The following is a 48842-nucleotide window of genomic DNA, read 5'->3' on the forward strand; positions in this document are numbered from 1 at the left end:
CCAGCGGCCCCCTCATTAAAAGTGAGATGCTCTACCTGCTGAGCTAACAAGACATTAAAATATTTGTGAAAGGTTGAATAATACAAAAAAAATTTTTAATTGTCAAGAAAAATCTAAAAAATTATATTTTAATTCAAGAATTTGGCATAAAAAATAAAAAGAATTTAAATTCCGATAATTTAAAATAAAATATATTATAATTTTATAATTTAATTAAAATTTTTAAGTATAATTTAATTAAATACTTTGAAAGTATTTGTATTTTAAGGAGTATTAATGCAAAGAAGGGAATTTTTAAAAGGCTCTGCATTTTTAGGTTCATTAGCCTGTATTAATCCAGTTTTGAGTGCTAATGCCTTTACAAACGGGGATAAAAAAAGTGTTTTTTCGGTTTGCGAGATGTGTTCTACTCGCTGTCCTATTGAAATAAGCGTTAAAGATAATAAAGGTGTATTTATTAATGGTAATCCAAAATTTAGTGCAAATAAAACAAGCGTATGTGCAAGGGGTGGAGCAGGAATTAATCAATTATATGATAAAAACCGCCTTATTAAGCCTTTAATTCGTGTAGGTAAGCGTGGGGAAAACAAATGGCGTGAAGCTAGTTGGGATGAAGCTTTAAACCTAGTTGCAACAAAGTTAAACGAAATAAAAGAAAAGCACGGAGCTAGTAGCGTAATATTTACAAGCAAAGCCGGAGAATCTCACACTCATATGAGTAATTTTGCCTGTGCTTACGGCAGTCCTAACATATTTTCACATTATTCAAGCTGTCCGATTACTTATAATATGGTTTTAGAGCATACTTATGGCGGCGGCTTATCAAGAGATTTTGCTAATGCAAAATATATTGTAAATTTCGGACATAATTTATTTGAAGGTATAGTAATAAGTGATGCTAAAAAACTAGCTAAATTTGCAGCTGCAAGTGATACAAAACTACTTGTCCTTGAGCCTAGATTTAGCGTAGTTGCTGCTAAGGCTGATGAGTGGCTACCTATTAAGCCAGGAACTGATGTGGCATTTTTAATGGCATTAATTCATATTTGGCTAAGAGATGAAAAATACGATAAAGAATTTGTAAATGAATATTGCATAGGACTTGATGAACTTAAAGCTAGTGTAAAAGATACAAGCCCTAAATGGCAAGAAAGTATCACTGGAATTAGTGCTGATACCATTGAGCGAATTGCCGATGAAATCTATAAAGCTGCTCCTAAAGTAGTAATTGATTGGGGACATAAAACCACTACTACTTATGCAGAATATCAACGCACAAGAGCTATTGCAATAGCAAACGCTTTAATGGGAAATTACGAGAAAAAAGGTGGCATTCACACTAGCAAAAATACAAATACTTTAAACAAAATCATAGGCGAAGATATTTTCCCTACTCTTGATAATCCTAGCAATGTTTTTAAGGTTCCTAACACCCTTAGAATTGATGGTGCAGGTGAAGTTGGAAATAAAAATTATTTTGTATCTAGAAAACACGGAGTTTTAATGGATATTGCCCCTGCAATACTTAGCAAAAAGCCATATCCTATTAAAGCTTGGGTAAATACTAGGTTTAATCACTTAGTAAATGTAGCAAATGTAAATGAGAGTTTAAAGGCTATAAATGAGCTAGATTTTATAGTAAGTATTGATATATATTTAAATGATTTTAGCAATTTAGCTGATGTGGTATTACCAGAAAGCTCATATTTAGAGCGAGATGAGAGCATTGCAACTATAGGAAATGGCTATTATATGAGAAATAAAGCTGTAGAAGTTATAGGCGATACAAAAAGTGGTTTTGATATTTTTAGAAAACTAGCAAGTATGATGAAAATTGATGAGCTTTATACTTATACGACAATAGATGAGTATAGAATGCAACAAGCTAAAGGCAATGTAGATTTACTAGCAAATCTTAAAAAAGATGGAATAGTAACTTATAAAGTCCCTAGTCTTTATTTAAGAGAGCCAAAAACCATAAAAGAATTTGCTAAAACTTATCCGCAAATTAAAGATAAAATTGATAGTAACGGCGAACTTAGTTCGCTAATTAGTTTTAAGACACCTAGTAAAAAAATAGAGCTTTTCATAGAAAAAGTTGAAAACTTATTCCCAACTCACGGCTGTTTAAATACAACTGATTATGATGTGTTTAAAAATCATGAATTTTGTCTAACGAGTGGCAAAACTCCAATTCATACAAACGCTCATACTCAAAATATCCCAATTTTAAATGAATTAATGAGCGAAAGTCCTGTGTGGATAAATGAAACTAAGGCTAAAGAATTAGGCTTTAAAGATGGCGATTTAGTATATTTAGAAAATGAATTTGGCAAAATCCAAGTAAAACTTATGCTAACTCAAGGCATTCGTCCTGATACATTGTTTATTTATCACGGATTTGGTCGTAACACTCCAGCACTTAAAAACATTCACGAAATAGGTGCAAATGATAGCATAGTGCTAGGTTCAAGAAGTGGTTATGTTTGTAGCACAATGGTTACAAATATAGGCGTAGATATTAAAAGGGCTTAAAGATGAAAAAGTTTGTAATGATTTACGATGAAAATTTATGTATAGGTTGCGAGGCTTGTAGCGTAGCTTGTAAAAACGAAAATCAAATTCCAAGTGGGGTTTTTAGAGTGCAAGTTCATGCGAAAATGAAGGGAGTTTTTCCAAATCTTCAAACAGATTTTACAAGGGCAAGTTGTGTAATGTGCGAAGATAGCCCGTGTGTAAGCGTATGTCCTACGGGAGCTAGTTTTAAACTAGCAAATGGAATAACATTAATTGATGAAAATTTATGCGTATCTTGCAAATACTGCATATTAGCCTGTCCTTATAATGCAAGATTTCTTAATCCTATTACAAAAGCGATTGATAAATGCACTTTTTGTTATCCAAATAGAGTAAGCGATGGTTTAACCCCTGCTTGTGTTAGCGTATGTCCTACTGATGCACTAATTTTTGGGGATATAAATGATAGCAATTCAGAAATTAATAAAGTCTTAGCAAGTAAAAGCGTTGAATATCCTAAAGCTCATTTAGGCACTAAACCAAAACTAGGTTTTATAAAAAACACAAAAGGAGGACGCTATGAATAATATGGCAGGAAGCTTAATGCAATATAATGAGATTTATTGGCCTTGGCCTATTGCACTATATTTGTTTTTAGCAGGGCTTAGTGCTGGGTGTTTGATGGTTTCATTAATAGTAAAATTTAATAGATTTACACATAATACTAATAGTATTTGGGACGCTACGATTAAAGCAGGAGCATTAATTTCTCCACTTGCTATTAGCTTGGGGCTTTTGCTTTTGATAATTGATTTAGGCAAACCACTTACATTTTATTTATTGCTAATAAAATACAATTTTACTTCGGTTATGACTTTAGGTGTTTTATTTTTATTAGTTTATACACCTTTAGCATTTTTATACGCATTAATCATTTTTGAGCGTGAAATAGGGCTTTATTTTAGGTTCTTAATTCCTATTACAAATTCCATAAGAAAAATGGCTAATTTTGCAAAGATGATTGAATATGTATTGTTTTTCTTAGCTTTATGTGTTGGTGCTTATACGGGATTTTTATTAAGTGCGATTTCTAAAATCCCTTTATGGAATACCCCTATTTTACCATTGCTTTTTGTGGTTTCTGCGTTTTCTTGTGGAATAGCTGCAAATATACTTGTGGGAATTTTATTTTTTAAAGCTCACTTAAATAAAGAAAACATAAAATATTTATTGGTTTTAGATTTAAGAGCAATAATGCTTGAAATTCCTATCTTGCTTTTACTTTTTGTAGGAATGTATTATAGCGGGGGCGATAGTTTAATCTCACTTAAGGCTATTTTTTCTCATGAGTTTTATTCAAAATTATTTTGGTTTGGAGTGCTAGGAACAGGGCTTATTTTACCAATTTTAATAGCCCTAACCGCACTTAAAAACCACGCCTATAAACCTGCATTCATAATAATAAACTCTCTTGCTGTGCTAATTGGCGTAATAATGTTAAGATTTTTTATCGTTTATGCAGGACAAGTTTGCATTAGCTAAAGGTTTTTCCTTTAGCTAAGCTATTATTTAACGCTATAAGTTACAATGCCTTTGTTTGTATAAACGCTAAATTCCACAACATCAGAACAATCAAATATGCCAAATTGTTTAGTTTCACCAAATTTCATTGGCACTTTATAATCATAATAATATTTTCCATTGTATTTTTCTTTAGCAACTTGTTTTGCTTTTTCACAATTTTCAATATATTTTTTATTTTCTGTTTTTTCTACTCTTTCATTTATGTTTTTATAATCTTCGCTTTTACCACCTATATCATATTTATACTCATAACTACAATTTTCTTTGCTTAGTTCTGCCCATTTAATTAAGTTTTCGCAATAATCAATCCAATTTTTATTTAATATTCCAGCATTACATATTTTTGGTGGAGTTTCATCAGATATTAAGTTATCGCTTAAATTGTATTCATCATGTTCTTTATTCCAATCTCTTACTTCACAAGTACCACGATTTGCTGTAATTTTTTTAATTTCAATATCATCTTTAGCTGTTAGACTTAAAATGTGTCTTATCGTAATATATTTACCGAATCCTTTTGTTTCAGTTTCAATATCAAACTTAAACGCATCTTGACTTAATTCTTTTTTTTCATCAGAACAAGCACTCATAAATAATGCCACGCTACAAAACAAACTAGCTGTTAATAATTTTTTCATATTTTCTCCTTAAATATTTTAAAAATCAGTATAATACCCCCCCCCATTCTTAAGTTTTACTTAATTTGTATTGGCTACATATAATTTATTTAGTTAAGCTAATTGTTTAATGAGTGTTTTTATACTATTTGCTGAATATTTTTTAAGGAGAATTTATGAATAAGTTAATTTTAAGTGTTGCTTTAGCTTCATCGCTTTTTGCTGCTACATCGTGTGATAAGGTTTTAAATAAACTTGATGAGCAAATCACAAAAGTTCAAAATCAAAAAAAGGCAAATCCAGAAAGGTTAGAATATTTAAAAACACAAAAACAAGAAATCAGCAAAAATTGTGTAGATGGTAAAATAGATAATGAAAAATTAAAAACCATCAAAGCTGAAACTAAATATGATTACGAGAGTAAAAAATTAGAAAAAAGCCAAGCAAAACTAAATGCTAAAAAAGAAAAAGTTGAAGATAAATACAAAGATGATTTAGAAAAAATCAAAGCTAAAAAAGATAAAGACGCTAAAAAATTAGCTGATAAAGAAGAAAAAGAATTAAAAAATAAAGCTAAAAAAGAAGCTAAAGAATTAGAAAATAAAGTTGATGATAAAGTAGAAAAAGTTGAAAAAGAGCATAAAAAATCAGAAAAAAAGCTTAAAAAACTTGAAGAAAAACTAAAAGAACAAACAAATAATTAAAACTTTCCCTAAATACTATTAAGTATTTAGGTTTAACTAATTATTGTAAAAACACTAATTGCCAAGTCAAACAATTAAAATAGCTAATTAGAATATTTTGCAGTTGATTAGGCAAGGCAGATTATTAAAATAATTTGTTTTTTATAAGATTTTGCTATGTATTGATTAAATATCTTATCGTTTTCTTGCTTTTAAGTCTTTTTAATACTATTAAATCTATCTATATAGTTTTTATAATTTAAACTCACTAATTAGCTTAATATTTCTTAAAATATTACAAATTTATTAGCAAAATAATTTAGCCTAATTTCCTTAATTTTGCTATGAAAAAGCCAGAATGTGTGTTGCTTGGCTTTATGCGATAAGTTTTAGCAAGTCTAATATCGCTATATTTTTCATCGTAATTACTTAGTCCTTGTAAATACTCGCAAGGCAAATCAATTTCTAAAAGTTCTATATTAAATTTAGAATTAAGCGCATTATAAATCACTGCTTCGTTTTCATAAAAATTATGCGTGCAAGTGCTATAAACTAGCTCCCCACCAACCTGTAAAGCTGTTAGGGCAGAGTTTAAAAGCTTTTTTTGAGTAGTGGCAATTTGCTTTATTTCTTTTTGGCTTTTTGTGATAGAAAAATCGTGCATAAATGTGCTACAAGGAGCATCAAGCAATATTTTGCTAAATCGCTCAGGCGTTTTACGACCTATCAAAATGCCATCGTGATTATAGGTTTTTGCCTTTACGCCGTAGTTTGCTAGGATTGTTTTAAGCTTATGAAATCTTTTGCTATTTAGCTCATTTGAGCTTAGATTTTCACAATTGCTGCTAAAATTAGCTAGATTTATACTCTTACCCCCTGGAGCAGCACACATATCCAAAATAATATCGCTTGAGCTAACATTTAAAGCCTTAGCGCATAAATAGCTTGAATAATCTTGTATATAAATACCGCCATTTATTGCTAAATCGTGAGTTGAAATTCTTATTTTAAATTCTTGATTAAAAATATAAAAATTATTATCTATTTTTGTAGGCGAATACTTACTAAATGCACTTAAAAACTCTTCTTCATCGCATTTAATAGAGTTTATAAATACTCCGAAATACTCCAAATCAATTGGCTTTTTAAAGCCATAAATCTCGTTAAAATGCTCGGTATGATTAAATATCATTAATATCCTTGTTCATTTAATACTTTATAATTATTACAACCATCTTGATGTCCTAATTCACAAGCTTTTTTAAAATAATCTTTAGCTTGTTTTTCATCTTGTTTTACGCTTTGTCCGTTGTAATACAAAATCCCCAAATTAAAACAACCTCTATCATCATTACCATTACAACCTTTGGTATAAAATTCTTTTGCTTTAGAATAATCTTGCTTTACTCCTAATCCTTCATAATATAAAAACCCTAAATTAGTACAACTTGGAATATTTCCACCATCACAAGCTTTGATAAAAAACTCTCTTGCTTTAGAATAATCTTGTTTTACACCTTGTCCGTTTTCATACAAAATCCCCAAATTAAAACAACCCATAGTTTTCCCACCATCACAAGCTTTGATAAAAAGCTCTCTTGCTTTAGAATAATCTTGTTTTACACCTTTTCCGTTTTTATATAAAATTCCTAAGTTAGTACAACCATTAACATCCCCACCATCACACATTTTATGCCATAATTCTTGTGCTTTTACATAATCTTGTTTGCCATAATATTCTAATCCTAATTTAAAACAAGTTTGAAAATCTCCGTTATTACACTTACTTTCAAGCTCATTTGCACCTAAAATACCAGCACCTAAAAGCACCAAAAATAATAATTTTTTCATTTTATTTCCTTAAAATTTCTTATTATTAATATCCTTGCTCGTTTAATTTTCTATACCAATAACAACTATTCTGACCGCCTAAATCACAAGCTTTGCCAAAATATTCCTTAGCCTTTGTTTTATCTTGTTTTACACCTTTGCCTTTATAATACAAACTGCCTAAATTAAAACAACCATTAGGTAACCCATCTTCACAGGCTTTAGTAAAAAGCTCTTTTGCCTTAATAGGATCTTGTTTTACTCCATACCCACTGCTATATAAAACACCTAAATTATAACAACCAACACTTTCTCCACCATCACAAGATTTAGTATAAAATTCGCTTGCCTTTAAATAATCTTCGCTTGTTCTAATCACCCCTTTGCTATATAATAATCCTAAACCATAACAACCTTCAGTAAATTCATCATTACAAGCTTTAGTAAAAAGCTCTTTTGCTTTATCATTATCTTGCTTTACACCATTTCCGTTAGCATATAAATTTCCTAAATTAACACAGCCAACAACACTTCCTGCATCACAAGCTTTGGTAAATAACTCTTTTGCTTTTATATAATCTTGTCTTACTCCAAACCCTTCACTATATAACAACCCTAGATCAGAGCAAGTCGTAGCATTTTCATCACAAGCCTTAGTAAAATATTCTTTTGCTTTAGCATAATCTTGATTTATAAAAAAGTAAAATTCACCCAAGCTAAGGCAACTAAGAATTTGTCCGTTATCACAAGCTTTGGTAAAATATTCTTTTGATTTAGTATAATCTTGATTTTTAGCATATTCTACTCCTAAATTAAAACAAGCTTCAAAATCCCCTTGATTGCACTTACTCTCAAGCTCATTCGCACTTAAAATACCAGCACTTAAAAGTGCTAAACATAATAATTTTTTCACTTTACTTCCTTTAAATTTATCATTGTTATTTATCAAAACCCTTGCTCATCTAATATTTCATAATGACTACAGCCGTTGTGTTCGCCTAAATTACAAGCTTTTCTTAAGTATTCTTTAGCTTTTATTTTATTTTCTCTAACGCCTTGTCCGTTATTATATAAAGCTCCCAAATTATAACAACCCATAGCATCGTTACCATCACAACCTTTAGCATAAAGTTCTATTGCTTTTGCATAATCTTGTTTTGCTCCAAATCCATTTGCATACACAACCCCTAAGTTAGAGCAACCACTAGCGTTTTCACCATCGCAAGCTTTAGTAAAATATTCTTTTGCTTTTATGTAATCTTTTTTTACTCCAAATCCATTTGCATATAAAATTCCTAAATTAAAGCAACCCGTAGCATTTCCGTTATTGCAAGCTTTGGTATAAAACTTTCTTGCTTTAAAATAATCTTGCTTTATTCCAAGTCCTTTTTCGTATAAAAACCCTAAATTAGAGCAACCCATAGTATCCCCATTATCACAAGCTTTAGTATAAAACTCTCTTGCTTTTGTATAGTCTTGTTTTACTCCAAATTCATTCGCATAAACAACCCCTAAATTATTGCAACCCGTAGCATTTCCGTTATCACAAGCCTTAGTAAAATATTCTTTTGCTTTAGCGTAATCTTGATTTTTAGCATATTCTACTCCTAAATCTGAACAAGCTTCCAAATCGCCCTTATTACACTGACTTTCAAGCTCATTTGCACTTAAAATACCAGCACCTAAAAGTGCTAAACATAATAAGTTTTTCATTTTATCTCCTTTAATGTCATTGCTTGTTTATTTTTTTATACAGCAAACAACTAGTATGTTCTCCATAATCACAAGCTTTTTTAATTAATTCAATAGACTTTTTAATATTATTTTCATATAAACTTGATAAAGCTAAACAGCTTTCCCCGTCTTTATTATCGCAAGCTTTAGCCCATAATTCTTTTGTTTTTTCAATATCTTTTGTAACGCCAATTCCAGAATAATACATAAAGCCTAAAAATCCACAAGCACCAAAATCTTGTAGTTCGCAACTTTTAGTATAAAATTCTCTCGCCTTATTTAAATCTTGTTTTATGCCATCTCCTTTAAAATACATAGAACCTAAATTTGTGCAAGCAAAAGTATGTCCACCATCACAAGCTTTAATATAAAACTCACTTGCTTTTTTTAAATCTTGTTTTACTCCATTTCCTTGTTCGTAAGATAATCCTATATTAAAACAAGAAGAAGCATCTTTACCTTTACAAGCCTTAATCCATAATTTATTTGCTTTTTTAAAATCCTGCTCTACATCTTCGCCACTTGCATATAAATATCCAAGAGCATCACAAGCTTTATAATCGTTTTTATTGCAAGCTTTTTCTAATTCCTTAATATCAACTGCACCTAAAACACTTGCACCTAAAAGTGCTAAACATAATAATTTTTTCACCTTACTTCCTTTAAATTTCTAATTTAATTTTTCAAATTCTCAATACTTTTACAAGCTCTTTCATCGCCTAAATCACAAGCTTTTTTTAAATATTCTTTAGCTTTTTTATCCTTATATAAAAATGATAAAAAATAACACCCAACAGCATAATTATGATTACAAGATTTGGTATAGAATTTAATAGCTTTTTTCTTGTTTTGTTGCGTTCCAATCCCATAAGCATTCATAAAACCTACTGCATAACAAGCTTCATATAAGTTATTTTCACAAGCTTTAGTATAAAGATTTATGGCTTTAGTATAATTTTGCTTAGTTCCTATTCCACTCTCATATAAAAACCCTAAATCATAACAAGCTTGCATATTTTTATTCTTACAAGCTTTAGACCATAAATTATAAACTTGTTTTAAATCATTTTCGTATTCAATTGGCTCTTTTGTAAAATCAATATTTTTAAAAATCTCAAATCCTAAGTCATAATCATTTGCTAACAAAACTTTAAATATAAGCAAACAAACGAGCTTTTTCAATTTAAATTCCTAAATAATCCTTAAGCAATAAAAATGCTGCAATGCTATCTTGTTTGCCATCTTTTTTTTTGCTACTAATAATTTTTGCTGCTTGCTTGCTTGTAAAACTCTCATCATAATAGACTATATTACTAAATTCAATTAGTTTTGAAAAATGCTCCACTCTTCTTCTCATCTCATCTTCAGCACTACCGCCCATTGGAATTCCTATTACAATTTTAGTGATTTTGTGCTTTTTGATTAGTTCTTTTACTTCTGTGGCTGCTTGATTGCGATTTATTCTAATTATTGCAGGTTGTGGCATAGGAATTTTCATTATGCTAATTGCAACGCCAATTCGTTTAAGTCCTAAATCAAGTGCAAGTATATTTTCCATTAAACACTCCTAACTAAAACTCCATCAATTATTATTTTTCCATCAAGCTCATAATCATATACTAATTCGCCGTATCGCTCTAAGGCTTCATCAAGATTTGCTCCGTTTTTACAAAATTCTAAAAACTCATCGTAGTTTTGAGTGTAGCATTTTTGAACGCTGAAGTATTCTTGCATTTGTGCTACGAAAATATCAATATCATAAATTATTTTTGCCTTATAGTTTGCGATTAGCTCGTTTGTGCCATCACTTTCTCCTATTCTTTGGGCTAATACATAAATATCTTTTCCATATTCTAGGGCGTGTTTTGCTGAGTTTAATGAACCGCTTTTAATGTCTGCTTGGGTGATGATTAAAATATCTCCAAGAGCTACTACAAGGCGATTTCTAGCTAAAAAATCGTGTTTTAATGGGATATGATTTGGCTCGTTTTCGCTTAGTGCTAGGGCGTTTTCATATATTTGTTTGATGATTAATTCGTTGCTTTTTGGATAGATTTTATTAAGTCCATTTGCAAAAATTCCTATATGATAAGGCAGACTTGCTTTTGCACTTTCAATATCTACTCCAATTGCTCCACCACTTACTACGCAAATACCTATTTGGCTTAGTTTTTGTGCTAGTTTAAAGGTTAGATTTTTTGTATAAACGCTCATTTTTCTAGAGCCTACTATGCTTATTTTAGGCATTTTTAAAAGCTCTAAATTACCTTTATAATAAATCTTATCAGGCGGGTTTTTAAGAGTATTAAACTCATTTATAATCGTTGTATATATCATCTATATAAACTAGCTCAACTTTAGAAAAGTCATATTCGCTAATTGCTTTTAGGCTATTTTTGTGTGGGTGTGCTATGGCTATTGCTCTTTTGTGTTTTAGGGCAAATTCCACTGCTTCATCTAGCTTTTTGCGAATATCATTTAAATCTTGTGAATTATCTAAAAATACATTTCTGTGGATATAAAATTGATTAAATTCTTTTGCAATTGTAGGTGCTTTTGTGTTAGCATTAGTCCTTGAATCAACGAAAATCAAATCATATTTTTTCAATGCTTTAAATAAATTTCTCATAGCGTTTTCATCTTCGCTAAATAATGAGCCTGTATGATTGTTTAGATATTTTAGATTTGGAAAAGCGATTTTGATATTTTTAATCCTATTTTCAATCACTTGATAACTATCACTTGGAGTAAGAGTTAGTGGCTCTTCTTTATTAAACTTTAAAGCCCTTAAAGGAAGGTGTATCATAAAAGATTTAAATTCTTTTGAATATTTATTAGTATCTGGGTGATTGTTTGTGTTAGGAAAAAAGCTCGGAGTGATTTTTTTACCATTTTTAATAATTTTTTTGATTTCTTCGCTTTGTTCTTTTGTAGCAACATCATCAATAATAATTGCTAATTTTGCCTTAATATTAGTAGCACTTGCTAAAGAACCAAAGGCTGAAGTTTCTTTAGTATCAAAACAAGTTACGCTAGTTACCTTACAATTATCATCATTTTTTTCTAAATCCATATTAGCAAATATATCACTAAAATTTTGATTTAAATTCTTTTCTTTATCAATGCTTTTTTCATTTTTATAATTATTTATAGCATTTACTATTGTTTGCGGTTTTGGTTTTTGAATTTCTTTTTGAGTTTTTATCTCTTTAGTTTCGCTAATTTGCTCTTTGCTTTCATATATATTTAAATATACTAAAAGCCCTATGCCAAATAATAATAAAAATAAAAAAATTATTTTAAGAGTTTTAGCAAAGCTAGAATTAGCTTTGCTTTTTTGCTTTTTTTTAGCCATTAATTTTTATCTTGTTGAACTAATTTGCTTTTTTCAATCCAAGGCATCATTTTGCGTAATTTAACGCCAGTTTGTTCTAAAAGGCTGTTTTTAGTAATATTGCGTCTTGCATTCATTTTTGGATAATTTGCACGGCTTTCTAAGATGAAATCTTTTGCAAATGTGCCATCTTGAATATCTTTTAATACTTTTTTCATAGCTTTTTTGCTATCTTCATTTATAACTTTTTCGCCTGTAATATAATCGCCGTATTCAGCTGTATTTGAAATAGAATATCTCATATCAGCAATTCCGCCTTGATACATTAAATCAACGATTAATTTCATTTCGTGTAAGCACTCAAAATATGCCATTTCAGGCTCATATCCAGCTTCTACAAGTGTATTAAATCCTGCTTCAATAAGTGCAGTTAAACCTCCACAAAGCACTGCTTGTTCGCCGAAAAGGTCTGTTTCTGTTTCGTCTTTAAATGTAGTTTCAATTATAGCTGTGCGTCCGCCACCAATTGCACTTGCATAGCTTAGTGCTAGAGCTTTTGCATTACCGCTTTCATCTTGAGCAACTGCTATTAAATCAGGAACACCACCACCAATTACAAATTCATTTCTTACCGTATGACCTGGTGCTTTAGGTGCTATCATTATAATATCTACTCCTTTTGGAGCTACAATTTGTCCGTAATGAACATTAAATCCGTGAGCAAATGCTATAGCTTTTCCTTCGCTTAAGTTTGGTTTAATTTCGCTATTAAAAATTTGAGCTTGAAACTCATCAGGAGTTAAAATCATAATAACATCAGCTTTTTTAGTCGCATCAGCTACGCTTAAAACTTCAAAACCTTTAGCACGAGCTTTATTAGCCGAGCTTCCTTCTCTTAGACCAATTATAACTTTTACACCACTATCTCTTAAGTTTTCAGCGTGAGCGTGTCCTTGTGAGCCAAAACCAATAATCGCAACTATTTTGCTTTTAATTAAACCTAAATCGCAATCACGATCATAATAAACATTTACTGCCATATTTTTCCTTTTTCTTTTGATTTAATTAAGCAAATTATAACTATTTTAGTTACAATCTAATAAAAAAATATCAAATTTTATTTACTTAAAAGGTTTATTATGCAAGATTTTATTAGTAAAAGAATAAAAAGCCTACCTCCGCTTAATGAAAGCACTTTAGAAATTCAAAGAATTTGTAATGACGAAAACTCATCTTTAAAAGATTTAGCAAAAATAGTTGAAAAAGACCCAATGCTAACTGCAAATATTTTAAAATCAGCAAATTCGCCTTTATACGGATTTTCAAGAGAAATTAGTAGTGTTGATAGGGCTGTTAATTTGTTTGGAATGACAACTATTAAAGGATTTGCTTTAAATGCAGCTGTTAAAAACTCTTTTAAAATCAATTTAAGTGCTTACAATATGAATGAAGCAATGTTTGCAAAAATCTCAACTATGCAAAATTCATTAGCAATTAATTGGCTTAATAGAAGTGCAGACAATACTAAAAAAGTCGTAATTCCAGCATCGTTTTTGCTAGAAATTGGCAAGATAATTATATCTTCTGAATTAGTTGAAACAAATAAAGCAGAAGAATTTAAAAATGGATTAAGTGATTTAAGAAATATTAAAGAATTAAGTGATTATGAAAAGCAATTTTTAGGAATGAGTAGCGAAGAAGTAACTTCTATGATATTTGATAAATGGAATCTTGAAGTTGATATGATTGATGCTATTTTTTATAGTGTAAATCCAGAAAACGCAAGTAATGATATAAAAAAGAATGCAATTGCATTAAATATAGTTTCAAATCTTATTAATATTTTTGGATTTTTTAATGAAGAAATGATAGTTCAATGTGTATTAGACGCTAAAAATAATGGCTTATTAGGAGATAAATTAATAGACGCTATTAAAGTAGTAGAACAAGATGCTTGAGTTTTTAGAAAACATTAGGCAAGGTTTTAATAAGCTTAATGCTAATTCAAAACAAAAAGAAATAATTAAAGTCTTATTAATAGAAAAAATAGTAAGCGAATACAATAATAAAATCTATTTTAATAATGGATTTTATTATGGCAAAATGGATATAAATTCTAAAGGCGATGGATTTTTACAAGCGTCGTTTTTAGAGCGAGATTTACTCATAAAATCAAAAGATTTACATTCAGCAAGATACGGCGATATTGTAATTGCAAAAAAGATTAAAAAGCAAAAAGGTCGCCCGAGTGCTGCTGTAATACTTGTTTTAAAAAGAGAAGAAGAATTTTCTTTAGTTATTACTCAAATGCTAAAAAATGTAGTATTTGGAAAATGCTTTAAAACAGGACTTTTAAGACAACTTAGCGTATCTCAAAAATCATTAAAAGCCTTACCTGTTGGCACTATTTTAAAGGTTGATAATGCAAGTTCAAATGTAGTAGAAGTGCTAGGGCATATTAGTGATGAAAAAGTAGATGAAAAAATCTCTATGGCTTTATTTAATAAAACTGAAGAATTTGATAAAGCGTGTTTAGATGAAGCAAATGCTTATAGTGGCAGTGTTGATGCTAGTTTTTATCCTGATAGACTTGATTTAAGACATTTGCCATTTTGCACGATAGACCCAATTCACGCAAAAGATTTTGATGATGCTATTTATTTTGATGAAAAAAATCAGATTTTATATGTAGCAATTGCTGATGTAAGCGAATATGTAAGGGCTTTTAGTGCTTTAGATAACGAAGCTTTAAAGCGTGGATTTAGTATATATTTTCCACATAAAAGCATTCCTATGTTGCCAAGAGTTTTAAGTGAAGGAATTTGTTCTTTAAACCCAAATGAAGACAGGCTTTGCTTTGGTTTTAAAATATATTTTGAAGGTGCAAAAGTAATAAAAGAAGAAATCTATGAAGGCATAATTAATTCAAAAAGAAGATTTAATTACGATGAAGTAGATGAGTATTTAGACAAAAAAACTGATTTAAAAGAATGCAATTATTTATATTCTTTAAATGAGCTTACAAAAAAAATAAGAAATGCTAGATTAAATAAAGGTTTTAATTTTTTAACAGAAGAGCTAAGAATGGAGATTGATAGCGACTGGCAAATTACTAAGACCTATTACGAGCAATCAACAAGGTCTCATCAATTGATTGAGGATTGTATGCTACTTGCTAATAAAGCAGCGGCTAAAATGTGCCCTGATTTAGCTATTTTTAGAAACCATCAAAGCCCAAATTACAATAAAATCGCTGCTATGTACGAAGAATTGCAATTATTAGGACTTGATTTTAGTGGTGGAGAAAATATCTATGAAAATATCAAAAATATTCAGAGCTTAGCAGATGAATTAAATATCCGTGCTGAAGTAGATAAAATCATCATTCGTTCATTTAAAAAAGCTGAATATGGACACGAAAATAAAGGGCATTTTGCATTAGGATTTGAAAGGTATTCGCATTTTACAAGTCCTATTAGAAGATATTCGGATTTGATTTTGCATAGATTATTAAAAGCTCTTATGAAAAATCAAGATAAGCTATTTACATACCTTAGCACGAACCTTGAGAATAAATGTTTTGAAGTTAGTAATCTTGAAAGAGAAGCTGATAAGGTGGCAATGGATTTTTGTGATAGGGTTTATGCAAGATATTTTCATAAAAATATTGGTAAAAGATTTTATGTAAAAATCACTAAAAACGAAGATATTACAATAGGTGTTTTAGATGATGAGTTTAAGGGTGCAAGGATATTTATTGCAAATCCTAATGTAACTTTATTTTCTAGGGTTTTAGTTGAGATTTATGAAGTAGATTTAATAAGCGCTAAGGTTTTTGCTAGGATAGTTAAAGATGTATGAAGCAGAATTTAACAAAATAAAAAACAATCTTCCTAATGCCTTTATGCTTTATGGGGCGTGTAGATTAAGTATATTTATAAACTTAGAAATCATAAAAAGTCTGAAAAAATACGATGAAAGGCTGATTTTAAGAGATAGCGATTATAAATTAAATAAAGCTGTTGATTTTTTAAGTGAGAGTTCGTTATTTGCTAGTTCTAAGCAATTGATTTTAGAATTTGAAAAAGGAATTTCAAGTAAGGATTTAAAAGAAATTCTAAAGCATATTAATAGTGAAAATCAATTAATATTAGCTATTTATGATGGAAAAGCTTTAAAAGATTTAGAATTAAGTATTAATAATAATTTTGTTAGATTTTTTGAGAAAAAGACTAGCTTTGAGCAAATTGCTTTATTAAAAGAAATTACTAATTTTTATAAAATAAATGCTAGTGAAGAAGCCTTGCAATATCTTCAAAAAAATTATGAATTTGATATATTTAAAGCAGGTTGTGAGCTTTTAAAATATAAAAATCAAACACTAGATTTAAGCACTATTAAAGAGCATTTAGAAAGCGATAATGCTTTAGGGTTTGATGATTTTTTGAGTAATTTTTTAAAGACAAAAGAGCCAAATGAATATATTTATAAAATATTAGAAAATGAAGATGAAATCGCTTTAGTTAATAAACTTTATTCAAGTTTAATAAGACTTTTTACAATAAGTGCAAATCTAAAAACAAATGGTAGAATTGATTATAAAATAGCCTTTGGTTACACTCCACCAAGACAAGTTTGCGTAGAATTAGAAAATCAAGCGAGAAAATTATCTAATTTTTACGAAGAAATTTTCGCAATTTTATTAAACGCTGAATATGAATTAAAACTAAATAACAATAATTCTTCAAAAGAAATAGCATATTCAAATCTTTTAAAAATATATTTTTTAATAAACTCATAAAATATTAAGATTAAACTGCTAAAATCAAGCCTTGCTTTATGCAAAATTCCTTGCTTAGTAAATCTAGGCTTAATATCCAAAAGGAGAATCATGAGACATTATGAGGTTTTATTCATCGCAAAGCCAACGCTAACTGATGAAGAATTAAAAGCAAGAGTTGAGTTTGTTAAAGAAACTCTAGTAAAAAATGGTGCTGAAATTGCAAATACTATTGAAATGGGTACTAGAAAATTAGCTTACCAAATTGATAAATATGAGCGTGGCGTATATTATGTAATATATTTTAAAGCTCCAGGTTCATTAATTAAAGAACTTGAGCGTGTTTTAAAAATCACTGAAGATGTAATTAGATTTTTAATAGTTAAATACGAAAACAGACGCGAAATCGCTGCGTGGGAAATACTTTCTCAAGGCAAAAGATTAGGTAAAAAAGAAAGCAAAAAAGAAACTAAGGCTGAAACTCCAGCAGAATAAAGGATAAGATATGAATAAGGTTATTCTAATAGGTCGTTTGGTAAGAGATGTAGAAATAAAAACTATTAGTACAACAGGTAGTGCGGTAGTAAATAATGCAATGGCTGTTAGTAGATATAGAAGCTCAAACACAGGCGAAAGAATAGAAGAAACTTTATTTATAGATGTAGTGTTTTATGCTAGATTAGCAGAAATTGTAGGGCAATATTTAAGAAAAGGTTCAAAACTAATGGTTGAAGGCTATTTACAACAACAAACTTGGGTAGATACAGCAACCAATCAAAATCGTTCAAAAATTCAACTTGTAGTTGAAAATATGGAAATGTTAGACAACAAACCTGATGAAATGCAAAATAATAATGCTCCTAGAAACAATTATCAAGCAAATAATAACTACAATAGACCTACTCAAAATAATTATCAACAAAATAATTATGCAAGAGAAGAGCAGAATTATCAAAGACAAAATAATTTTGCTGAAGAAAGAAATAATTATAATTATAACTCGGCAGATGATGCAGAGATACCATTTTAAAGGATAAATTATGGCAGAAAAAAGAAAGTATTCAAGAAAATATTGCAAATTTACAGAAGCAAAAGTTGATTTTATTGATTATAAAGATACAGCATTATTAAAACACGCATTATCAGAGCGTTTTAAAATAATGCCAAGAAGATTAACAGGAACAAGCAAAAAACACCAAGAAATGGTTGAGCTAGCTATTAAAAGAGCAAGAGCAGTTGCTTTAATTCCTTATGTATGCGACCGCAAAAACGTAGTTACAAATCCGTTTGAAGGTCTATAATTCTTAGGCTAGATTTTCTAGCCTAATTCTTTTATCATATACAAAAATCAAAATAAATATAGCCAAAGTAATAAACAACTCACTTAAAGCATTTATCACACCTTCACTGCTTGCAAAATAACTATGTGCAAATTCTATAAAATAATGAAGTATCAAAGGCATTGATAGCAAAAGCAAATAAATACTTCTAAGCCTTATATAAATTGAAATTATAAGTAAAATCAAAAAAGAAACTAAAATATAAAAAATATCTATGAGCTCATAAAGAAGTAACGAGCAAGTAAGATATAAAATAATGCTAAAAAAATAATATAAATTATCTTTAGCAATTATAAATAACAATATAGATATAAAAACAAATGCCATTAAACAAATAAAGAAAAGTTCATTAGATTGACTAATAAAACTTAAGGCACAAAATATGCAAAATACAAATATAAACGCATAAAACAAAGCCTTGAAAAAATCTTCTAATTCACAAGCAAGATTGATTTTATTTTTATCAATTAATAAGCTAAATAAAACCACTATAAAAGATGGGATAAATATCACAAAAGAAATAATCTGAAGTCCTGCAAAAGGAATTAATAAAAATATATCATCATATACTGCTTTTTCATCTATAAATATACGAAATATTTTAGTGATATTATCAGGTTTTATAAGCAAGTATAAAGCAAAAAATAAATAATAATAAATATTTAATTTTTTAGTAGAAAAAGAAAAAGCTATGAAAGATCTTTCATTTGATTTAATCTCACTTATTAGCCAGCTTAAAAATATTTTCATATTTTATTCTTTAATTCCTATTAAAATATCACTCGCTTTTATTAAAACATTTACATTATCACTTATATTTAAATCCATCTTATTTGCACTATCATTGGTTATGCTAGCTGTAATTAAAATTCCATTACAATTAATTTCTATTATGCTATATACCGAACCATTTTTTATACTTACGATTTTGCCATTTAGTTCATTTGCACTACTTAAACGAGTAGCACATTCGTTTTTGCTAACAATTACAGAATTTGCTTTAAATACTGCTATAGCATTATCATTTATTTTTAGATTTAAATCATCTACACTTTCTGTAGTTATTAAAGATTTGATTGTTTTATTATTTTCTAATTTTGCAGTAACTAATGAAATAATAGGCGAACTCTCAACTTTAGTTATTTGTATTTTTAATATATTTCTTGCACTTAACATAATCTTCCTTTAAATTCATAAATTTCATCTAATAATAAAATAAAACCTATATTAAAAATTAAATGTATAATAGTTAAAAATCATAAAAAGGATATGAATGGGACTAAAAAGTGATGCTTGGATAAAAGAAATGGCATTAAAACACGAAATGATAACTCCATTTTGTGAAGAGAATGTAGGTAAAAATGTGGTTAGCTATGGACTTTCTAGTTATGGGTATGATATTCGTGTTGGGCGTGAGTTTAAAATATTTACAAATGTAAATAGCACTATGATTGACCCTAAGGATTTTAATGATAAAAATGTAGTTGATTTCGTAGGTGATGAGTGTATTGTTCCTGCGAATTCATTTGCACTTGCAAGAACGGTTGAATATTTTAAAATGCCAAGAGATGTATTAGCAATTTGTCTTGGTAAAAGCACTTATGCAAGATGTGGAATTATTGTAAATGTTACACCTTTTGAGCCTGGATTTTGCGGTCATATTACAATAGAAATTAGCAACACCACTCCACTACCTGCAAAAATATATGCAAATGAAGGTATAGCTCAAGTGTTATTTTTACAAGGTGATGAGCCTTGCATTACTTCTTATGCTGATAAAAAAGGTAAATATCAAAATCAAACAGGCATAACTCTTCCAAAAGTTTTAAAGTAATTTATCTTCAAGAATTTGAAAGTGATTTTTCAAATTCTTAAGTTTTATTATTATTCCAAATAATATTTGCATTCTAAAATTATTCTTAGCAAGCACCTTAATCTAAGGCAAATTAAATATTCAATAAAATATTTTATGAATAAAAATTATTTACTATTTAGTGCAATAATTTTATAATTTTTAACAAGTTTTAAAAATTAATTTTATTTTAAGGAGATTTATGAAAAAGATTTTTTTAAGCTGTGCTTTAGCGGCTTCAGTATTTGCTGCAGAGCAATTTAGCGGTAAAATTATTAATCTTTACACTTCAGTAGATGCGAAAAAAGCAGAAGGAAAACTACTTCCAACTAATGCTTTTGAGATAGTAAAAGACGGCGATTTAGCTGAACTTAAAATTAAAGGATATTACAATCCTAATCAAGGTAATATTTTATATTTTAATGACAAAAATAGAATTTTAGTAGCAGCATTTGGTAAAAATGCTAAAGTAGATTTTAAAGTTGAAAAAGAATTAAAAAATGGTTTTAAATTAGCTAGTATTAAAGTATTTGCTAAAAAAGATGAGCTAGTGGATTTAGAAAAATCAGCAAAACCACTTTTTGAAAAAGGTAAAGCTATGTTTGAAGAAAATTGTGGCATTTGTCATCCACTTCATCCTGTTAGTGAATTTAATGCAAATCAATGGCCAGCTACATTTAAGGCAATGGAAACAAGAACAGGAATTGATAAAGCTGATAGACAATTAGTGGTGCAATATCTACAAAAACACGCAAAAGATATGAAATAAAGGAGACATTATGCTAAATAGAAGAAGTTTTTTAAAAGGTTCAGCTGCAGTTGGTGCTATGAGTTTTGCACCTATAAATGTATTAGGAGCTGAAAGTAAAGCAGTTGCTAGTGGCTTAGTAAAAAATGGCGAAGTTGTAACGGGCGCACATTGGGGTATTTTAAAGCTTACTATAAAAGATGGTAAAGTAGTAAAAAGTGAGCCATTTGATGCAAATCAAACTAAGAATTTAAAAAATGATTTACAACACTACACACCTGATTTAGTATATGCTAATCGTGTTAAATATCCTTATGTTAGAAAAAGTTTCTTAGAAAATCCACTAGATAATAAACCTGAACTTCGTGGTAAAGATGAGTGGGTTAGGGTAAGCTGGGATAAAGCTTTAAAATTAGTTGCAGAAAGTTTAAAAAGAACTTATGATGAAAAAGGAGCTAATGGGATTTTTGCAGGTAGCTATGGCTGGAAATCAAGCGGAAATGTGCATAATTCAAGAATATTACTTCATAGATTTATGAACTTAACGGGCGGATTTGTAGGCTCATTAGGAGATTATTCTACTGGTGCATCACAAGTTATTATGCCTCATGTTGTTGGCTCTATTGAAGTTTATGAGCAACAAACTAACTTGGATTTAGTATTAGAAAATACAAAAGTTATAGTTATTTGGGGTGCAAATCCTATTGATACTTTAAAAATTGCTTGGACTGTAACTGATGGCGAAGGTCGTGCATATATGGAAAAAATCAAAGAAAGCAAAATAAAAGTAATTTGCATAGACCCAAGAGCTAGTTCAACTGTTAAATTCTTTGAAGGTAAAGGCGAGTGGTTAGCTCCACGCCCAAATACTGATGTGGCAATGATGATGGGTATGGCTACATATTTAATTGATAATAAGCTTTATGATGCTGAATTTATGGAGAATTACACAATAGGATTTGATAAATTTAGTGATTATTTAATGGGTAAAACTGATGGCGTTAAAAAAGATAGCAAATGGGCTGAAAATATTTGTGGAATTAAAGCAAGTGTAATTGAGAATTTAGCTAAGGAATTAAGAGAAAATCTAAGCTTAGTAATGAGTGGTTGGGGTATGCAAAGAGCTCATCACGGAGAGCAACCTCATTGGATGCTTGTAACTTTATGTGCAATGCTAGGTCATATTGGTAAAGATGGTGGCGGATTTGGTTTAAGCTATCATTATTCAAATGGTGGCGTTGCTACAACTAATGCTCCAATAGTAGGCGGAATTAACGCTAGCATGAATGGTCTTTGGGATAAAGGCGTGTTTAAAGGCGTTAAACAAGGAACATTTGATAAAAATGGTAAATTTATACCTGGAAATAGTGGTGCAGGCGAAAATCTACCTGAGTGGTTATCAAAAACAAGTGATAATGAAATTCCTGTGGCAAGAATTGCTGATATGCTATTAAACCCAGGTAAAACAATAGACCACAATGGTAAAAAAATTACTTATAGTGATATAGATTTTGTTTATTGGGTAGGTGGTAACCCATTCGTTCATCATCAAGATTTAAAAACTCTAAAAAAAGCTTGGCAAAAGCTAAAAACCGTTGTAGTAAATGAGATTTACTGGACTCCAACTGCTAGAATGGCTGATATATTATTACCTACAACTAGCCAATATGAAAGAAATGATATTTCTATGAGTGGGGATTATTCTAATATGCATATAGTTCCTATGAAAGCTGCTGTTATGCCAGTTGAAGAGAGTAAAGATGATATGCAAATCTTTGTTGAACTTGCTAAAGTTTATGGAACTCTTTGTGCGATTAGCAAGGGTGCAAGTGAAAAAGATGCAGCAATGTTAGCTACAAAATTAGTAAATGCTTATACAGAAAATCAAACTCCAGAGCAAATGATAGAAAAATACTATAACGCTGCTAAGAAAAGCACAAGCGTAGAAATGCCTGAATTTAAAGAGTTTTGGGAAAACAATAAAGCATTGAAATTTGAAGCTTCTCAAGATGCTTATGAGTTCGTTAGATTTAAAGACTTCGTAGAAGACCCTATCTTAAATCCATTAGGAACTCCGAGTGGTTTAATTGAGATTTATAGTGAAACTATTGAAAAAATGAACTATAAAGATTGTAAAGCTCATCCTATGTGGTTTGAACCAATTGAATGGCTAGGTATGAAAGAAAAGAGCGCAGAATTTCATATGATTAGCCCACACCCAACGAGCCGCTTACATTCACAACTATGCCACACAAGTTTAAGAGAAACTTATGCTGTAAATGGACACGAGCCTATTTTAATCAATAGCGAAGATGCTAAGGCTAAAGGTATTAAAAATGGAGATTTAGTTGAGGTTTTCAATGCTCGTGGTAAAGTTATTGCAGGAGCAGTTGTAAGCAATGATGTATTAAAAGGCGTAGTAGTGTTACAAGAAGGTGGCTGGTATGACCCTGATGATAATAATGATTGCAAATACGGATGTGCGAATGTGCTAACAATAGATATTCCAACAAGCGAACTTGCAAATGGAAATATCTCTCATACAGCTTTAGTAAATATCAAAAAATTTGAAGGCGAAAAACCTGAAATCGTAGTATTCACTGAACCTGTAAAAGCATAATATTAGGGGCATTTGCCCCTAGAATTTAATTTTAATTATTCATTATTTTTTCAAAATCAAACAACCATTCTACTTCTTCAATATTATTAAATTTATCGGATAAATTTGATAATTTAACTATTTTAAAACCACATTTATTGACATAAAAATGGATATTTCTTATTTCAAAATAAGGTGTTGTTTTAGTCTAAACTTTAGTTTTAGGAAAAGTTTTTTCCACCATTTGCCAAGTTTTAAAACCATAGCCTTTATTATGAAATTCTTCAAGTATATAAAACAAATCAAGATTATTATGTTGGGTATTTTCATCTATTAAAAGACATACTCCACCTATTTTTACACCATTGTCATATACATAAAAATTTTTAGCATTTTTATTCTCTAAAGATTTGAAAATCTCATCAATGGTGATTATATTTTCATCAGTTTTATCTCTAAGACTTATTTGAAAAGTATTTTGCACATCTTTTGCGAAATTAAAAAACTCATCACTAGAAATTTCTATTAATTCCATAATCTTCCCTTAATTTAGATTAAAATTATTTAATTAGCTTGTTGAAAAGTTTTTATAGTGATTAATCACTTGGTATGTAATTGTTATCTTGATGGTTGTATTCAATCTAATAATTACAGCATAAAAATTCATTCAAGATTTGTCATTCTTTTTAGTGGTTTTGCTAAGCAAGTGGGTTGATTAGTATTTTTTATAAAGAAGTCTGTGCGATAAATATGAGATAAATTTTTTATATTACTAAGTTTTAAATTCCATAAAATTAATAATTACAAGTGAAGTTATAATTTAAATTTGAATATTAAAAACTCATAGTATTTAATGAACCTATGAAAGCATAGTTAAGGGGATTTTCCCCTTTTTAATAATTATTTAATTTAACACAACCCTCTTTTGAGCCGAACGAACACGCAAGATTATATAGTTGTTTTATTTTGTCTAAGTTTTCTTTAGAATTTGAGTTTTTAGCTAATTCATCAGCGACTTTAATGCAAGAATTTGCATCTTTATCTTTTATACATTTTGTTTGATTGCTTATTAAATCAGGGTTTGATAAAAGTTCCATAGGGTTTAAATTACTTAATTTAAAATCATTACAAGCACTAAAAACTAATGCAACTAAAATAGCAAGGGTTTTTTTCATTATATCTCCTTATTTGTAATTAGATAATAATTATACCCCCCCCCTAAGTTAATGTATGATAAATATTTTTAGAAAACTGATTTATTAAAAAATACAAATTCTATTATCGTTTTTCTTTACAACTCTAGCAAAGGCGTAGGCGTTTATGTTTGCATTGTGTAAAATATCTAAAGCTTTTTGAGTGTCTTTTTCGCTAATGCTAAGGATTAATCCACCACTTGTTTCTGGAGAATATAAAAGTAAATCATCTTCAATAAATGATTTTACAAGTCCTTTTAAACTATTTTTGTTTGTATAACTAGCTGCTCCAAAAAGTCCTAAATTAGCGTAATTTAAAGTATTTTTATAATACTTTATCGCATCAGAATTGATTTCAATTGATATTTTATCATTTAGCATTTCGCTCAAATGTCCAATAAGTCCAAAGCCTGTAATATCAGTGCAAGCATTGATTTTTATGCCATTTAAAAGTTCTAAAGCTTTATTATTTAGGCTTTTCATACCATTTATACATTCGCTAAAATCATCGTCTAAATTAGCCTTAATAGCCATAGCATTAAGACTTGTTCCTAGTGGTTTTGTAGCTATTAAAACATCATTTTCTAAGGACTTGTTATTGCTTAAAAAACTATTTTTTTTAACATAACCAGTAACGCTAAGCCCTAAAAATACTTCACTAGAATTTAAAGTATGCCCACCAGCACAAAATCCACCCGCTAAATTAATAGTATCATTAAGCCCTGCTATCATTTGTTTTAAAATATCTTGAGATAAGCATTCGCTAAATGCAACTATATTCATAGCACTCATAACCTTCGCACCCATTGCAAAAATATCGCTTAATGAATTAGCCGCAGCAATTACAGCGTAATCATAAGCATCATTTACGATTGGGGTAATAAAATCAAGTGTTTGAACTAAGGCAAAATCTTCTAAATTAGTAGAAATTACCTTAGGGTAATCAATAACACAAGCATCTTCATTACTAGTAGTTGAGCTTAATACAAATTTGCTAGGTTTAATATTAGCTAAAGCATTGTGTAAGTCAGCCTGACTTAGCTTAGCTCCTCAACCTGCGTGCTTGCTAAATTGAGTAAGTTTCATAGATTTACCATTTTTGTTTCAAATAAAGTATCTATTATCTCAACTGCGTTTGAACTTCTACCAATTTTTGGACTAACTTGAAAATAATTTAAGCAATTTGCACAGCATAAAATATCAACTCCATCATCACTTAAAGCTTTTAAAGCATTAAATGCTGGATGGGTATCATCACAAGCTATAAAAACTGCTTCGTTTATTAATACAACTTTTTGAATTTTTCTTTCTTTTACGGCAGTTAAAAATCCAATTAAAAGCATTGCTCCTAATTCGCCTTCGCCAACTTTTAAAGATTTTAAGAATATTCCTTCTTGTTGTTTTGTTTCATCTTTTGAGCTTTTTATTTCGCTTTTTCTTAATTTAAAGCAAAATCCATTAAGCTCAAATTCTTGATTTAAATTCTTAAGCAATCTTTGGATATTTTCTTTTGCTGCTTCGTTATCAACTATTATTTCTAACTCATCATTAATTGCTAAATTAATTAATGTTTTTTTTGTTTCAATTACAGGTATCGGACAAGCCTTGCCGCTAAAATCTAGTTTCATTATTCTTCCTTTTTAAATAGTTCGTTAAATCTTTTTTCTAAAAATTCTTCTAATTCTTTTTCTAATAATTCATAATTTTTCATAAATTCTAAAGCCTTAGGGCTAAGAATAGTTCCGCTATCTTTACTAGCTCCTTTTTTGCTAATAAATATATCTCCACCTAAAAATTTTTCTGTGCTAGTTTTCTTAGTCCAAGCCTTTTTATAACTCATATGAAGTTGTTTTGAGCTCTCATTAATTGAGCCAAATTTTTCTATGGCTTTTAATATCTCATAATTACCTTTTCCAAAAATTTCGCCGTCTTCTTCTAACCAGAATTTGATTTTAGGTGTTTTATTTTTCATAGCTATAACTCGGTGTTATTTTTCCATTTTTTGTAAGTTCTTTATACCAATAAGAATGCAAAATATATACTTCTTCTTCTTCTTTATATCCTGTTATCATTGCGTGAATTGAGCCTTTGATAGCAAATACAGCCATATATAAATGCACGAAAAACATAGCAGCACAAACAATGCCTAAGATATTATGAACTATTGCACTAAGTCTTAAAATATTAATATGGCTAATTCCTAACATATTTTGTAAAAATTCGCTTTGAAAATCTAAAAAGAACATAAACGCACCAGTAATTATCATAATAGCTCCACCAAAAACGGCTATGTAATACCACATTTTTTGACCGAAATTATATTTTCCCGCTGGAACAGGTCTTTTAACCTTGCTTAAATATCCACCTACTATCATAAGCCATTTTATGTCATAACTAGCAGGTAACATTCTTTTAATCCAACAAAAAAACATAGGAATAATTGAGATAAAAAATAAAATAGTAGCAACTCCGTGAAGGTTTTTGCAAAGTCTTACAAATACTCCACCACCAAAATAATGACCATTCATAATAATTAAGCCTGTTGGAATTAATATAATCCAAGCAAGTGCAGCAATGAAATGAAAACCACGCTCAAATAATGAAAAGGCATATATTTTTTTGCCTTCGTGACTAAATGTTTTAGGTCCTATTACCATATAATGTAATGAAAACGCACAAAGCACTGCAATTAAGACAATTAAAGCAAGTGAAGCAATATAACTTGATGCTAATATTGTCCAAATTTCTCCTAATTCATAGCTAGTAATATTAGTAACTCTTCCTGTAGTTGTTAAATCACTAGCATTTAAACAGGTAAATAAAAATGCTAATACAAAAAACTTTTTCATAATATCTTCCTAAAATGATTTTATTCTTTAATTTATATCAAAATATTTTTAATTTCTCCTTGAATAGTCATTAAAATTAAATTCTTTTTGACTTTTAATGCTACCATCTTCACCAACATAAATTAAACTTGGTAATTTTACTCCGTTAAAAGTTGTATTTTTTACTATTGTGTAATGAATTTGGTCGCAAAATATTATCTTATCTCCTATATTTAGTTCTTGATTAAACTCATATTCTCCCATAATATCTCCTGCAAGGCAAGAATTACCTGTTAAAAGATAGCTATTTTTAGTGCTTTGTGTTTTTGCTAATTCATCACGACTTGCTAGGATTTTTGCATTTTTTACTTCGCTAGTGTAAGGCATAATGATAGTATCAGGCATATGAGCTTCAGCACAAATATCTAAAATTGCTATTTTTTTCTCATTTTCAACAATATCTAAAACACTAGCTATTAAATCCCCCGTTTGCCAACCAATAGCTTCTCCTGGTTCAAGGTATATTTCAAGATTATATTTTGATTTAATAGCTTTTAAGAATTGAATTAATTCTTCTACTTTATAGCCTTTTTTTGTGATATGATGACCGCCACCAAAATTAATCCATTTTAATGGGTGTTTTGTTAGATATGGTTTTAAGAAATTATCTTCAAATACTTTAAAGACTTTTTCTAAACTCTCAAAACTCTCTTCGCATAAAGCGTGAAAATGTAGCCCATCAACTATTATTTCGCTATCTAATAAATCCTTTGCTTTAATGCCAAGCCTTGAGAATTTGCCGCAAGGATTATAAATTTCTTTTGGAGCTACTGAAAACTCTAAATTACAGCGAATTCCTAAAGATTGATTTTTATAATTTTTATGATTTATAACTTTTTTATATTCATTCAATGAATTAACTACTATGTGATGACTAAGATTTAATATTTCTTCTAAATCGTCATTGCTAAATGCTGGTGCGTAAGTGTGGATTTCTTTATCTACAAATTCTTTAGCAAATTTTGCTTCCCATAACCCACTGCAAGTGCAGCCTTTTAAGTAATTTTTAATTAAAGGCATAGCAGCACTAAATGCAAATCCTTTTAAAGCTAATAAGACTTTAACTCCACTTTCTTCTTGAATTTTTTTAAAGATTTCAAGGTTATTTTTTAGTTTGCTTTCGTAGCAAATGTAAGCTGGTGTTTTAATATTATTTTCAATATATTTCATTACAATTTCCTTTCGGTATTAATAATTTTGCTATAATATCATATTAAATTTATAATATATTAGGTATTTTATGAAAGAAAGAAAGTCAATTTTAGAAGAATCAATAAAGAGCTTAACTCTTTATTCAATAATATTTTTTGCGTTAATTTTTAGCGTTGGAATATTTGTTATTAAATCAAGTTATACGGAAGAAGTAAATAGCCTAGAACAAGAATATAACGAACAAATCAATTTATCATCAAATAAATATATCAAAGAAGAACTTAAAAATATTAAAAAATATTTAGATGCAGAATTTTCATATTTAGACGATAGTGCCAAAGAATTTGTAGATAGTGCTTACAATTTCGCATTAAATTATTTAAACACTCACGAAGATAAACAAAAAGCTTTAGAATTTTTAAAAGCAAATATGGGTTATCCTATTGATATTGATGTTTTTGATGGAATTGACCCGACTTATTATTACTACGCTAGGTATGTTGAATTAGATAATAAAAAAATATTAAGAGTTACTTTAAATCCTAAAAAATATGAAGAAACTCAAAGGGTAGTAGCATTAAATAATATTAAAAATCTTCACAATGCTCAACTTTCTTATTTTAATGCAAAAAGATTAGATGATAATTTTAATTTTTTAGGTAATGAAAGATGGTATTGTGTATATGAAAATGAAGCTTACACTTGCTATGATAAAAATTGGTGGTTGGCTTTAGAATTTACCGTTAAAAGTGATGTATTAAAAGAAGCTTTAGAAGAAGTAAAAAGTAAAAGATTTGAATCGGCATTAATACAAGGTGCATTTTTAGGTTGCTCTATATTAATTGGATTTTTAGGCATTTTGGTATATATAATAAGAAAGAAGAAAGAAGTAAGAGCGCAAATAGAATTAGCTACTAAGCATTTTGATGTAGCATTAAATAAACATATATCTAATTTTAATAAGAATAAACAATTAAATAGTGATTTTGCATTTAAGGAATTTAGAACTTTAAGTTATGCTTTACTTAGATTTATAAGACAAATTCAAGCCAAAGACGGGAATATCAAAAAACAAGCGTATATTGATAATATTACCGGTCTAATGAATATGATAAGTGTTACTGAAAGCCTTGATAATTATGTAAAAAAAGATAATAAGGTATTATTATTTTTATTTTTTAACATAGATAATTTCAGAATTTATAACTCAATGTATGGAAGAAGTTTTGGTGATGAAGTTTTAAAAATCGTAGCTTATAGACTTTATACAACCTTAAAAGGTATGGCAACAGGCGATAATGAACATTTTGAGAGCTTAGACTTTATAAAATATGATAAATATAAATTTATACAAAATAAAACTACTTTTGAATGCCTTGCTAGGGTTAGTGCTGATGAGTTTTTATTAGTAATTGAAGTAGATAAAAATGAAGATTATTTTACATTAGCTAAAAAATACCATCAAAAACTAACCGCAAGAAGCATTAAAATTAATTCAAATGATGATTTAATAGAATATGAGCCATTTAAAATTAATGCTAGAGTTGGATTTAGTATATATCCAAAAGATAGCAAGAATTTACACGAATGTATAGGAAATGCTGATTTAGCAATAGAAAATGATAAAGCTAGTGGAGATAATTGGATATTTGGTTATACGGCAGAAATTGGCAAACAAAATGAAGCTAATTTAAAGCTACAACAAGATATAAGAAATGGTATTGTAAATAAAGAATTCTTATTATATTATCAGCCAAAAGTAGATGTAAAATCTGGCAAAATTATAGGAGCAGAAGCTCTTGTTAGATGGCAAAAAGGAGATAAATTAATATTTCCAGACCAATTTATAGGAATTTGCGAAAGAAGTAATTTAATTATTACTTTAGGTAATGAAATTATTAAAATGGCTTGTGAAGCTCAAAGAAGATGGTTAGAAAAAGGTCTTGAATTAAAACTTAGTATAAATCTAAGCACCAAGCAGCTTTTAAGCGAAGGAATAGTTCATACAATAGAAAAAAACATTCAAGGCATACCGCCAAGATTAATTGAATTTGAAATCACAGAAAGCTTTTCAATAGAAAATGCAACAAGTAAGGCTATTATTGATAAAATCAAAAAACTTAATGTAGGTTTATCAATGGACGATTTTGGTAAAGGATATAGTTCTTTATCTTATTTAAATGACCAAGATTTAGATTTTGATGTTGTTAAGATTGATAAGTGCTTTATACAAAATATAGATACTAATGAAAAAAATAGAAGATTGGTTGAGTTTATTGTAAATGTTATTAAATCTTTAAATAAACGCTCTGTAGCTGAAGGTGTAGAAAATATTGAGATTTTAAATTTCTTAAAACACTTAGGTTGCGATGAGTATCAAGGGTATTATTTTAGCAGACCTGTTCCTGAAAATATTTTATTAGAAAAGGTATATGAAAATGGTAAAGATTAATTTTTTAGGACCTATTAATAAAAATTCTATTGAATTAAATGTAAAAAATGTTCGTGAATTAAAAAATGAGTTATTGAAAATTGAAGATTTAAAAGAATGGTTAGAGATTAGTGCTATTGCTATAAATGATAATTTCATAGATAGTTTAGATATTGCATTAAAAGATAACGATGTAGTAAGCATACTACCTCCTGTTTGTGGTGGTTGAGCGTGAAAGAATTTCAAATATTTAATAATGCTCTTGATGAAAAAGCTTTATATAGTGAATTTTGTGGAATTTGCAAAGAGTTAAATTATGGAGCATTTTTAAGTTTTAGTGGAATTATTAGGGCAGAAGGTCATATTAGCGGTCTTAGTTTTGATATATATGAGCCAATTTTAAAAAAATGGTTTGATGATTGGTGTGAGAAAACTAGGAATTTAAATATTAGATTATTTTTTGCACATGCAAAAGGAGATGTATTAGTAGGTGAATGCTCTTATTTTGCAGGGATTGCAAGCTCACATAGAAAAAACGGCTTAGATATATTTGCTAAGTTTATTGAAGATTTTAAACAAAATGCACCTATTTGGAAATACGATTTAATTAATAATCAAAGAATTTATGCAAAGGATAGAAGCTTTAAGTTGCCTAACGCAGGTCTTTTAAGCAGCAAGGAAGATTAAGTAATGAATAAAAAAGCATTAGTAATAGAAATTATTATTGTATGTATTGTGGTACTTGCGTTACTTATTTTACTAGGTCTTAAGGTATATAATTCAAAAAATGAAGCAGAAATGTCAAAATCAATCAGAAACTTAGCTACATTGATTAATGATGTAGATACATATTATTCTAATAATGAAAATTTTATAGATATTCCATTGATGACTAAAGTAGGGCTTGATAAGGATATGTGGTTTTTTGTTAAATCTGAAAAATGCTTACACTTTAGCACTTTTAGAGATTTTTTGATAGTTAAAAAAATTGAAAAACCAGGGGAATTATGTTCTACATTATTAAGTTATGATTCTGTGAAATCGCTATTAATAGGCAAAGACACTCCGGGCGATGAAGCTGTAAGTGTTAATATAAGCAATTCTAATACTATATTTATTAGAATGGGTATTAAATACGATAATTCTATATTATAAAACTATTTTATAACCTGTTGAAGTAATATTTTTTATAATATTTACACCCAATTTATCTCTAAAACGCTTTATAAATGTTCTTACAGAACCATCTTTTACATCGCTTTTGCCCCAGCAAATCTCTTTTATTTCATCAAGACTTACAACTTTTCCTATAGGTTCACTAAGGGCTTTTAATAAAGTTAATTCTTTTTTTGTAAGTTCAACTTCAAATTCTAATGTTTTAAAAGTTGATTTCATATAATCAATCGTATAATCACCTATTTTAGTAACTTTACTCATATTTGAAACCAGGCTTTTTACACTTGCGATTAATTCTTCTGGAATTACAGGTTTGATTAAATACTTATTCACATTAACATCAATAGCTTTTAGTAATTTTTCTTTATCACTATGAGCTGAAATTACTATAATAGGCGTATTTGGGCTTAGGTCTTTAATGCTTTTTGCAAGGCTTAAACCATCTTTTAGCGGCATTAATACATCACAAATTACTATATCAGGACGAAGTTTTTTAAATTTATTTAATCCACTTAAGCCATCTTGAGCGTAATGCACTTCATAAAACAAAGGTGCTAAAATATCTCCCATTAGATGAGCTATATTTTTCTCATCTTCAACAATTAATAAACTTAACATTCTTCTCCTTTAAAAATAAGTTCAAAATATGCACAATTGCCCTTGTTAAAACATCTTATATCTGCATTTATTTTATTTAAAATTTGCTTACAAATGTAAAGCCCAAGTCCTACGCCTTGTTTTTTGTGTTTAGTTGTAAAATATGGGTCAAATATATGCTCTATTATGTTAGAAGGAATTGCCCCTGCATTATCGCTAATTTGCAAAATCAAATTCTTTTTTTCTTTAAATACTTTAAAATGTAGTATTTTATCATCTAGTTCTTGTTCTAAAAAAGCATCTTTAGCATTGTTTATAATATTTACAAGAACTTGCACTAATTCATTAAAATTACATAACAAACAGCATTTTTTAATATCAATATCAAATGTAGTTTTTATATTATTTTTTTTCAATGCTTGATAGCTTATGTATAAACTATGCTTAATTACTTTAATTAAATTATGCTTTTCTAAAGGCGTATTAGGATTAATAAAGTCCCTAAAATCATTAATAGTTTGGCTCATATTTTGGATTAATTTTTGACATAATTTATAATGTTTATCTTTTTTTTCGTTATGCAATAAATAAATAGCTAAAGATAATTCATTTAAAGGTTGTCTCCATTGATGAGCTATATTTTCTAGCATTTGTCCTAAGATAACTTGGCGATTTTGCTGAAATATTATTTTTTGTTGAGCGTTATTGATTGCTATTGCGTCTTCTATTTTCTTTTCTAAATTCTCATTGAGTATTTTTAAAGAATTTGTCTTTTGAGCTACGACTTGTTCTAAATTCTCATTTAATTGCATTAGCTTTTGTTTAGTTGCAACAAGCTCTTCATTTAAGGTAAAAAGCTTAGTAACATCGTGTCTAATAGCTATAAATTCAAATATTGTTCCATCTTCATCAAAAATTGGAATTATTGTTGTTTGTGCGTAGAAAAAATCCCCATTTTTCTTTTTATTCTTAACCACTCCTTTATGAACACGCCCAGCTAAAATAGTATCCCATAATTTTTTAAAAGCACTCTTAGGCGTATCAGGGTGGCGGATAATATTGTGATTTTGTCCTAGTAGTTCATCTTCACTAAAACCACAAAGATTGCAAAATTCTTCATTTACAAAGGTAATAATCCCATTTATATCTGTTTTTGAAACTATATTTGTGTTTTCAATTGCATTTTTATATTCATTTAATCTATACATTTTTATCTACTTAATTTAAGTGCTAAAAAGCACAAATAAAATCCATAAACAATAATTAAAGCAAAAAATAAATATTGAATATTTTTAATTTTTCTAATTTTATTTATAAATATAGAGCCTAAAAGCATAGCAGGAAGAGTGCTAAGCCCAAAAATTAACATATTAAGCCAAGCTTCATTAACGCTTTTTGCAATCATTGATTTTGCTACGAAAAAATATACTAAACCACAAGGAAAAAATCCATTTAAAAAGCCAAATATAAAGCCTTTATATTTTGAAGTTTTTTTATTGTTTAAAAATACCATTATTTTTTTATATATGAATTGATTTTCTATAAAAGCTAGTAGTTGTCCTTTAACAATTAAAGCAAATCCTAAAACAACGCAAAAAGCACCTAAGATAAAATATAAAAATACTTGTAAGTTTAAAGAATTTAAAAAATAACCTAAAAAATAAGCTATAAGACCTATTAAAATATAAGCACAAATTCTACTAAAATGATATATAAAAATATCAAAAAAATTACTCTTTTTGTGGTTGAATAAAAGAATTATCCCACCACACATAAAAAAACAATGAGTAAGACTAAGACCTAGTCCTAGCACAAAAGTGCTAAGAAGATTGTTTATAACATCTTCCTTTTTTTAAGCTCTTCTTCATAAAGCTTTTCGTAAATTAAATCGTATTCTTCGCTACCAGGGACGATTTTTCTTTTGTAATTATTAATTTTATCAAATACTAGGTCTTCAATATCTTCGTAAGTTTTTAAGTATTCAATCATACTTGAATAAATCACATTTTTTACTCTATTTTCTGATACATTAAAATTGATTAAATCTTCATCAACCAAAGCGTCCAAAATAGCGTGAGATAAGGCATTATATCTATCTTCATAATTCATTTGGATTTTATATTCATCTGCTAGTTTTTTCTTAAGTAACCAAAACATATTTTTTCTATCAACTTGCATTAAATCCATTTGGCTTTCTTGCTCTGCTAAAATCTCATTTACCTTCTCATCAAGTGATTTTTCTTTTAATACTAAGGCTGTAATAATTTTTGAAACTACTTCTTTAACTGGCTCTAAACCATTTACTAATTTTACAAATTTTGAGTTTAATAAATCTATTGAAATTTTATTTGAAACATAAGGAATATGTGGTTGTCTAATACGCATTTTTAATCCTTTTTTATTTTTCTTCATTATAAAATATATTAGTAAAAATGAATATAACAATAATAATTAATTTTTAACTTTTGATAATTTTTAAAATGCCTTAATATTAAGCTTTTTAAGAGTTTTAAAGCATTGATTTGAATTCGGAATTTCCGAATTCAAATTCTTTTAATCGCCTATATAAATTTGTCTTGGGCGAACTATTTTTAATGGGCTTTCTTTTTGCTCAATTAGTTGTGAAATCCAGCCAGGAATTCTACCTACTACGAATAATACCGCAAACATTTCATTTGGAATTCCTAGAGCTTTTAAGATTAAGCCGCTATGAAAATCAACATTCGGATATAATCCACGGCTTACAAAATACTCATCATTTAATGCGATTTCTTCAATTCTAGTTGCAACTTTTACAAAGTTTGCATCAATTCCAATTTCGCTAATTAATTGGTCTCTTAGTTTTTTAAGAACTTTTGCTCTAGGGTCAAAGTTTTTATAAACTCTATGTCCAAAGCCCATTAGTCTAAATGGATCATTCTTATCTTTTGCTCTTTTAATAAACTCATCAACTCTATCAGGTGTGCCAATTGTCTCAAGCATTCTAATCACACCTTCATTAGCACCCCCGTGTGCGTGTCCCCACAATGCACCAATTGCTGAACTAATACAGCTATATGGGTGAGCGTGAGTGCTACCGACTGAACGCACTACACTTGTGCTTGCATTTTGTTCGTGATCAGCATGAAGCATTAAAACCGTATCTAGTGCTTTTACCTCAATAGGTCTTAGATTTACATGCTCGTATGGATATGTTCTTAACATATATAAAAAGTTTTCGGTAAATCCACGATCAAGATTAGGATATGCCATAGGAAAGCCATTTTTATAGCGATACGCACTAGCGGCTATTGTTGGTATTTTTGCTACGATTCTGGCTGCCATTTCCATATAATCTTCGTGCTTATCCATATTTAAATGGTCAGGATAAAATGTTGAAAGTGCTGCAACTGCTGCTTGCATAACTGCCATAGGATGAGCATTGTCAGGGAAAGCGTCAAACAATTTATGCATACCTTCGTGAATAAAGCTTCTTTTTTTAAGCTCATATCTAAACGCTTCTAATCTTTCAGGACTTGGTAATTCTTTATGTAATAATAAATGCACTACATCTAAAAAAGTTTTATTTTCTGCTAGCCATTCAATAGAATAACCACGATGCCTTAATTCTCCTGCTTCTCCATCTATATAAGTAATACTTGATTTACAAGTTGCAGTGCTAGTTAATCCTTCATCATAAGAAAATGCACCTGTTTTTGAATATAAAGACGAAAAATCAATTGATTTTGCACCTCTAGTTCCACTTAATACATCAAATTCAAATTCTTTACCATCGTAAATTAATTTTGCTTTTTCCATTTTTAACTCCTTTTTTAATAGTTATGTATATTTTAAAAGGAATTTGTGAAATATTGTAAAAAACTTACTTAGATTTTTGCTTATGTGTTTCAATAAGTAACGAAATTTTAGGAATAGCCCACATAAATATGACAGCTTCAATTAAAGATGATAAAACCAAAGCTAAATAAAAAGAATTATCAATTAAGTTTAATTTCATTCCTAAAGTTGCAATTGCGATTAATAAAGTAAGCGGCATACAAGATGTAAAAGCTAATAAAATGCAAGATATTTTAAAGTCTTTATAAAATACAAAAGAACTAATTATTCTACAAACTAACATAGTAAGAATAATAGCAAATGACATTAATATAAGCTCTTTATTAACCAAACTAAAATCAAGGCTTAGCCCAACATATACGAAAAATATAGGTATTAAAAATGGGTGTCCTAATGAGCTTAATTTATGCTCTAAATCCTTTTTATGCCCAAAAAAGCTAGATATAAACATACCAGCTAAAAACGCTCCTAAAGCTATTTCAAAATCAAAATAAAGCATTAAAGCAACTGCTAGCATCCACAATGCAAGACTAAGCCTTACATTACGCTCTGCTTTATCATAATCAGGCATTAAAATTTCTTTAAGCCAAGGTAACCACCAAAAAATCGCATTAAAAATATAATAAATTACAACAAAAATCCCTAAAAAGAATAGTATTGACAATACAGAAGTAACAACTTGCATTGTGCTACTTGAGTTTGAAAAGCTATTTAAAAGAGTTATTAAAACAATGCTTATTACTTCGCCAAGTGCTGCTAAAACCATAGTAAAACTAAGCCATTTTGGAGTAATTTCGTATTCTTTATATAAAATACTAATAAGCCCTATACTCATAACAGGAATTATTATTGCAACTACTAAGCTAAGTTTTAGTATCAATGAAATACTAATAGCTAAAGCGTAAAGAATTAAATAAAATAAAGATATTTTTTTTAGCTCATTTGCATTTAATTTTATAAATTCTTTAAGGCTTACTTCAAGCCCTGCTATAAACATTAAATAGCAAAATCCAATATGAGAAGCTAGGGTAAAAGCAGGTGTTTTTGTGATTATTCCAATAGCACCAGCAATACTTCCTAAAATAATTTCAACCGCTAAAATAGGTAAGCTAGTAAGCTTTGCTATATAAGGCGATGAAAAAACAACAAAAGATATAAATAATAAAATATTTAAATCATTTGAGCTAAGTTCCATTAATTTCCTTGTATAAATCTAGTATCCTCAAAAATTATGCTTTTTGCAATTATTTCAATTTTTTCGGGGATATTTTCAATAATTATAATAGGACTTAGGTTATAGTGATTAAATAATTTTGCTCTAAAACTTATTTGTTTTTTAATACTTGGTGGATTTTTTAAAAATTCTTCATAATTTTCGTATTTAAAAAACTCATTCGCTTTTTTAAATGATATTACACATAATTCATCTTTATTACACATTATTAGCTCTTTACTTATGTCAAGACTTAGATTAATTTTGCGTGATTTAAAATGCGAATAAAACAAAACAAAAGCTTTTGCAGTATTTTTATTAGCTTTAATTCTTGCATAAAGCAAACGATAATTTAAAAACTTTTCTCTAATAATGCTAAATTGTTGATTTTTGCTTTCTAATCTTACGACTTTTTTAAAAAATTGCAATTTTTCTTCTATTGAGCCAGGTAGAATTTGATTTTTATATATACTTGAGCTTAATTCTTTTATCAAATGCTCTTCGCTTTTTTGTTGAGCTAAGCCGTAAATACAGCCACAATAATTTTGATGATACAATAAATCATCTTTTGCTAATTTTAATTGCCTTTGAGTTCCACCATCTTTTCTAAAATCAACACAAAAAAACTCTAAATCAGTCCCTTTTAAAGCTTCTTGCATAGATACTCTTAATTGCTCTAAATCTTTTTTAGGAGAGCATAAAAGTGTGGTTGTAAATGTTTTTTGCCCTAATTTTAAAGCCATTTCAACAGAACTTTGCATTCTAAAATCAAAACATTTAGAACATCTCTTCCCACGCTCAGGCTCATTTTCATAGCCTTTTACATAATTAAACCATTCAGCATAATCATATTCACCTTTAATTAGCTTAATACCAAGCTTTTTACAAGACCTTGCTACATCAAAATATCTTAATTCATATTCGCTAAAAGGATGAATATTTGGGTCATAAAAATACCCGATGAGTTCTTCATCAGGCATTAATTTTCTTAATTCTTGCAAAAAAAAGTGCGAATCAACGCTACAACAAATATGAACTAGCATTAATTTATTTTATACTTTTTACTAATTTCATTTATTGTGCCATCATCTAGCATTTCTTGTAGGCTTTTATTTATTATTTCAAGTAATTTTGTATTACCTTTATTTACGGCAAATCCTTGTGAGTCTTCATCTTTATACTCGCAAACTACTTGCAAATCAGGATTTTTATTTAAAAAATTAACAGCAGCAACCTTATCTAATACTATAGCATCTATTTTTTTGCTTTGTAATGAAAGTATGCTAATGCTAGAATTTGCAAAGCCTTTTACTTCTTTTTGGCTAGATTTTTTTGCTATATCATATTGCACCGAGCCAAGTTCAGCCCCAAAAAGCGTATTAGTAAAATCTAAATCTTTACAATTTTTAATTTCTTGATTTTCATTATTTTCTATTCTTTTTATGAAATAATTAGAACTATCTTTAAAATTAATTGTAAATTCTACTGCCTTAGCTCTTGCTGGAGTTTTTTTCATAATTGCTCCGATTAAATCCACTTTATTGCTCTTAAGACTTGGGATTAATCCGTCAAAATCCATATATTTAAACTCCACTTCTAAATTATTTCTTTTAGCAATTTCTTTAATAATATCAACATCAAAGCCTTTTAATTCGTTGTTCTCTAAATATTCATAAGGCGGATAATTAGGTGCTGTTGCTACTCTTAAAATATCAGCACTCATACTTGTTAATAATGCTAAAGAAAATAATATTTTTTTCATTTTGCTCCCTTACTTTACGCTATCTTTATAAACTGCGTTTTCATTTACTACTTCTTTAATAATTAAAGACCTTTTTGTCTCTCCTGTGCTATCTATGCTAATAATCCCACTAACGCCTTCGTAATCTTTAGTTTTTTTAATCTCTTGATTTATACATTCGCTAGTGATTTGCTCGCAACGATTTGCAGCTTCTACTAATACAAAATAAGCATCAGCACCCATTGCAGCAAAATTTGATGGAAGACTTCCATTATAAGCTTTTGCATATTCTGCTAAATATTTTTTGCTAAGTTCTGTTGGTGGAACATTTGCATCAAAGCTATCTGTATATAAATGATTGTTTGAATACTCTGCTGCAAGTTTGATAAATTGCTCATCAGCAACCCCATCAGCACTAGCGATTATACTTTTAACACCTGCGATTTTTGCTTGTCTTACAAAAAGTGCTGCTTCTTGATAATAAAGTGGCAAATACACTACATCAGGATTTAAACTAGCAATTTGAGCTGAAATAGCGTTAAAATCTTTATCTCCACTTGTAATGATTAATTCTTTTAATATTTCTCCACCACCTTGAACAAATTCTTTTTTGTAAGCTTTTGATAAACCTAGTGAATAATCAGTCGCTTGGTCTTTTACAATTATTGCTGTTTTTTTACCTTGAGCTAATAAATATTTTGCCATAGCTTCGCCTTGAAAACTATCATTAAAGCACACTCTAGCAGCGTAATTTTTGCCTTTTAATAATTTATCATTTGTAGCAGCTGGTGCAATTACAGGCACTTTTTTCGCTTCAGCTGTATTCATAACCACTATAGTATTTGCAGTAATCATTTCTCCAATTATTGCACTAACTTTTGGTAAAACTCTTTCAGTTGCTGTGATGGCTTCTATTTTATCGCCTTTTGTATCAACTATATTTAAATTGATTTGCTCTCCATTTTTTAAAGTTGGTTGCATTGCATTTGCTACTTTTATTCCATTAAGTGCCGCATTTCCATACGCTGCAACGCTACCGCTAAGTGGTAAAACTACACCAATATCTAAAGCAAAAGCCGCACTAGAAGCTAATAAAATTAAACTTTTTTTCATAATAAATCCTTTAAATAATTTAAATAAATTCCTTGAATTACAAGGCATAAAAGACCTGCAAAAAATCCTGCAAGTAAATCATCAAGCATAACGCCTAAGCCACCTTTTAGCTTTTTATCAACTTTACCAATAATACTTGGCTTAGTTATGTCAAAAAGCCTAAATAAGGTAAAAGCTAAAGCAAAATGCCACCAAGAGTTGTTAAAACTCATACCAATCGCCAAAAAAACCCCACAAACCTCATCAATTACTATTTCTTTAGCATCGTGTTCGTGAGTTTTTTCATAATCGTCAATGATTTTAATACTTGCAATAAAAATTGCAATACTTAATAGCATTAAAGTGCTTTTATCTGTGTAAATTAGTAACAAATAAGCAAATGGTAATGCCGCAATAGTCCCCATTGTGCCACTTGCAAACGGACTAAGACCTGAATAAAAAAATGTTAAATATAGTTTTGCTAATTTTTCTTTCATTAAAATCCTTTGTAATTTGGAAAAATATCTTAAGTTAGTTAAGGAATAATTTGTTTTTAGAATTTGATTTAAAGAATTTAAATATCGTTTTTAAATTCTATGATTTTTAATTTAAGAAAAACATTATAAAATAACGATTATTTTTTATAAAAAAGGCAAAAAATGTTGAAAAAATCAATAATTTTAATGAGTATTTTATATTCTAGTTTAAATGCAAGTGCCGTTGATAGTAGATTTTCGTATCAAGATTATTTAGATTTTGGTGCTAATAAAGGCAAATTTAAAGCAGGGACAACAGAGCTTAGCGTAAGCTCTAAAGATGGGACTTTAAAAGTAGATAGTTTTTATTCTATGCCTATGATTGATTTTAGTGCTAGTAATAAAACGGGGGATTTGTTTAGGGGAGAATTTACCAATATAGGAACAAACAGAGTTTTAACGGCAGCTCATATGATTAGTAGAAAAGATAAATTAATTCAAGCTGGTTCAGTAATAGAATTTGGTGGAGTTAGAACGACTGCTGTTAGTGCTTCTAATAATTTTGATGATTATTTTAAAAACTGTGCTGATACAACTTGTCCTCCAAGAACTGATATAGAAGATTTTGTTGAGCTTAGAATGAATAAGATTAATTTAAATACTAAAGCAGATATTGCTCCAATAAAATACTATGATGAGAATGGAAAAGACACAAATTATGAAGCTTGTAAAAATGGTGGTTTGAGCTGTTCGGATACTAGCGGTAAGGCTGCTTTATATGATAATTCTAGATATACACTTTTTGTAAGAAATGGAACAGGTATTCAAAAAATTACCGAGCAAAGAAATGACGCTGAAACAATAAGCACTAATAATAAATACTTTACAGGTGGAATTGCAAATTTAAGCGATTTTAATAGCTTTAAAAATGAATATGGTTTATATATGCTAAATATATTAGGTAGCGATAGAATTCAATTCTCAAGTACTGGTTCTAAAGGAGATAGTGGAAGTGCATTATATGTTTGGGATAATCAAGATAAGAAATGGTATATGGTAGGTGTTACTAGTGGTACTGATTGTAAAGGAGATAGTGTAACTTGTACTTATACTAATTATCATTTAGTAAATAATCACACTATGGATAATTTTAATAAAATTCACAATATAAGCACTACGGCTAATTTAATACTTGATGCTGATTCTTTAAAAGATGGTTTGGTAGAACTTGAAAAAACAATGGGAGCTGATTTATCGTTTAAACACTATTATAGTTTGTTGGGCGCTCAAACAAAATTAAATTACAATAAAAGAGTATTAGCAATGGCTAACGATAAGGATATTTATATAAATGGTGGTTCTTTAACTCTTAGTGCTAATGCTGATTTAGGTTCTAGTGCATTGATTATAAAAGATAATTTAACTTATGATATTAAAGGTAATTTTGACTTTTTACACGGCGGTCTTGATATAGGTGCTAATTCGGTTGTAAATTATGACCCTAAAACAGCAAAAAATGATTATTTACATAAAATTGGTGCGGGTAAATTGATAGTTAATTCAAGTAGCCCTAATGCAGGTCTTAGAATAGGTGGGGGTGAAGTTGAGTTTAAAAATTCTTCAGGCACAACTTTTGGTAGTATTTATATGACTAATAATTCAAGTTTAAAGATAAATAACGCAAATCAAATAAATACAAATTATTTATATTTTGGCGAGAATGCAGGTAAGATTGATTTAAATGGAAACAATATTAATCTTAATAATTTTTACGCGAGTGATAATAATGCAGTGATAACAAATACTAGCACTAACTTAAGCACTCTTGAAATCAATAAATTTGCTACAACAGAACCTACAAATACTATTTATCACGGAAATATTAAAGGAAATATTAATATAGTTCAAAATCACAATAATAAATCCGATAAATACGCTGTTTATGATGGTGGTTTAGATATTCAAAATATGGAATTTAAAAACGGAAATTTAGTTTTACAAGGTCATCCAATAGTGCATAATTATGTATCACAAGATGTAAAAGATAAGCTAAAAGAAGAAGTGTTTACTACCCCTACAAGGCTAGATCAAGAAGATTGGGAAGAGAGAAATTATAAAATGGCTAGCCTAACTTTAGATAAAGCTAGTCTTGATATTTTAAAACATTCAAATGTGGATATTAAAAACATTAATTCTATTTCTTCAACTATTAAAATTGGCGATAATTTAGCTTATATAGATAGATTTGATGGAGAAAATATAAAGGCAAATTCTATTGCAACAGAATTTCAAGGAAGTTTAGAAAATGAAAGTTATGACAAAAATCTAAAATATCAAGAAGAAGTAACAAGTGGCAAAAGCATTGCTAAAAATATCAAAATTAATTCAAATTTTGATTTGAAAACCAATTCAAAACTAAGCCTTTTAAATGGCACAGATTTTAAAGGCACAATAACAGCTGATGATAGTTCTAGCCTTGAGTTTAATGGTGCAATGATTAATGCAAATATAAACGCAAGTAGCCTAAACTCAACCAATACAACATATATTTACGAAAGCAAAACTAATGCTTTAAATATAAGCAAAAGCACAAGTGGAGATAATAATACCTTATTAATTCAAAAAGACTTTTTAAACGGAGATGATAAAATACTTTTAGCAAGCCTAACTAATGATACTTTAGTGGCTGAAAATTATTTTGATATTAAGGGTGAAGCTTCAGTATTTGCCGACCTTAAACCTAATGTAAAATACTATGATGAAAACGGCACAGCTAAATGGTATCTTGAAAAAATACCATCTACTCCATCACCAGAGCCAAGCCCAACACCAAATGAGCCTAGCACTCCAAATAAACCAAGCGAGCCTGATACTAAACCAACTCCGCCAACTAACACAGACACAACTCCAAGTGAGCCTATTAATCCAAATGAGCCTAGTGTTAATAATCCAAGCGAACCTAGTATTCCTAGCACTCCAACAACTCCAAGCGAGCCTGATACTAAACCAGTTGAGCCTAAGCCAGACACCCCAACAACACCAAATGAGCCTACAATACCAGATGAGCCAAGCACTCCAAATAACCCAGAAGAGCCTGTTATAGTTGAGCTTGACCCAAATCCTAGCAACAATCCAAGCAATGTAGAAACAAAAGGCCATTATCAAGAATACTTCTTCGTAAGAGAGAAAGAAAGTTCAATAAATACAGCTAAAAACACGCTAAATCAAGCATTTTTTAACTATGTTTTAGAGTGGAACAATATGCAAAAGCGTATGGGAGAGCTAAGAGATGAGGTTGCAAATGGCGGAATTTGGATTAGGAATTTCGGTGGAGCAAGTTCGTATCTAAAAGATAATAAGACCAAATATTATGAATTACAAATCGGTGCTGATAAGATTAGCGAAATGGATGATTTCAATGCTTATGCGGGAATTATCTTTACTAATTCAATTTATAAACTAGATACAAAAAATATGCTAGAAGGTAAAGTAAAAGGCATAGGCGGGGGACTTTATTCAAGCTTTATTTTTAATAATGGTTTTTATATTGATATGATTGCAAAATATGTTGATTATAAAAATGACTATACTCTAACGCTAAATAATGGCAATAATAAAGCGATTTATATTAACGCGAATAATCATTCTAAAAGCGTAGTAGCAAGCGTAGAATTAGGCAATAGATTTTATATAAATAATTATTATTTAGAGCCTAGCGTTGAGTTAATTAGTGGCTATGTTAGTGCGATTAGCCTTGAAAATAAAGCCGAGCATATAAAATTAGAAAGCAAATCATTCGTTCCATTTAATACAAAAACAATGCTAAGTTTTGGTAAGCAAAGTAGCGAAGATTCAAGATTTGGATTTAGATTTGGGGTTGGAATTGCTGCTGATTTAGCTAAAAACGGCGATAAAACCATAAGAGATTTAAATGTAATTAGACAAATTGAAGGCAAAAAAGATACAAGAATGCTAACTAATGCTTCATTTAATTATAATTTCACGAATAATTTAAGGCTAATGACCGAGTTTGAAAGGACATTTTTTGGTGATTTGAATGTGGATTATTCGCTTAATATGACTTTAAGAAAGAGTTTTTAATTTATTTTGCACCTATTTTAAAGGTGCAAAATCTTTATATGTTTTTATCTTGCCAATAAATATTATTTATTGGATTTTTTAATGAGTTTAAGCATAAAGAGTTTAAAAATACATTTATTCTATCGCCTAAATACTCAAATTATGACGCAAAGCTTAATTTTTGATATAAAGAAGCAAAAATAACCATTAAATAATAATCTTTATTCATTCACTCGCATTACTAAATACAAAAAATAAAGAATTTAAAATAATAATTCAAATAAAAATATTTTAATTTTCTTTAAAAGTAATTTAAATTGCTAAGTTATTGTTTTTATTAAACTACTTCTTAAATCTTGCCAAATTACTAAGCGTTAAAGATAGCTAAGATTTATAATTTTTATCCACAAATTTCTTAAAAGTTTAGTTATTTTTATGTTATTTTTACACATTTAATTGTAATTGTATTTTTTACTCATAAAACCACTTGAAATCTCACTGATATTGATTTTTTAAGTATTAAAAAATAAAGAATTTAAAACAATAATTTACACATAAAAACTAAAAAATATAAATCAATATTTTTTTATTACTAAAGCTTTATATTTTGATTTAGAGATAGCCTAAATAGTATTAAATCAATAATATGATAAATTCAAATTTATGTTTAAGCTATTATTTTTTTTAAAAAGATTATTTTTTGAATGAATTGCTGTGATTTGCAATATTAATGCAAGTTAGCGTTAGAATGTTTTTATCTTTTTCGTAAATTAGCACCAAATCGTTTTTCACATGGCAATCTCTATAGCCTTTAAATTTACCTTGCAAAGCGTGGTCTTTATAAATCAGCTCTTAGACTTCATCATTTGCCAATCTTAAAATAATTTTATTTGTTAATTCTTTATCAGCTTTGCTTAGTTTTTTAAAGGCTGTTTTGTAAGCTTTAGTCTCCCTTACTTGATACTTCACCATTTTATGCTTTCTTCTACGAATTTTTCAGCGTCCATATATTCAATTTCCCCACGCAAATATGCAGCTTTTAATTCTTTTGCTTCTTTTATAGAATCTAAAAATTCTTTACTATTATAAAAATCATCTAATTTGCTTTTTTCTTTCTTTATCTTTATCGGCTCGTTAAATGCCTTTGCTAATTCTTTTAAAGCCTTTAAAAAGTGCGGATTATCATTCATCTTTACTATTACATTCATATTTACTCCTTTTGTAATCGTTATCTTATACTAAATATGTTTAATTTATCAAGTTTTAAGTAAAATTCTTGCTTTAAATTCTTAAAAGTTTAAAATGTTTTTTGATTATATTTTTTAAAAAGTTTAATAAGTAAAAGGTGCTAAAGATAGCACCTTAAAAACTATTGTAATAACCTTAGTCGTTTTTAAAGATAGCCGAAGCTATCTTTAAAACTATTGTAATAATTTAGTCGTTTTTAAAGATAGCCGAAGCTATCTTTAAAACTATTGTAATAATTTAGTCGTTTTTAAAGATAGCCGAAGCTATCTTTAAAACTATTGTAATAATCTCATTACGTTTTGTTGAACAGCGTTAGCTTGGCTCATTGCATAAACACCTGATTGAGCTAATATTTGGTGCTTACTAAATGTAGCACTCTCAGATGCAAAGTCAACATCTCTAATATTACTTTCAGCTGATTTAACATTTACTTGAGTAACTGAAATATTATTAACAGTTGAAACAAGTTGATTTTGAACAGAACCAAGGTCACTTCTAATTGCTTCAAGAGCTTTTTGAGCTGATTCAGCAATATTCATCATTGCTTGTGCGCCTTTTAAAGTCATTACACCTGCAGCATAACCATTCTTATTATCTCCTGCATCAGTTGCTTGCCAATCATTAGCATTAAAGCCCATTGCATCTGCTGTTTCTCTATCTATAGTAGCATTAGTTTCTCTTAAGCTAACTGTTTTTTCAGAAACATTTTTATCATAGCCTATTGCACTTGTAACATCCATACTATGCAATTTATTATCAGCCCCAACATAATCTCTAGTAGCTTCTACAACTATGTCTTTACCATTAGTTGATGAAAAACTTAATCTTCCAAAGTTAGTCTTAGTATCATCTGTAAGACCAATAATGCTACTTAAACCTTCTCTATTAGCTTCATTTAAACCTTCTTTTAAGCCTTCAAGGAATTTCATAGCTGCATGAGCAACCATTCCATTCTCACCTTCGTTTGTAGCCATAGTTTTACCTTTAGCCGCATCAACTACTTTTTGAAGTTTTCCTAGAGCATCATCTATAGCTGCATTAGCATCTGCTAATGTTTTAAATTTAGAATTTGTATCTCCAGCTACAGCCCTTACTGCTGCGTTGGCGTTATTAACTAAATCATTATAAGTTATTCCATTAGGATTAGCTGCACCAGCACCGGTAGCACCACCATTTGTATTACCAGCATTATTAGGAACTAAAGTAGCATTTAATGCACCTTGTACTTTAGCATGCACACCACTTAAATCTATTTCTGTACCATTTTTAATTGCTGTTTTAATGGCATCAGTAGTTGCTTTATCATAACCATCTTTAGCAATTCTTGCATCTTGTTCGTAGTGAGCTGCTTGAATATCTTCAAATGTATTTTTGCTATTTAAAATAGAGCCAGCTGCACCTGTAGGAGCGGTTGTAACATTACCACCACCACCTGCCCAAGCTGTAGCATCTGCTAAATCTACCAATACTTGTCCGTTAGCACCATTTGTATCATTTGCATTACTGGTATACAGCACATGCTTATCAGCATCAGTTCTACTTGACTTATCCACCCCATCAGTTATCTTAATACCTCTACCATCTCTATTAGCAAGTACTAATCTTCCTTTTTCATCAACACTAGCCTCAACCCCTGTTTGATCTTTTACAGAGTTAATTGCAGCTCTTAAAGCTCCATTTCCATCTTTATCTTTAACTTCAATAGAACCAATAGTAACACCATTTATGCTAAAGCCTTGTAAAGTAGTTCCTGCTTTAATAGGTTGTTCAAATACACTTTGAACCGTAACAGAAGCTTTAATACCTGTTTTATCAGTAGATTTATTAATAGCTTCAACTAAAGCACCTAAACCTTGACCTGCTTTAATATTATTACCTTGAGCAATTTGCACTGGCTCAAATGTAACATCATTAATTCCATCTACGTTTTTAAATGTAAGATTAATTTTATCTCCTAAAGCAAGGTCACTTTGTCTCACATTATGCCCAGTCTCAAACCTAGTTAACCCAATCTTATCACTTGTAGTTGCCCCAATACTAGCCTTAACTGTCTCATTTGAATATGCACCAATTTGAAATTCTTTGTTTGAAAACGTTCCA

Annotated in this window: 49 protein-coding genes, 1 tRNA gene and 2 pseudogenes (1 of these 52 only partly in view); 18 read left to right on the plus strand and 34 right to left on the minus strand. The window is 29.1% G+C overall.

Going from position 1 to position 48842, the window contains the following annotated elements:
* A tRNA-Lys gene (locus KJR01_RS01685) sits at window positions 1–53 on the minus strand (it extends 23 nt beyond the left edge of the window).
* Window positions 54–276: 223 nt separating this feature from the next.
* Here KJR01_RS01685 and phsA point away from each other — a divergent pair.
* The 3 genes from phsA to nrfD are packed head-to-tail and all read left to right on the plus strand — an operon-like array spanning window position 277 to window position 4059.
* Window positions 277–2535, plus strand: a complete 2259-nt coding sequence (gene phsA, locus KJR01_RS01690; RefSeq protein WP_214116327.1) for a thiosulfate reductase PhsA — start codon at window positions 277–279, stop codon at window positions 2533–2535.
* A gap of 2 nt (window positions 2536–2537) precedes the next feature.
* Entirely contained in the window at window positions 2538–3104 is a 567-nt protein-coding gene (locus tag KJR01_RS01695; protein ID WP_214116329.1) for a 4Fe-4S dicluster domain-containing protein, read from the plus strand.
* On the plus strand, window positions 3097–4059 hold the full coding sequence (gene nrfD, locus KJR01_RS01700; protein ID WP_214116331.1) for an NrfD/PsrC family molybdoenzyme membrane anchor subunit: 963 nt from the start codon (window positions 3097–3099) through the stop codon (window positions 4057–4059). Before KJR01_RS01695 ends, nrfD begins: the two co-directional genes overlap by 8 nt.
* Window positions 4060–4082: 23 nt before the next feature.
* On the opposite strand, the gene KJR01_RS01705 is transcribed toward nrfD, so the two are convergent.
* The gene (locus KJR01_RS01705; protein ID WP_214116333.1) at window positions 4083–4739 is read right to left on the minus strand and encodes a hypothetical protein; all 657 of its coding nucleotides are present in this window, start codon (window positions 4737–4739) and stop codon (window positions 4083–4085) included.
* Window positions 4740–4894: 155 nt separating this feature from the next.
* On the opposite strand from KJR01_RS01705, the gene KJR01_RS01710 reads away from it, so the two are divergent.
* A complete protein-coding gene (locus KJR01_RS01710) occupies window positions 4895–5422 on the plus strand; it encodes a hypothetical protein (protein ID WP_214116335.1) in 528 nt (175 codons plus the stop codon).
* Between the two features lie 298 nt (window positions 5423–5720).
* Here the strand turns inward: KJR01_RS01710 and KJR01_RS01715 are convergent, their stop codons facing one another.
* The 10 genes from KJR01_RS01715 to ilvC are packed head-to-tail and all read right to left on the minus strand — an operon-like array spanning window position 5721 to window position 13339.
* Entirely contained in the window at window positions 5721–6593 is an 873-nt protein-coding gene (locus KJR01_RS01715) for an RsmB/NOP family class I SAM-dependent RNA methyltransferase (RefSeq protein WP_214116337.1), read from the minus strand.
* Entirely contained in the window at window positions 6593–7252 is a 660-nt protein-coding gene (locus KJR01_RS01720) for a tetratricopeptide repeat protein (protein ID WP_214116339.1), read from the minus strand. The genes KJR01_RS01715 and KJR01_RS01720 overlap by 1 nt, the downstream gene beginning before the upstream one ends.
* Window positions 7253–7277: 25 nt before the next feature.
* Window positions 7278–8144, minus strand: coding sequence for a tetratricopeptide repeat protein (locus KJR01_RS10350; RefSeq protein WP_214116341.1), 867 nt, complete (start codon window positions 8142–8144; stop codon window positions 7278–7280).
* Window positions 8145–8176: 32 nt separating this feature from the next.
* A complete protein-coding gene (locus tag KJR01_RS01730; protein ID WP_214116343.1) occupies window positions 8177–8944 on the minus strand; it encodes a tetratricopeptide repeat protein in 768 nt (255 codons plus the stop codon).
* A 16-nt stretch (window positions 8945–8960) separates the two neighbouring features.
* Window positions 8961–9617, minus strand: coding sequence for a tetratricopeptide repeat protein (locus KJR01_RS10435; RefSeq protein ID WP_214116345.1), 657 nt, complete (start codon window positions 9615–9617; stop codon window positions 8961–8963).
* 23 nt (window positions 9618–9640) lie between these two features.
* Window positions 9641–10147 (minus strand): tetratricopeptide repeat protein, encoded by a 507-nt coding sequence (locus KJR01_RS01740; RefSeq protein WP_214116347.1) that lies wholly within the window; start codon window positions 10145–10147, stop codon window positions 9641–9643.
* A 1-nt stretch (window position 10148) separates the two neighbouring features.
* Window positions 10149–10523, minus strand: coding sequence for a Holliday junction resolvase RuvX (ruvX, locus tag KJR01_RS01745; protein ID WP_214116349.1), 375 nt, complete (start codon window positions 10521–10523; stop codon window positions 10149–10151).
* On the minus strand, window positions 10523–11302 hold the full coding sequence (locus KJR01_RS01750; RefSeq protein WP_214116351.1) for a DNA-processing protein DprA: 780 nt from the start codon (window positions 11300–11302) through the stop codon (window positions 10523–10525). The genes ruvX and KJR01_RS01750 overlap by 1 nt, the downstream gene beginning before the upstream one ends.
* Window positions 11277–12320, minus strand: a complete 1044-nt coding sequence (locus KJR01_RS01755; RefSeq protein WP_214116353.1) for a divergent polysaccharide deacetylase family protein — start codon at window positions 12318–12320, stop codon at window positions 11277–11279. The genes KJR01_RS01750 and KJR01_RS01755 overlap by 26 nt, the downstream gene beginning before the upstream one ends.
* Complete coding sequence (gene ilvC, locus KJR01_RS01760) at window positions 12320–13339, minus strand: ketol-acid reductoisomerase (protein ID WP_214116355.1); 1020 nt, start codon at window positions 13337–13339, stop codon at window positions 12320–12322. Before ilvC ends, KJR01_RS01755 begins: the two co-directional genes overlap by 1 nt.
* Window positions 13340–13438: 99 nt before the next feature.
* Between ilvC and KJR01_RS01765 the strand changes: the two genes are divergently transcribed.
* From KJR01_RS01765 to rpsR, 6 genes are all read left to right on the plus strand, one after another.
* Complete coding sequence (locus KJR01_RS01765; protein ID WP_214116357.1) at window positions 13439–14257, plus strand: HDOD domain-containing protein; 819 nt, start codon at window positions 13439–13441, stop codon at window positions 14255–14257.
* Window positions 14250–16160 (plus strand): RNB domain-containing ribonuclease, encoded by a 1911-nt coding sequence (locus KJR01_RS01770; RefSeq protein ID WP_214116359.1) that lies wholly within the window; start codon window positions 14250–14252, stop codon window positions 16158–16160. Before KJR01_RS01765 ends, KJR01_RS01770 begins: the two co-directional genes overlap by 8 nt.
* Entirely contained in the window at window positions 16153–17100 is a 948-nt protein-coding gene (locus KJR01_RS01775) for a hypothetical protein (RefSeq protein ID WP_214116361.1), read from the plus strand. Before KJR01_RS01770 ends, KJR01_RS01775 begins: the two co-directional genes overlap by 8 nt.
* 90 nt (window positions 17101–17190) lie before the next feature.
* The gene (rpsF, locus tag KJR01_RS01780; RefSeq protein ID WP_214116362.1) at window positions 17191–17574 is read left to right on the plus strand and encodes a 30S ribosomal protein S6; all 384 of its coding nucleotides are present in this window, start codon (window positions 17191–17193) and stop codon (window positions 17572–17574) included.
* A 10-nt stretch (window positions 17575–17584) separates the two neighbouring features.
* Window positions 17585–18109, plus strand: a complete 525-nt coding sequence (gene ssb / locus KJR01_RS01785; protein ID WP_214116364.1) for a single-stranded DNA-binding protein — start codon at window positions 17585–17587, stop codon at window positions 18107–18109.
* Window positions 18110–18119: 10 nt separating this feature from the next.
* Window positions 18120–18380, plus strand: coding sequence for a 30S ribosomal protein S18 (rpsR, locus tag KJR01_RS01790; RefSeq protein WP_214116366.1), 261 nt, complete (start codon window positions 18120–18122; stop codon window positions 18378–18380).
* A gap of 3 nt (window positions 18381–18383) precedes the next feature.
* Here rpsR and KJR01_RS01795 read toward each other — a convergent pair whose 3' ends face one another.
* Entirely contained in the window at window positions 18384–19169 is a 786-nt protein-coding gene (locus KJR01_RS01795; RefSeq protein ID WP_214116368.1) for a hypothetical protein, read from the minus strand.
* 3 nt (window positions 19170–19172) lie between these two features.
* Complete coding sequence (locus KJR01_RS01800) at window positions 19173–19595, minus strand: TOBE domain-containing protein (RefSeq protein ID WP_214116375.1); 423 nt, start codon at window positions 19593–19595, stop codon at window positions 19173–19175.
* Window positions 19596–19692: 97 nt separating this feature from the next.
* Between KJR01_RS01800 and dcd the strand changes: the two genes are divergently transcribed.
* The 3 genes from dcd to KJR01_RS01815 all read left to right on the plus strand — a co-directional run bounded on the left by dcd (window position 19693) and on the right by KJR01_RS01815 (window position 23639).
* Window positions 19693–20253 (plus strand): dCTP deaminase, encoded by a 561-nt coding sequence (dcd, locus tag KJR01_RS01805; RefSeq protein ID WP_214116378.1) that lies wholly within the window; start codon window positions 19693–19695, stop codon window positions 20251–20253.
* Window positions 20254–20473: 220 nt separating this feature from the next.
* On the plus strand, window positions 20474–21040 hold the full coding sequence (locus KJR01_RS01810) for a cytochrome C (RefSeq protein WP_214116380.1): 567 nt from the start codon (window positions 20474–20476) through the stop codon (window positions 21038–21040).
* 10 nt (window positions 21041–21050) lie between these two features.
* Entirely contained in the window at window positions 21051–23639 is a 2589-nt protein-coding gene (locus KJR01_RS01815; RefSeq protein ID WP_214116383.1) for a molybdopterin-dependent oxidoreductase, read from the plus strand.
* A 187-nt stretch (window positions 23640–23826) separates the two neighbouring features.
* Here KJR01_RS01815 and KJR01_RS01820 read toward each other — a convergent pair whose 3' ends face one another.
* The 7 genes and pseudogenes from KJR01_RS01820 to nspC all read right to left on the minus strand — a co-directional run bounded on the left by KJR01_RS01820 (window position 23827) and on the right by nspC (window position 28869).
* Window positions 23827–24153 carry a GNAT family N-acetyltransferase gene (locus tag KJR01_RS01820; protein WP_214116384.1) on the minus strand — a complete coding sequence of 109 codons (327 nt, stop codon included), beginning with the start codon at window positions 24151–24153 and terminating at the stop codon, window positions 23827–23829.
* Window positions 24154–24511: 358 nt separating this feature from the next.
* Window positions 24512–24793, minus strand: a complete 282-nt coding sequence (locus tag KJR01_RS01825; RefSeq protein ID WP_214116386.1) for a hypothetical protein — start codon at window positions 24791–24793, stop codon at window positions 24512–24514.
* A gap of 84 nt (window positions 24794–24877) precedes the next feature.
* Window positions 24878–25849 (minus strand): annotated as a pseudogene (gene selD, locus KJR01_RS01830) (selenide, water dikinase SelD); the annotation flags it as partial.
* A gap of 44 nt (window positions 25850–25893) precedes the next feature.
* A complete protein-coding gene (gene yedF, locus KJR01_RS01835) occupies window positions 25894–26439 on the minus strand; it encodes a sulfurtransferase-like selenium metabolism protein YedF (RefSeq protein ID WP_214116389.1) in 546 nt (181 codons plus the stop codon).
* The gene (locus tag KJR01_RS01840; RefSeq protein WP_214116391.1) at window positions 26439–26783 is read right to left on the minus strand and encodes a winged helix-turn-helix domain-containing protein; all 345 of its coding nucleotides are present in this window, start codon (window positions 26781–26783) and stop codon (window positions 26439–26441) included. The genes yedF and KJR01_RS01840 overlap by 1 nt, the downstream gene beginning before the upstream one ends.
* A pseudogene (locus KJR01_RS01845) lies at window positions 26773–27591 on the minus strand (formate dehydrogenase subunit gamma); the annotation flags it as partial. The gene KJR01_RS01840 and the pseudogene KJR01_RS01845, both read right to left, overlap by 11 nt.
* Before the next feature lie 117 nt (window positions 27592–27708).
* Complete coding sequence (gene nspC / locus KJR01_RS01850; RefSeq protein WP_214116395.1) at window positions 27709–28869, minus strand: carboxynorspermidine decarboxylase; 1161 nt, start codon at window positions 28867–28869, stop codon at window positions 27709–27711.
* A gap of 70 nt (window positions 28870–28939) precedes the next feature.
* Here nspC and KJR01_RS01855 point away from each other — a divergent pair, with 70 nt between their 5' ends.
* From KJR01_RS01855 to KJR01_RS01870, 4 genes are read left to right on the plus strand one after another with little or no spacing between them, the layout of a single operon-like run.
* Complete coding sequence (locus tag KJR01_RS01855; RefSeq protein ID WP_214116397.1) at window positions 28940–31303, plus strand: putative bifunctional diguanylate cyclase/phosphodiesterase; 2364 nt, start codon at window positions 28940–28942, stop codon at window positions 31301–31303.
* Window positions 31290–31511: a MoaD/ThiS family protein gene (locus KJR01_RS01860; RefSeq protein ID WP_214116399.1), complete on the plus strand. Its 222-nt coding sequence runs from the start codon at window positions 31290–31292 to the stop codon at window positions 31509–31511. Before KJR01_RS01855 ends, KJR01_RS01860 begins: the two co-directional genes overlap by 14 nt.
* A gap of 2 nt (window positions 31512–31513) precedes the next feature.
* Window positions 31514–31969 (plus strand): molybdopterin synthase catalytic subunit, encoded by a 456-nt coding sequence (locus KJR01_RS01865; protein WP_214116401.1) that lies wholly within the window; start codon window positions 31514–31516, stop codon window positions 31967–31969.
* A 3-nt stretch (window positions 31970–31972) separates the two neighbouring features.
* Window positions 31973–32437, plus strand: coding sequence for a hypothetical protein (locus KJR01_RS01870; protein WP_214116403.1), 465 nt, complete (start codon window positions 31973–31975; stop codon window positions 32435–32437).
* On the opposite strand, the gene KJR01_RS01875 is transcribed toward KJR01_RS01870, so the two are convergent.
* The 10 genes from KJR01_RS01875 to KJR01_RS01920 form a co-directional block, all read right to left on the minus strand.
* Window positions 32432–33076, minus strand: coding sequence for a response regulator transcription factor (locus KJR01_RS01875; RefSeq protein ID WP_214116405.1), 645 nt, complete (start codon window positions 33074–33076; stop codon window positions 32432–32434). The genes KJR01_RS01870 and KJR01_RS01875 overlap by 6 nt on opposite strands.
* Window positions 33070–34263 (minus strand): sensor histidine kinase, encoded by a 1194-nt coding sequence (locus KJR01_RS01880; RefSeq protein ID WP_214116408.1) that lies wholly within the window; start codon window positions 34261–34263, stop codon window positions 33070–33072. Before KJR01_RS01880 ends, KJR01_RS01875 begins: the two co-directional genes overlap by 7 nt.
* 2 nt (window positions 34264–34265) lie before the next feature.
* The gene (locus KJR01_RS01885) at window positions 34266–34868 is read right to left on the minus strand and encodes a sulfite exporter TauE/SafE family protein (RefSeq protein ID WP_336606939.1); all 603 of its coding nucleotides are present in this window, start codon (window positions 34866–34868) and stop codon (window positions 34266–34268) included.
* Between the two features lie 20 nt (window positions 34869–34888).
* Window positions 34889–35440, minus strand: a complete 552-nt coding sequence (locus KJR01_RS01890) for a DUF507 family protein (RefSeq protein ID WP_214116410.1) — start codon at window positions 35438–35440, stop codon at window positions 34889–34891.
* A gap of 168 nt (window positions 35441–35608) precedes the next feature.
* Window positions 35609–36853 carry a citrate synthase gene (locus KJR01_RS01895; protein WP_214116418.1) on the minus strand — a complete coding sequence of 415 codons (1245 nt, stop codon included), beginning with the start codon at window positions 36851–36853 and terminating at the stop codon, window positions 35609–35611.
* Between the two features lie 64 nt (window positions 36854–36917).
* Window positions 36918–38087, minus strand: coding sequence for a cation:proton antiporter (locus KJR01_RS01900; protein WP_214116421.1), 1170 nt, complete (start codon window positions 38085–38087; stop codon window positions 36918–36920).
* Window positions 38087–39148 (minus strand): epoxyqueuosine reductase QueH, encoded by a 1062-nt coding sequence (locus tag KJR01_RS01905; protein WP_214116431.1) that lies wholly within the window; start codon window positions 39146–39148, stop codon window positions 38087–38089. Before KJR01_RS01905 ends, KJR01_RS01900 begins: the two co-directional genes overlap by 1 nt.
* Complete coding sequence (locus KJR01_RS01910) at window positions 39148–39867, minus strand: substrate-binding periplasmic protein (RefSeq protein WP_214116433.1); 720 nt, start codon at window positions 39865–39867, stop codon at window positions 39148–39150. The genes KJR01_RS01905 and KJR01_RS01910 overlap by 1 nt, the downstream gene beginning before the upstream one ends.
* Window positions 39868–39876: 9 nt before the next feature.
* Window positions 39877–40959, minus strand: a complete 1083-nt coding sequence (locus tag KJR01_RS01915; protein WP_214116436.1) for an ABC transporter substrate-binding protein — start codon at window positions 40957–40959, stop codon at window positions 39877–39879.
* A complete protein-coding gene (locus KJR01_RS01920) occupies window positions 40956–41435 on the minus strand; it encodes a phosphatidylglycerophosphatase A family protein (RefSeq protein ID WP_214116437.1) in 480 nt (159 codons plus the stop codon). The genes KJR01_RS01915 and KJR01_RS01920 overlap by 4 nt, the downstream gene beginning before the upstream one ends.
* Window positions 41436–41597: 162 nt before the next feature.
* Between KJR01_RS01920 and KJR01_RS01925 the strand changes: the two genes are divergently transcribed.
* A complete protein-coding gene (locus tag KJR01_RS01925; protein WP_214116439.1) occupies window positions 41598–45515 on the plus strand; it encodes a S6 family peptidase in 3918 nt (1305 codons plus the stop codon).
* A 672-nt stretch (window positions 45516–46187) separates the two neighbouring features.
* Here KJR01_RS01925 and KJR01_RS10175 read toward each other — a convergent pair.
* The 3 genes from KJR01_RS10175 to KJR01_RS10180 form a co-directional block, all read right to left on the minus strand.
* Complete coding sequence (locus KJR01_RS10175; RefSeq protein ID WP_284467020.1) at window positions 46188–46343, minus strand: type II toxin-antitoxin system mRNA interferase toxin, RelE/StbE family; 156 nt, start codon at window positions 46341–46343, stop codon at window positions 46188–46190.
* A gap of 116 nt (window positions 46344–46459) precedes the next feature.
* Window positions 46460–46702 carry a hypothetical protein gene (locus KJR01_RS01935; RefSeq protein WP_214116441.1) on the minus strand — a complete coding sequence of 81 codons (243 nt, stop codon included), beginning with the start codon at window positions 46700–46702 and terminating at the stop codon, window positions 46460–46462.
* Window positions 46703–47017: 315 nt separating this feature from the next.
* Window positions 47018–48842 (minus strand): flagellin (locus KJR01_RS10180; RefSeq protein WP_250325108.1); only part of this gene is annotated, 1825 nt, incomplete at its 5' end.

The organism is Campylobacter sp. 2018MI10 (genome assembly GCF_018501175.1).
GTDB lineage: Bacteria > Campylobacterota > Campylobacteria > Campylobacterales > Campylobacteraceae > Campylobacter_E.

Bases quoted from the DNA above. Each gene is read 5' to 3' on its own strand.
- KJR01_RS01860 (WP_214116399.1), top strand. From the start codon at position 31,290: ATGGTAAAGATTAATTTTTTAGGACCTATTAATAAAAATTCTATTGAA.
- ilvC (WP_214116355.1), bottom strand. From the start codon at position 13,339: ATGGCAGTAAATGTTTATTATGATCGTGATTGCGATTTAGGTTTAATT.
- KJR01_RS01775 (WP_214116361.1), top strand. From the start codon at position 16,153: ATGTATGAAGCAGAATTTAACAAAATAAAAAACAATCTTCCTAATGCC.
- KJR01_RS01915 (WP_214116436.1), bottom strand. From the start codon at position 40,959: ATGAAAAAAAGTTTAATTTTATTAGCTTCTAGTGCGGCTTTTGCTTTA.
- yedF (WP_214116389.1), bottom strand. From the start codon at position 26,439: ATGAAACTAGATTTTAGCGGCAAGGCTTGTCCGATACCTGTAATTGAA.
- KJR01_RS01935 (WP_214116441.1), bottom strand. From the start codon at position 46,702: ATGAATGTAATAGTAAAGATGAATGATAATCCGCACTTTTTAAAGGCT.
- KJR01_RS01810 (WP_214116380.1), top strand. From the start codon at position 20,474: ATGAAAAAGATTTTTTTAAGCTGTGCTTTAGCGGCTTCAGTATTTGCT.
- KJR01_RS01905 (WP_214116431.1), bottom strand. From the start codon at position 39,148: ATGCTAGTTCATATTTGTTGTAGCGTTGATTCGCACTTTTTTTTGCAA.
- KJR01_RS01890 (WP_214116410.1), bottom strand. From the start codon at position 35,440: ATGCGTATTAGACAACCACATATTCCTTATGTTTCAAATAAAATTTCA.
- rpsR (WP_214116366.1), top strand. From the start codon at position 18,120: ATGGCAGAAAAAAGAAAGTATTCAAGAAAATATTGCAAATTTACAGAA.
- KJR01_RS01820 (WP_214116384.1), bottom strand. From the start codon at position 24,153: ATGGAATTAATAGAAATTTCTAGTGATGAGTTTTTTAATTTCGCAAAA.
- KJR01_RS01770 (WP_214116359.1), top strand. From the start codon at position 14,250: ATGCTTGAGTTTTTAGAAAACATTAGGCAAGGTTTTAATAAGCTTAAT.
- KJR01_RS01800 (WP_214116375.1), bottom strand. From the start codon at position 19,595: ATGTTAAGTGCAAGAAATATATTAAAAATACAAATAACTAAAGTTGAG.
- KJR01_RS01695 (WP_214116329.1), top strand. From the start codon at position 2,538: ATGAAAAAGTTTGTAATGATTTACGATGAAAATTTATGTATAGGTTGC.
- nrfD (WP_214116331.1), top strand. From the start codon at position 3,097: ATGAATAATATGGCAGGAAGCTTAATGCAATATAATGAGATTTATTGG.
- KJR01_RS01855 (WP_214116397.1), top strand. From the start codon at position 28,940: ATGAAAGAAAGAAAGTCAATTTTAGAAGAATCAATAAAGAGCTTAACT.
- dcd (WP_214116378.1), top strand. From the start codon at position 19,693: ATGGGACTAAAAAGTGATGCTTGGATAAAAGAAATGGCATTAAAACAC.
- ruvX (WP_214116349.1), bottom strand. From the start codon at position 10,523: ATGGAAAATATACTTGCACTTGATTTAGGACTTAAACGAATTGGCGTT.
- KJR01_RS01900 (WP_214116421.1), bottom strand. From the start codon at position 38,087: ATGGAACTTAGCTCAAATGATTTAAATATTTTATTATTTATATCTTTT.
- phsA (WP_214116327.1), top strand. From the start codon at position 277: ATGCAAAGAAGGGAATTTTTAAAAGGCTCTGCATTTTTAGGTTCATTA.
- KJR01_RS01765 (WP_214116357.1), top strand. From the start codon at position 13,439: ATGCAAGATTTTATTAGTAAAAGAATAAAAAGCCTACCTCCGCTTAAT.
- rpsF (WP_214116362.1), top strand. From the start codon at position 17,191: ATGAGACATTATGAGGTTTTATTCATCGCAAAGCCAACGCTAACTGAT.
- nspC (WP_214116395.1), bottom strand. From the start codon at position 28,869: ATGAAATATATTGAAAATAATATTAAAACACCAGCTTACATTTGCTAC.
- KJR01_RS01925 (WP_214116439.1), top strand. From the start codon at position 41,598: ATGTTGAAAAAATCAATAATTTTAATGAGTATTTTATATTCTAGTTTA.
- KJR01_RS01910 (WP_214116433.1), bottom strand. From the start codon at position 39,867: ATGAAAAAAATATTATTTTCTTTAGCATTATTAACAAGTATGAGTGCT.
- KJR01_RS01705 (WP_214116333.1), bottom strand. From the start codon at position 4,739: ATGAAAAAATTATTAACAGCTAGTTTGTTTTGTAGCGTGGCATTATTT.
- KJR01_RS01755 (WP_214116353.1), bottom strand. From the start codon at position 12,320: ATGGCTAAAAAAAAGCAAAAAAGCAAAGCTAATTCTAGCTTTGCTAAA.
- KJR01_RS01880 (WP_214116408.1), bottom strand. From the start codon at position 34,263: ATGTATAGATTAAATGAATATAAAAATGCAATTGAAAACACAAATATA.
- KJR01_RS01895 (WP_214116418.1), bottom strand. From the start codon at position 36,853: ATGGAAAAAGCAAAATTAATTTACGATGGTAAAGAATTTGAATTTGAT.
- KJR01_RS01715 (WP_214116337.1), bottom strand. From the start codon at position 6,593: ATGATATTTAATCATACCGAGCATTTTAACGAGATTTATGGCTTTAAA.
- KJR01_RS01730 (WP_214116343.1), bottom strand. From the start codon at position 8,944: ATGAAAAACTTATTATGTTTAGCACTTTTAGGTGCTGGTATTTTAAGT.
- KJR01_RS01875 (WP_214116405.1), bottom strand. From the start codon at position 33,076: ATGTTAAGTTTATTAATTGTTGAAGATGAGAAAAATATAGCTCATCTA.
- KJR01_RS01840 (WP_214116391.1), bottom strand. From the start codon at position 26,783: ATGAAAAATAAAACACCTAAAATCAAATTCTGGTTAGAAGAAGACGGC.
- KJR01_RS01825 (WP_214116386.1), bottom strand. From the start codon at position 24,793: ATGAAAAAAACCCTTGCTATTTTAGTTGCATTAGTTTTTAGTGCTTGT.
- KJR01_RS01920 (WP_214116437.1), bottom strand. From the start codon at position 41,435: ATGAAAGAAAAATTAGCAAAACTATATTTAACATTTTTTTATTCAGGT.
- KJR01_RS01720 (WP_214116339.1), bottom strand. From the start codon at position 7,252: ATGAAAAAATTATTATTTTTGGTGCTTTTAGGTGCTGGTATTTTAGGT.
- KJR01_RS01870 (WP_214116403.1), top strand. From the start codon at position 31,973: ATGAATAAAAAAGCATTAGTAATAGAAATTATTATTGTATGTATTGTG.
- ssb (WP_214116364.1), top strand. From the start codon at position 17,585: ATGAATAAGGTTATTCTAATAGGTCGTTTGGTAAGAGATGTAGAAATA.
- KJR01_RS01750 (WP_214116351.1), bottom strand. From the start codon at position 11,302: ATGATATATACAACGATTATAAATGAGTTTAATACTCTTAAAAACCCG.
- KJR01_RS01710 (WP_214116335.1), top strand. From the start codon at position 4,895: ATGAATAAGTTAATTTTAAGTGTTGCTTTAGCTTCATCGCTTTTTGCT.
- KJR01_RS01815 (WP_214116383.1), top strand. From the start codon at position 21,051: ATGCTAAATAGAAGAAGTTTTTTAAAAGGTTCAGCTGCAGTTGGTGCT.
- KJR01_RS01795 (WP_214116368.1), bottom strand. From the start codon at position 19,169: ATGAAAATATTTTTAAGCTGGCTAATAAGTGAGATTAAATCAAATGAA.